At 64.3% G+C, this 57,671-nt stretch carries 46 protein-coding genes (2 of these 46 cut by a window edge); 13 read left to right on the top strand and 33 right to left on the bottom strand.

What is annotated here, in order from left to right; translation table 11 throughout:
- From N4T19_RS06045 to dgoD, 5 genes are all read left to right on the top strand, one after another.
- A protein-coding gene (locus tag N4T19_RS06045) for a TRAP transporter small permease (protein WP_116924072.1) crosses the window boundary here: on the top strand, positions 1 to 403 show its 3' portion. Its footprint begins 191 nt before the window's first position; only the last 403 of its 594 coding nucleotides appear in the window; the start codon falls outside the window, past its left edge; its stop codon occupies positions 401 to 403.
- Positions 400 to 1,680: a TRAP transporter large permease gene (locus N4T19_RS06040; protein WP_116924071.1), complete on the top strand. Its 1,281-nt coding sequence runs from the start codon at positions 400 to 402 to the stop codon at positions 1,678 to 1,680. The genes N4T19_RS06045 and N4T19_RS06040 overlap by 4 nt, the downstream gene beginning before the upstream one ends.
- A 103-nt stretch (positions 1,681 to 1,783) precedes the next feature.
- A complete protein-coding gene (locus tag N4T19_RS06035; protein WP_182341827.1) occupies positions 1,784 to 2,809 on the top strand; it encodes a DctP family TRAP transporter solute-binding subunit in 1,026 nt (341 codons plus the stop codon).
- A gap of 42 nt (positions 2,810 to 2,851) precedes the next feature.
- Positions 2,852 to 3,889: an L-idonate 5-dehydrogenase gene (locus tag N4T19_RS06030; protein ID WP_182341824.1), complete on the top strand. Its 1,038-nt coding sequence runs from the start codon at positions 2,852 to 2,854 to the stop codon at positions 3,887 to 3,889.
- 62 nt (positions 3,890 to 3,951) lie between these two features.
- Positions 3,952 to 5,100 carry a galactonate dehydratase gene (gene dgoD / locus N4T19_RS06025; RefSeq protein WP_182341821.1) on the top strand — a complete coding sequence of 383 codons (1,149 nt, stop codon included), beginning with the start codon at positions 3,952 to 3,954 and terminating at the stop codon, positions 5,098 to 5,100.
- Positions 5,101 to 5,145: 45 nt separating this feature from the next.
- Here dgoD and N4T19_RS06020 read toward each other — a convergent pair whose 3' ends face one another.
- Positions 5,146 to 5,883, bottom strand: a complete 738-nt coding sequence (locus tag N4T19_RS06020) for an SDR family oxidoreductase (RefSeq protein ID WP_207788032.1) — start codon at positions 5,881 to 5,883, stop codon at positions 5,146 to 5,148.
- 131 nt (positions 5,884 to 6,014) lie between these two features.
- Between N4T19_RS06020 and N4T19_RS06015 the strand changes: the two genes are divergently transcribed.
- Positions 6,015 to 6,905 carry a LysR family transcriptional regulator gene (locus N4T19_RS06015; protein ID WP_116924066.1) on the top strand — a complete coding sequence of 297 codons (891 nt, stop codon included), beginning with the start codon at positions 6,015 to 6,017 and terminating at the stop codon, positions 6,903 to 6,905.
- A 152-nt stretch (positions 6,906 to 7,057) separates the two neighbouring features.
- Here N4T19_RS06015 and fusA read toward each other — a convergent pair whose 3' ends face one another.
- Positions 7,058 to 9,169, bottom strand: a complete 2,112-nt coding sequence (gene fusA, locus N4T19_RS06010; RefSeq protein WP_116924065.1) for an elongation factor G — start codon at positions 9,167 to 9,169, stop codon at positions 7,058 to 7,060.
- A gap of 283 nt (positions 9,170 to 9,452) precedes the next feature.
- Here fusA and N4T19_RS06005 point away from each other — a divergent pair, with 283 nt between their 5' ends.
- Positions 9,453 to 9,794, top strand: a complete 342-nt coding sequence (locus N4T19_RS06005) for an ArsR/SmtB family transcription factor (protein ID WP_116924466.1) — start codon at positions 9,453 to 9,455, stop codon at positions 9,792 to 9,794.
- 60 nt (positions 9,795 to 9,854) lie between these two features.
- Positions 9,855 to 10,556 (top strand): 7-cyano-7-deazaguanine synthase QueC, encoded by a 702-nt coding sequence (gene queC, locus N4T19_RS06000; RefSeq protein ID WP_260719691.1) that lies wholly within the window; start codon positions 9,855 to 9,857, stop codon positions 10,554 to 10,556.
- A gap of 13 nt (positions 10,557 to 10,569) precedes the next feature.
- Here queC and N4T19_RS05995 read toward each other — a convergent pair whose 3' ends face one another.
- The 21 genes from N4T19_RS05995 to N4T19_RS23265 all read right to left on the bottom strand — a co-directional run bounded on the left by N4T19_RS05995 (position 10,570) and on the right by N4T19_RS23265 (position 38,776).
- Positions 10,570 to 11,847, bottom strand: a complete 1,278-nt coding sequence (locus N4T19_RS05995; RefSeq protein WP_260719690.1) for a glycosyltransferase — start codon at positions 11,845 to 11,847, stop codon at positions 10,570 to 10,572.
- Positions 11,848 to 11,873: 26 nt separating this feature from the next.
- Complete coding sequence (locus N4T19_RS05990; RefSeq protein WP_260719689.1) at positions 11,874 to 13,304, bottom strand: sigma 54-interacting transcriptional regulator; 1,431 nt, start codon at positions 13,302 to 13,304, stop codon at positions 11,874 to 11,876.
- Between the two features lie 45 nt (positions 13,305 to 13,349).
- Complete coding sequence (locus N4T19_RS05985) at positions 13,350 to 15,194, bottom strand: TadG family pilus assembly protein (RefSeq protein WP_260719688.1); 1,845 nt, start codon at positions 15,192 to 15,194, stop codon at positions 13,350 to 13,352.
- A 14-nt stretch (positions 15,195 to 15,208) separates the two neighbouring features.
- Positions 15,209 to 15,712 carry a TadE/TadG family type IV pilus assembly protein gene (locus N4T19_RS05980; RefSeq protein ID WP_116924061.1) on the bottom strand — a complete coding sequence of 168 codons (504 nt, stop codon included), beginning with the start codon at positions 15,710 to 15,712 and terminating at the stop codon, positions 15,209 to 15,211.
- Entirely contained in the window at positions 15,709 to 16,260 is a 552-nt protein-coding gene (locus N4T19_RS05975; RefSeq protein ID WP_116924060.1) for a TadE/TadG family type IV pilus assembly protein, read from the bottom strand. The genes N4T19_RS05980 and N4T19_RS05975 overlap by 4 nt, the downstream gene beginning before the upstream one ends.
- Before the next feature lie 23 nt (positions 16,261 to 16,283).
- Positions 16,284 to 16,727: a DUF3613 domain-containing protein gene (locus N4T19_RS05970; RefSeq protein ID WP_260719687.1), complete on the bottom strand. Its 444-nt coding sequence runs from the start codon at positions 16,725 to 16,727 to the stop codon at positions 16,284 to 16,286.
- An 18-nt stretch (positions 16,728 to 16,745) separates the two neighbouring features.
- Positions 16,746 to 17,765 (bottom strand): tetratricopeptide repeat protein, encoded by a 1,020-nt coding sequence (locus tag N4T19_RS05965; RefSeq protein WP_260719686.1) that lies wholly within the window; start codon positions 17,763 to 17,765, stop codon positions 16,746 to 16,748.
- 2 nt (positions 17,766 to 17,767) lie between these two features.
- Positions 17,768 to 18,757, bottom strand: a complete 990-nt coding sequence (locus N4T19_RS05960; protein WP_116924058.1) for a type II secretion system F family protein — start codon at positions 18,755 to 18,757, stop codon at positions 17,768 to 17,770.
- A gap of 89 nt (positions 18,758 to 18,846) precedes the next feature.
- Positions 18,847 to 19,833 (bottom strand): type II secretion system F family protein, encoded by a 987-nt coding sequence (locus N4T19_RS05955; RefSeq protein WP_116924057.1) that lies wholly within the window; start codon positions 19,831 to 19,833, stop codon positions 18,847 to 18,849.
- Positions 19,830 to 21,155, bottom strand: a complete 1,326-nt coding sequence (locus tag N4T19_RS05950) for a CpaF family protein (RefSeq protein WP_260719685.1) — start codon at positions 21,153 to 21,155, stop codon at positions 19,830 to 19,832. Before N4T19_RS05950 ends, N4T19_RS05955 begins: the two co-directional genes overlap by 4 nt.
- 8 nt (positions 21,156 to 21,163) lie before the next feature.
- Positions 21,164 to 22,621: an AAA family ATPase gene (locus tag N4T19_RS05945; protein WP_260719684.1), complete on the bottom strand. Its 1,458-nt coding sequence runs from the start codon at positions 22,619 to 22,621 to the stop codon at positions 21,164 to 21,166.
- Positions 22,622 to 22,625: 4 nt separating this feature from the next.
- Positions 22,626 to 24,020 carry a type II and III secretion system protein family protein gene (locus N4T19_RS05940; protein ID WP_182341794.1) on the bottom strand — a complete coding sequence of 465 codons (1,395 nt, stop codon included), beginning with the start codon at positions 24,018 to 24,020 and terminating at the stop codon, positions 22,626 to 22,628.
- Between the two features lie 98 nt (positions 24,021 to 24,118).
- Positions 24,119 to 25,156 carry a Flp pilus assembly protein CpaB gene (gene cpaB / locus N4T19_RS05935; protein ID WP_260719683.1) on the bottom strand — a complete coding sequence of 346 codons (1,038 nt, stop codon included), beginning with the start codon at positions 25,154 to 25,156 and terminating at the stop codon, positions 24,119 to 24,121.
- A 125-nt stretch (positions 25,157 to 25,281) separates the two neighbouring features.
- Entirely contained in the window at positions 25,282 to 25,836 is a 555-nt protein-coding gene (locus tag N4T19_RS05930; protein ID WP_232539362.1) for an A24 family peptidase, read from the bottom strand.
- A 10-nt stretch (positions 25,837 to 25,846) separates the two neighbouring features.
- Positions 25,847 to 26,032, bottom strand: coding sequence for a Flp family type IVb pilin (locus N4T19_RS05925; RefSeq protein WP_116924463.1), 186 nt, complete (start codon positions 26,030 to 26,032; stop codon positions 25,847 to 25,849).
- Between the two features lie 81 nt (positions 26,033 to 26,113).
- Complete coding sequence (locus tag N4T19_RS05920; RefSeq protein WP_232539361.1) at positions 26,114 to 28,027, bottom strand: TolC family protein; 1,914 nt, start codon at positions 28,025 to 28,027, stop codon at positions 26,114 to 26,116.
- A 3-nt stretch (positions 28,028 to 28,030) separates the two neighbouring features.
- Positions 28,031 to 29,359 (bottom strand): HlyD family type I secretion periplasmic adaptor subunit, encoded by a 1,329-nt coding sequence (locus tag N4T19_RS05915; protein ID WP_182341789.1) that lies wholly within the window; start codon positions 29,357 to 29,359, stop codon positions 28,031 to 28,033.
- Positions 29,356 to 31,230 carry a peptidase domain-containing ABC transporter gene (locus tag N4T19_RS05910; RefSeq protein ID WP_260719682.1) on the bottom strand — a complete coding sequence of 625 codons (1,875 nt, stop codon included), beginning with the start codon at positions 31,228 to 31,230 and terminating at the stop codon, positions 29,356 to 29,358. The genes N4T19_RS05915 and N4T19_RS05910 overlap by 4 nt, the downstream gene beginning before the upstream one ends.
- A gap of 299 nt (positions 31,231 to 31,529) precedes the next feature.
- Entirely contained in the window at positions 31,530 to 33,065 is a 1,536-nt protein-coding gene (locus N4T19_RS05905) for a hypothetical protein (RefSeq protein WP_182341782.1), read from the bottom strand.
- A 79-nt stretch (positions 33,066 to 33,144) separates the two neighbouring features.
- Positions 33,145 to 33,663: an OmpA family protein gene (locus tag N4T19_RS05900; protein WP_182341779.1), complete on the bottom strand. Its 519-nt coding sequence runs from the start codon at positions 33,661 to 33,663 to the stop codon at positions 33,145 to 33,147.
- A 103-nt stretch (positions 33,664 to 33,766) separates the two neighbouring features.
- Positions 33,767 to 38,776, bottom strand: coding sequence for a hypothetical protein (locus N4T19_RS23265; protein WP_313900085.1), 5,010 nt, complete (start codon positions 38,774 to 38,776; stop codon positions 33,767 to 33,769).
- 552 nt (positions 38,777 to 39,328) lie between these two features.
- Between N4T19_RS23265 and N4T19_RS05890 the strand changes: the two genes are divergently transcribed.
- On the top strand, positions 39,329 to 40,474 hold the full coding sequence (locus tag N4T19_RS05890; RefSeq protein ID WP_198424325.1) for a L,D-transpeptidase Cds6 family protein: 1,146 nt from the start codon (positions 39,329 to 39,331) through the stop codon (positions 40,472 to 40,474).
- A gap of 105 nt (positions 40,475 to 40,579) precedes the next feature.
- Here N4T19_RS05890 and N4T19_RS05885 read toward each other — a convergent pair whose 3' ends face one another.
- Positions 40,580 to 42,055, bottom strand: coding sequence for a hypothetical protein (locus tag N4T19_RS05885; RefSeq protein ID WP_116924046.1), 1,476 nt, complete (start codon positions 42,053 to 42,055; stop codon positions 40,580 to 40,582).
- Positions 42,056 to 42,459: 404 nt separating this feature from the next.
- Between N4T19_RS05885 and N4T19_RS05880 the strand changes: the two genes are divergently transcribed.
- Both N4T19_RS05880 and N4T19_RS05875 read left to right on the top strand, forming a co-directional pair.
- A complete protein-coding gene (locus tag N4T19_RS05880) occupies positions 42,460 to 43,773 on the top strand; it encodes a L,D-transpeptidase Cds6 family protein (RefSeq protein ID WP_260719681.1) in 1,314 nt (437 codons plus the stop codon).
- Between the two features lie 69 nt (positions 43,774 to 43,842).
- Entirely contained in the window at positions 43,843 to 45,177 is a 1,335-nt protein-coding gene (locus N4T19_RS05875; protein WP_165841088.1) for a L,D-transpeptidase family protein, read from the top strand.
- A gap of 111 nt (positions 45,178 to 45,288) precedes the next feature.
- Here the strand turns inward: N4T19_RS05875 and cydX are convergent, their stop codons facing one another.
- The 5 genes from cydX to cydD form a co-directional block, all read right to left on the bottom strand.
- On the bottom strand, positions 45,289 to 45,423 hold the full coding sequence (cydX, locus tag N4T19_RS05870; protein ID WP_021025677.1) for a cytochrome bd-I oxidase subunit CydX: 135 nt from the start codon (positions 45,421 to 45,423) through the stop codon (positions 45,289 to 45,291).
- A 29-nt stretch (positions 45,424 to 45,452) separates the two neighbouring features.
- Positions 45,453 to 46,607: a cytochrome d ubiquinol oxidase subunit II gene (cydB, locus tag N4T19_RS05865; RefSeq protein WP_260719680.1), complete on the bottom strand. Its 1,155-nt coding sequence runs from the start codon at positions 46,605 to 46,607 to the stop codon at positions 45,453 to 45,455.
- Positions 46,608 to 46,611: 4 nt separating this feature from the next.
- On the bottom strand, positions 46,612 to 48,213 hold the full coding sequence (locus tag N4T19_RS05860; RefSeq protein WP_116924043.1) for a cytochrome ubiquinol oxidase subunit I: 1,602 nt from the start codon (positions 48,211 to 48,213) through the stop codon (positions 46,612 to 46,614).
- Between the two features lie 90 nt (positions 48,214 to 48,303).
- Positions 48,304 to 50,025: an amino acid ABC transporter ATP-binding/permease protein gene (locus N4T19_RS05855; protein WP_260719679.1), complete on the bottom strand. Its 1,722-nt coding sequence runs from the start codon at positions 50,023 to 50,025 to the stop codon at positions 48,304 to 48,306.
- Complete coding sequence (gene cydD, locus N4T19_RS05850) at positions 50,022 to 51,752, bottom strand: thiol reductant ABC exporter subunit CydD (RefSeq protein WP_260719678.1); 1,731 nt, start codon at positions 51,750 to 51,752, stop codon at positions 50,022 to 50,024. Before cydD ends, N4T19_RS05855 begins: the two co-directional genes overlap by 4 nt.
- Positions 51,753 to 52,629: 877 nt before the next feature.
- Here cydD and N4T19_RS05845 point away from each other — a divergent pair.
- Both N4T19_RS05845 and N4T19_RS23335 read left to right on the top strand, forming a co-directional pair.
- Positions 52,630 to 53,190, top strand: coding sequence for a hypothetical protein (locus N4T19_RS05845; RefSeq protein WP_260719677.1), 561 nt, complete (start codon positions 52,630 to 52,632; stop codon positions 53,188 to 53,190).
- Between the two features lie 336 nt (positions 53,191 to 53,526).
- Positions 53,527 to 54,153, top strand: a complete 627-nt coding sequence (locus N4T19_RS23335) for a LuxR C-terminal-related transcriptional regulator (protein WP_409935197.1) — start codon at positions 53,527 to 53,529, stop codon at positions 54,151 to 54,153.
- A gap of 26 nt (positions 54,154 to 54,179) precedes the next feature.
- Here the strand turns inward: N4T19_RS23335 and N4T19_RS05840 are convergent, their stop codons facing one another.
- The 4 genes from N4T19_RS05840 to N4T19_RS05825 all read right to left on the bottom strand — a co-directional run.
- Positions 54,180 to 55,133, bottom strand: a complete 954-nt coding sequence (locus N4T19_RS05840) for an EamA family transporter (RefSeq protein ID WP_260719676.1) — start codon at positions 55,131 to 55,133, stop codon at positions 54,180 to 54,182.
- Between the two features lie 842 nt (positions 55,134 to 55,975).
- Positions 55,976 to 56,515: a DJ-1/PfpI family protein gene (locus tag N4T19_RS05835; protein WP_260719675.1), complete on the bottom strand. Its 540-nt coding sequence runs from the start codon at positions 56,513 to 56,515 to the stop codon at positions 55,976 to 55,978.
- 31 nt (positions 56,516 to 56,546) lie between these two features.
- A complete protein-coding gene (locus tag N4T19_RS05830) occupies positions 56,547 to 57,515 on the bottom strand; it encodes a UbiA prenyltransferase family protein (protein ID WP_260719674.1) in 969 nt (322 codons plus the stop codon).
- On the bottom strand, positions 57,512 to 57,671 hold the final stretch of the coding sequence (locus N4T19_RS05825) for an ATP-grasp domain-containing protein (protein WP_260719673.1). The gene runs 1,106 nt beyond the window's last position; only the last 160 of its 1,266 coding nucleotides appear in the window; its start codon lies off the right edge, out of view — the gene reads right to left on this strand; its stop codon occupies positions 57,512 to 57,514. Before N4T19_RS05825 ends, N4T19_RS05830 begins: the two co-directional genes overlap by 4 nt.

The raw sequence follows: 57,671 nt of genomic DNA, 5'->3' as shown, positions 1-57,671 counted from the left end.
CATCGTGGGCATGCGCAAGCGCGCCCATCTGGGGGTGGACCTGATGGTGCAGATGATGCCGCTGGCCGGCCGCCGCGTGTGCTGGGGCCTGAGCCAGGCCATCATGCTGCTGTGCTGCGTCTATATCGTCTACGGCACCTGGCTGCAGCACGACATCATCGCGGGCAATGCCTCTCCGGTGGCCCAACTGAGCATGCTCTGGGTCTACGGTGTGAGCTATTTCACCGGGGCGGCCATTGGCTTCATCTGCCTGTCGAACCTAGTGCGTCTGGTGCTGGGCAAGGTGGCGGACGATGAGCTGATCGATGTGCAGGAAGAGGGCATGGAAGAGGCACGCGAGGCCGAGCACGCCATGCAGGAGCAGACCCCATCGCAGGCCCGGTCCCAAGGAGGTCGCGCATGACCATCTTCATTTTTATCTCGTCGCTGCTGGGCCTGATGGCGCTGGGCATGCCCATTGCGTTTGCGCTGATCGGCTGCGGTCTGGCGCTGATGTACTACATGGGCTTTACCGATCCGCAGATCGTGGTGCAGAACATGTGGGATGGCGCCAACAGCTTCCCACTGCTGGCCGTGCCGTTTTTCATGCTCGCGGGCGAATTCATGAACGCCGGCGGCATGACGCGCCGCATCATCCACATGGCCATGGCCTGGATTGGCCATATCCGGGGCGGGCTGGGCTATGTGGCCGTGGGCGCTGCGGTCATCATGGCCTCGCTCTCGGGCTCGGCCGTGGCCGATACGGCGGCACTGGCCGCCGTGCTGGTGCCGATGATGCGCAAGGCCGGCTATGAGGTCAACCGCTCCTGCGGCTTGATCGCCTGCGGCGGCATCATCGCGCCGGTGATTCCGCCATCGATCGCAATGATTCTGTATGGCGTGACCGGTGGCGTGTCCATCACCAAGCTGTTCATCGCCGGCATTGTGCCGGGCCTGTTGATGGGTGCCGCGATCTTGCTGGCCTGGCGCTGGTGCATTGGCCGTGACCCGATCGTCACCGAGCCCAAGCGCAGCACGGCTGAACGCCTGGCCGCCACACGCCAATCGCTGTGGGCGCTGGTGCTGCCGGTGGTCATCATCGGTGGTCTGAAGTTCGGCTGGTTCACCCCGACCGAGGCCGCCGTCATGGCTGCGATGTACTCGCTGCTGGTGGGCATGTTCGTCTACCGCGAGATCAAGCTGAACCAGCTGTTTGGCCTGATCTACCGCGCAGCTGAGACCACGGCCATCATCATGTTCCTGGTGTCGGCCGCCGGTGTATCGGCCTGGCTGATCACCACCGCGAACATTCCGCAGCAGCTGGCCGCGCTGGTCGAGCCGCTGATGGACAACAAGATGCTGCTTACCTTTGCGCTGATGGTGCTGGTACTGCTGGTGGGCACGGCGCTGGATTTCACGCCCACGGTGCTGATCATGACGCCCGTGCTGATGCCGGTGCTCAAGCAGGCGGGCATCGACCCGGTCTACTTCGGCGTGCTGTTCATCATGAACAACGCCATCGGCCTGGTCACCCCTCCGGTGGGCACCGTGCTCAATGTCGTCTGCGGGGTCGCCAAGATACCGATGAGCGGCGCCATCAAGGGGGTGATTCCGTTCATGGTGGCCCAGACGATTGTGATGTTCCTGCTCGTGGTGTTCCCGCAGATCGTGATGTGGCCGCTGGAGATGATGAGCCGCTAAGCCTCAAACCGTCACCCCAAACCCATTCATTGAAGAGCCTTGGGCGCTTGCAAGCAGCAAGCGCCAAGGGCGGGCTTTGCCCAAAAAAGACAAGGAGCCAACCATGAAATTGATTCCACGCCGCAGCCTCGTTGCAGGCCTGGCCTGCGCCACCTTGGTGGTGCTGGGCCTGGCGCCCGCGCAAGCCCAGGAGGGCAAGCGCGCACGCCTGGGCCATTCCTTTGCCGATTCGCACCCCCGCGCCATCGCGATGAAGCAGTTTGCCGCCGATGTCGCCAAGTCCACCGATGGCAAGGTGCAGATCGATGTGTACAGCAGCGCCACCTTGGGCAGCGAAGACAAGATGCTGATTGCAGTGCAAAGCGGCACGCAGGACCTGTACATGGGCGCGCTCTCGCCCATCGCCGCGCGCAAGAAGGCGCTGCAGATTTTTGATTTTCCGTTTCTGTTTGCCAGCGATGCCGAGGCCGCCCATGTGCTCGATGGCCCCGTGGGCCGCCAGATGTTGGGCGACATTGCCGATATGAAGATGCGTGGCCTCGTCTGGGCGGGCGGCGCCTTCCGCAATATGTCCAACAGCAAGCGGCCGCTGGCGACGCTGGCGGACATGAAGGGTTTGCGCGTGCGCGTGATGCAAAGCCCGATGGCGCTGGCCAGCTTCAATGCCATGGGCATGAACGCCGTGCCGATGGCCTTCTCCGAGGTCTATCCCGCGCTGGAGATCAAGGCGCTCGATGGCTATGAGCACCCGGTGGTCGACATGTATGCCAACAAGATGTACGAGGTGCAGAAGTACCTGACCATCACCAACCATGTATACACGCCCGTCGCACTGATCGCGTCCGAGAAATGGTGGTCGGGCCTGACGCCCGCGCAGCAGCAGGCCGTGCAGCAGTCCGCCGAAAAGGCCCGCACCCTGCAGCGCAGCGAAGAGCTGCGCCAGGCTGGCGAGGTGGTCGCCCAGCTCCAATCGCATGGCATGCAGGTGGGCGAGATGCCCGCTGCCGAGCTGGAAAAGATCCGCGCTGCGGTGCAGCCGGTGATCGACAAGAACCAGGCGACCGTCGGCCAGGAGTTTGCCCAGTCGTTCTATGCAGCGCTGGCCATCTACCGCAATACCAAACGCTGATCCTTCAGTGCGCCATCACACACCAACCTAGGAATTTCTGATATGGAAGCGCTCGTTATCCACGCACCCGGCGATCTGCGGGTGCAATCCGTCCCCGCGCCTGCGCCCGGGCCTGGCCAGATGCTGGTGCGGGTGCGCTGCGGCGGCATCTGCGGCTCTGACCTGCATTACTACCAGCACGGCGGCTTTGGCACGGTGCGCATCAAGGAGCCGATGGTGCTGGGCCATGAGGTCTCGGGCGTCATCGAATCGGTAGGCGCTGATGTGCAAGGCTTTTCTGCCGGCCAGCGCATCGCAGTCAGCCCCAGCTGGCCCTGCGGCCAGTGCCGCTTTTGCCAGATGGGCCTGCAAAACCACTGCCTGGACATGCGTTACTACGGCAGCGCGATGCGCACGCCCCATGTGCAAGGGGCGTTTCGCCAGCAGATCGTCATCGAGGCGCACCAGGCCCATCTGCTGGCCGCGCAGGTGAGCGATGCCGAAGGGGCCATGGCCGAGCCGCTGGCAGTTGCGCTGCATGGCGTGCAGCGGGCCGGCCCGCTGCTGGGCCGTAAGGTGCTGGTGACGGGATGTGGGCCGATTGGTGCGCTGGCCATCATCGCCGCGCGCCGCGCAGGCGCCGCGCACATTGTGGCTACCGACATGAGCGCGCACCCGCTGGCCAAGGCCTTGCAGGTGGGCGCCGATGAGGTCGTGCATGTGGGCGAGTCGTCCGATGGCCTGGCCCGTTATGCGGCCGACAAGGGCCAGTTCGATGTGCTGTTCGAGGCCAGCGGCAACCCGCATGCCTTGCGCGGCGCCTTCGATGTGCTGCGCCCGCGCGCCACCATCGTGCAGCTGGGGCTGGCCGGTGCCGAGATGACCTTGCCGATCAACACGCTGGTGGCCAAGGAATTCGACTGGCGCGGCTCGTTCCGCTTCCATGAGGAGTTTGCCACTGCGGTGGCCCTGCTCAACAAGGGGCTGGTCGATGTGAAGCCGCTGATCTCCGCCACCTTGTCCTACCGCGATTCGGCCCGCGCCTTTGCGCTGGCGGCCGACCGCTCGCAGGCGATGAAGGTGCTGCTGGACTTTGAGTGAGCCTGCGCACCAGCCCCAGCCACCACTGCTGATTCCCACCCTCATTTTTCTCAGTTCTTCCCATGAAAATCGTCAAGCTCACCACCTTTATCGTGCCACCGCGCTGGTGCTTTCTCAAGATCGAAACCGACGAGGGCATCGTTGGCTGGGGCGAGCCGGTGGTCGAAGGCCGCGCCCACACCGTGGCTGCAGCGGTCGAGGAACTCTCCGACTACTTGGTGGGCCGCGACCCGCGCAACGTGCAGGACCTGTGGAATGTGATGTACCGCGCCGGCTTCTACCGAGGCGGGCCGGTGATGATGAGTGCTATTGCTGGCGTCGACCAGGCGCTGTGGGACATCAAGGGCAAGGCGCTGGGTGTGCCCGTGCATGAGCTCTTGGGCGGCAAGGTGCGCGACCGTATCCGCGTCTACTCCTGGATTGGCGGCGACCGCCCGGCTGACACGGCGGCGCAAGCGCAAGCCGCCGTGGCGCGGGGCTTTACCGCCGTCAAGATGAATGGCACCGAGGAGATGCAGTACATCGACAGCCACGCCAAGGTGGAGCAGGCTGTGGCCAATGTGGCGATGATCCGCGAGTCGGTGGGCAAGCACATCGGCATTGGCGTGGACTTCCACGGCCGGGTGCACAAGCCCATGGCCAAGGTACTGATGCGCGAGCTGCGCGACTTCAACCTGATGTTCATCGAAGAGCCCGTGCTCAGCGAGCACCTGGAGGTGATCCCCGAACTCGCCGCCCTTGGCGCCGCTCCGATTGCACTGGGCGAGCGCCTCTATTCGCGCTGGGATTTCAAGCGCGTGTTTGCGCAGGGCGGTGTCGACATCATCCAGCCCGATCCGTCGCATGCCGGTGGCATCACCGAGACCTGCAAGATCGCCGCAATGGCCGAGGCCTACGATGTGGCCGTTGCGCTGCATTGCCCGCTGGGCCCGATTGCGCTGGCGGCCAACCTGCAGATCGATGCGGTCTGCTACAACGCCTTCATCCAGGAGCAAAGCCTGGGCATCCACTACAACCAGGGCAATGACCTGCTCGACTACGTGCACAACCGCGATGCCTTTGACTACCAGGACGGCTATGTGGCGATGCCCGGCGGCCCGGGCCTGGGCATCGAGGTGAACGAGGCCTATGTGGCCGAGCGCGCCAAAGAGGGCCACCGTTGGCGCAACCCGGTATGGCGCCATGCCGATGGCAGTGTGGCGGAGTGGTGAGGCAAGGCGCCTCAACCCGGGTGTCTTGCAGAGTGGGGTGGCGATTTAGGCCACGCCGCCATTGGCGCGCAGCACCTGCCCGTTGATCCAGCCCGACTCCTTGCTCGCCAAAAAGGCGACCACGGCCGCGATGTCCTCGGGCTCGCCCAGGCGCTCCAGCGGCGGCATCTTGGCAAAGTGCTCAATTTGCGCCTCGCTCTTGCCGGCAAAGAACAGCTCGGTGGCGACCGGGCCGGGGGCTACCGCGTTGACGGTGATCTGGCGGCCGCGCAGCTCCTTGGCGAACACGCGGGTAAAGGCCTCGACTGCAGCCTTGCTGCCGTTGTAGATCGCGTAGCCGGGCAGGTTCAGCGCCAGCGCGGTGGTCGAGAGGTTGATGATGCGCCCGCCTGTGTTGAGGCGCGTGGCCGCTTCGCGCAGCGTGTTGAACACGCCCTGGGTGTTGATCGCAAAGGTCTTGGCAAACAGCGCATCGCTGGTCTCGGCCAGGGTGCTGGTGGCGAGCACGCCGGCGTTGTTGACGAGCACATCAATCTGGCCCAGCTGCTTCTCGACGGCGCTGAACATCGCCTGTACCTGGTCAGCCTGCGAGATATCGGCGCGGATGGCCATCGCTTGGCCACCTTCTTGCACCAGCGCCTGGGCCAGTGCTTCGCCCTCTTGCGCGTTGTTGGCGTAGTTGATGGCGATGGCATGGCCGTCGTGGGCCAGGCGCCGGGCAATGGTGGCACCGATGCCGCGCGATGCGCCGGTGATCAGGGCAATGGATGTGGGCTTGGTCATGTCTGCTTTCATATCGTTGATCGAATGGTTGGATTTTTCACTATTCCATTCAAAAGATCATTGCACTGATTTGAATTTTATAATTCGGTTTACTTCAATAATCTACGCCGCTTTGGGTTGGCGTTGCTGCGATGGACCGCTTTCAGGAAATGCAGGTATTTGTGCGGGTGGCCGACCGCAGCAGCTTTGCGCAGGCCTCGGATGATCTGCAGATTCCGCGTGCCACGGTGACCAACCTGGTCCAGCGGCTGGAAGCGCGGGTGGGCGCGCGCCTGCTGGACCGCACCACGCGCCAGGTGCGGCTGACGGCCGAAGGTGAGGACTACTACCGCCGCTGCACCCGGCTGCTGGCCGATCTGCAGGAGGCCGAGAGCGCCTTTCGCCATGCGCCGCCGCAGGGCTTGCTGCGGGTCAACCTGCAGGGCACCTTGGCGCGCTTTTTTGTGATGCCGCATCTGGGGGCGTTTGCGGACCAGTACCCGGAGGTGCAACTGCACATGGCCGAAGACGACCGGCTGGTGGACCTGGTACGCGAAGGGGTGGACTGCGTGCTGCGGGCCGGCAGCCTGCAAAGCTCATCGCTGATCGGGCGCCAGGTGGCGTCGCTGCGCCAGGTGACGGTCGTCAGCCGTGCCTATGCCCAGCGCCATGGCCTGCCGCAGTCGCTCGATGACCTGGCGCAGCATGCCGCTGTGGCCTATGTCTCCAGCGCCACGGGCCGGCCGGTGGCGCTGGAGTTTTGCGTGGGCAAGCAGGTGGTCGAGCGCCGCTTGAGACCTAGCATCACCGTCAACGGCGCCGATCTGTACACCGGCGCTGCGCTGGCAGGCTTGGGGATGGTGCAGGTGCCGCGCTACCGCATTGCGCAGGCGCTGCAAGAGGGCGAGTTGCTGGAGGTGCTGCCCGATCTGCCACCGCCGCCGATGCCCGTCTCGGTGCTGCACCCCTACAGCCGCCAGCCGTCGGCGCGGCTGCGGGTGTTTATTGACTGGCTCGCAGAGCGATTTGTGGATGTAACTTAGTGGCGCATTGGCTGGTGTCGAAAGGCAAGGCAGCCCAGCCATCTGGCCGGGCACTTGCGTGAGCGCAGGCGGACAGCGGACAAAAAACAGGCCCACAGCCTGGTGGGCGGTGGGCCTGGGTTCAGCCAGCAGCAGCTGGCATCTCCGGTCGCTTAGCGGTTCGACCGGGTCGCAATACCGGCTACCACATGGGCTGGCGCTTCGGTGTAGCGCTTGAACTCCATCGTGTAGGTTGCGCGGCCCTGCGTCATCGAGCGCAGCTGCGTGGCATAGCCAAACATCTCGGACAAGGGGACCTCGGCCTTGATGCTCTTGCCGCCACCGGCGATGTCATCCATGCCCTGGACCATGCCCCGGCGCGATGACAGGTCGCCCATCACCGTGCCGGCATAGTCCTCGGGCGTTTCGACCTCGACGGCCATCATCGGCTCCAGGATGACCGGGTTGGCCTTCTTCATGCCTTCCTTGAAGCCGAAGATGGCCGCCATCTTGAAGGCCTGCTCGGACGAGTCCACATCGTGGTACGAACCAAAAGTGAGGCGCACACGCACATCCACCACCGGGTAGCCGGCCAGCACGCCGGTTGCCAGCGCCTCGCGCACGCCTTTCTCAACGGCGGGGATGTACTCGCGCGGCACCACACCGCCCTTGATCTCGTCGACAAACGCAAAGCCGTCGCCGGACGCCATCGGCTCCAGGGTGAAGACCACATGGCCATACTGGCCCTTGCCGCCCGACTGGCGCACAAACTTGCCGTCCACATCCTTGACCGTGTTGCGGATGGTCTCGCGGTAGGCCACCTGGGGCTTGCCCACATTGGCCTCCACATTGAACTCCCGCTTCATGCGGTCGACGATGATCTCCAGGTGCAGCTCGCCCATGCCGGCGATGATGGTCTGGCCCGATTCCTCATCGGTGCGCACGCGGAACGACGGATCCTCGGCGGCCAGGCGCGACAGCGCAATGCCCATCTTTTCCTGGTCGGCCTTGGTCTTGGGCTCGATCGCTTGCGCGATGACGGGCTCAGGAAAGGACATGCGCTCCAGGATGATGGGCGCGCTCGGGTCGCTCAAGGTCTCACCGGTGGTCACCTCCTTGAGGCCCACGCAGGCGGCAATGTCGCCGGCGCGGATCTCGTCGATTTCCTGGCGCTCATTGGCATGCATCTGCACGATGCGGCCAATGCGCTCCTTGCGGCCACGGATCGGGTTGTAGACCAGGTCGCCCTTGCTGAGCACGCCCGAGTAGACGCGCACAAAGGTCAGCTGGCCCACAAAGGGATCGGTCATCAGCTTGAAGGCGAGGGCAGAGAACTTCTCGCCATCGTCGGCGCGGCGCGTGAGCACCGTGCTGTCGTTCTCGTCTTCGCTGTGGCCGGTCACCGCAGGCACATCCAGCGGCGACGGCATGAGCTCGACCACGGCGTCCAGCAGGCGCTGCACACCCTTGTTCTTGAAGGCCGAGCCACACAGCATGGGCTGGATCTCGGTGGCAATCGTGCGCAGGCGCAAGCCGGCAATGATGTCGGCCTCGGGCAGATCACCATCGCTCAGGTACTTGTCGGTCAGCGCTTCGCTCGCTTCGGCAGCGGCTTCCACCATCTTGGTGCGCCACTCCTGCGCCGTCGCCTGCAGCTCGGCGGGAATCTCCCGGTACTCGAACTTCATGCCCTGCGAGGCCTCGTCCCAGATGATGGCCTTCATCTTGATCAGGTCGATCACGCCCGAGAACTCGGCCTCGGCACCAATCGGAATCACGATGGGCACAGGGTTGGCTTTGAGGCGGTCCACCATCATCTGGCGCACGCGGAAGAAGTCCGCACCAATGCGGTCCATCTTGTTGACAAAGGCCAGGCGCGGCACCTTGTACTTGTTGGCCTGGCGCCAGACGGTTTCGGACTGCGGCTGCACCCCGCCCACCGAGTCATAGACCATGACGGCGCCGTCGAGCACGCGCATGGAGCGCTCGACCTCGATCGTGAAGTCCACGTGACCGGGGGTGTCGATGATGTTGATGCGGTGCGCCGCAAAGTTGCGTTCCATGCCCGACCAGAAGGCCGTCGTCGCGGCCGAGGTGATCGTGATGCCGCGCTCTTGCTCCTGGGCCATCCAGTCCATTGTGGCGGCGCCATCATGCACCTCGCCCAGCTTGTGGCTCACCCCGGTATAGAACAGGATGCGCTCGGTCGTCGTGGTTTTTCCGGCATCGATGTGCGCAGAGATGCCGATGTTGCGATAGCGTTCTATGGGGGTATGGCGGGCCATGTTGACCTCCTTGGGTCGGTTTTTTCAGCTGGATTCAGCTGCTTGTTACAGCCCTGCGCGCTCCCACTTTGCGACATCCGGCGCCTTCAAGACAGCACCGGCACAGGGCCAGAAAAGGATGATATTAATAGTACGAAGACAATCGTACTGTTAACATGGGTATTGCCCGATTGGGGACAATAGGGCCCATCTTGCTGCCGGGCGTGCAGACGCAGGCAGAATGGCGCCCTTTGAACTGGCCTGGCAGGCCGATGCACGCGCCTCGTTGGCGCATGGACCCCGGATGATCCCTCACCACCCTGAAGCTGCGCAGATCCATTTGGAAAATGTGCTCACCGCCCTGGGCAACCCCACGCGCCTGGCGGTCGTGCGTGTGCTGGCCGATGGCCAGGAGCGCAGCTGCACGGCGCTTTTGCGCGACCAGACCAAATCGACCATGACGCACCACTGGCGCGTGCTGCGCAGCAGCGGCGTGATCTGGCAGCGCCCCGTGGGGCGCGAGAACCTGCTGTCGCTGCGGCGCGAGGACCTCGATGCCCGTTTTCCCGGCCTGCTCGACGCGATACTCTCGGCCACGCGCGACGATGCGCTCACCGATGCCAGCACGGCCTGGGGCGGGCGCTGAGTCTGGCCCCTGCCAACACAAGCCTGGTTTTTTGATTTTTGATGGATGGAGAAGCGCAGCATGCAAGACGCCAAGGCGCTGGTACTTTTTTCGGGTGGACAGGATTCCACCGTCTGCCTGGCTTGGGCCTTGAGCCGCTATGCCCAGGTCGAAACGATTGGCTTTGACTACGGCCAGAACCACCGGGTGGAGCTGGAGTGCCGTGGCACCGTGCTGGCCCACCTGCGCGCGCAGTTCCCGCAGTGGGCGGCGAAGCTGGGGGAGGACCACCTGCTGAACATCGATGTGCTCGGCCAGATCAGCGACACGGCGCTGACCAGCGATGCCGCGCTGGCCTACCAGGCCGACGGCCTGCCCAACACCTTTGTGCCGGCGCGCAACCTGGTGTTTTTGACTTTGGCCTCTGCGGTGGCCTACCGCCGCCAGTGCACGGTGCTGGTCGGCGGCATGTGCGAGACCGATTTCTCCGGCTACCCCGACTGCCGCGACAACACGATGAAGGCCATGCAGGTGGCGCTCAGCCTGGGCCTGGGCCGCCAGTTGGTGGTAGAGACCCCCCTGATGTGGATCGACAAGGCCGCGACCTGGCAGCTGGCGCAGGACCTGGGCGGAGACCCTTTGACGGCCCTGGTACAGGAAGACACCCACACCTGCTACCGGGGCGACCGCAGCGAGCGCCATGACTGGGGCTATGGCTGCGGCGAATGCCCGGCCTGTGCGTTGCGCGCGCAGGGCTTCGCGCGTTGGAAGCAAGCGGTCTAGATAACAGCTCCGGTCAGCGCGGCGCCACCAGCGGCGCCTTGCGGTTGGCCATGGCCCGCGCAAACAGCGCCATAAAGCGGGGCGCCACCTTGGCGATATGGTAGGCCTTGCCGGTCTCCAGCGCGGCCAGGGCATAGCGCTGGCGCCGGGCCGGGTCGCGGCGCAGCTGCCGTATCGCCTCAATCCAGTCGTCGTCGTTGTCGGGCAGCAAGAGGCCGTTGACGTTGTGGGTGATCAGCTCGGGCGCAAAGCCCCAGTTGGAGCCAATCACGCAGCCCCCGCGCGCCAGGATCTCCATCAGCCCCCAGTTGGCCACGCCATAGCGCAAAGGGTAGAGGAAGAGATCGACCTCGGCGAGCAGCGCCGAGAACTGCGCATAGGGCAGGTGGCCGGGGAACTCGATCACATCGGCGGCGGGGTAGACCTTGAGCAGGTGGTCGCGAAAGCTTTCCACCTTGCCGCCATAGCGCCGCTCCACCCATTGCTGCTCATAGCCATAGGTGGAGGCCTTGGCATCCCCTATGGCGATAAAGCGCGTGTTCTGGCCATCGCCTTCGCGCACCATGCGGTCCACCAGCCGGATATAGGTCTCGAAACCCTTGGCACTCGAGAGATCGCGCGCCGAGAACGCGATCGTAAAGGGCTTGCCGCCGCCGCCCGATTTGGATGCTTCATTGCTGGCCGTGCTGAAATTGCGCAGCGGCGGCTGGATATCAAAGCCCTCGAACTGCACCGCAATCCGGTCCTGCAATAGCGGCGGGAACATCGAGCGCGCATAGGCGCTGGGCACGATGGTCAGGTCGCTGCACAGCACCTGGTGAAAGCTCAGCATTTCGGTGTTGCGGTCGCCCAGGCGCTGGGCCTGGTCGGGCGGGTAGGCGGCATCCCAGCCATGGGCCAGGTAGCTGGGGAACTCGATATAGCTGATGATGGCGGCTTGCAGCTCGCCATAGAGCCAGTTGGGCGCGCCCCAGAGCGAATGGGCGACGACCACATCGATCTTGCGGCCCTGGGCGGTTTCAAAGTCTTCCAGCGCCTTGAGCACGCCCCGGCAGATGCGCGCCGAGCGCTCGACCTTGTCCGAGTAGTAGTAGCTCTGGGGGCCGACGATCAGGCCGTCGGGCTGGAACGACAGCAGGTGGTCGCAGTGCTTTTCATGGTTGGCCTTGTGGCCGGGCGTGGTCATGAACCAGGCATCTGCGATGCCCTGGGCACGCAGGTGGCTGCACAGCAGGCTGTACTGGCTCGGGTAGACGGCACCTACAAAAACGATCAGAGGTTTGTCTGTCATGGTCGGCAAAAGGTCGGGGTCAAGGGTCACAGGGGCAGGTGGTCATTGGCATGCGCAGCGGCCGGTGCCAAGGGCACCAGCGGCTCGCCGTCCGAGATCTGGTATTTGCGCATCTTTTCCCACAGCACCTTGCGGCTGATGCCCATCTGCTGGGCGGTGTTCTGGCGCTTCCAGCTGTTGGCATGCAGCGCTTCGATGATGCGGTTGCGTTCTTCCTGGTCCCAGTTGCCGCGCTCGGCCAGCAGCGGCCCGGCCGCAGCGGTCTCCAGCGGAAAGGTCGCCGCCGACAGGCTCTGGGCCTGCTGCAAGAGGCGATCGGTGGCGCCGCCGGCATGCCAGTCCTGGGTCTGGCGGGCGGCCACGCCAATGCGCTCGGCCAGGTTGCGCAGCTCGCGCACATTGCCGGGGAAGTACATCTGCGCAATCGCATCGAGAATGAACATCGGCGGCCCGCCCAGGCGCTCCATCATCTCCTCGCCCACCACCTTGCGCAAAATGCTGTTGAAGATGGCCAGCTTGTCAGCCTCGCCCCGCTCTTCGAGGCTGGGCATCTGCAGCTCGATCACCGCCAGGCGAAAGAACAGATCGGCGCGGAAGCGCCCGGCATGCACCAGCTCGCGCAGCGATTTGTTGGTGGCCGCTACCAGGCGGAAATCCAGCGCCACAGGCGATGTGGCGCCCAGCCGGGTGACCGTGCGCTCTTCGAGCACGCGCAGCAGCTTGACCTGCTGGTAGAGCGGCAGGTCGGCGATTTCATCCAGAAACAGAGTGCCGCCATTGGCCTGCTCGAAAAAGCCCTTGTGCGCCGTCACCGCACCGGTGAACGAGCCCTTGGCATGGCCAAAGAACAGCGACTCAAAGAGGCCGTCGGGGATCGCGCCGCAGTTGACCACGACAAAGGGCCCCTGGCCGTAGTGCGTGTTGCGTTCATGCAGGCGTTCGGCCACGCGTTCCTTGCCGGTGCCCGTCTCGCCAAAGATCAGCACGCTGTGCTCGCAGTCGGCAAAGGTGTCCACATCGCGCAGCAGGGCCAGCATGCACTCGGCCTCGGCGATGATGTCGTCGCCCCGCGGCTGCTTGTGCTTGGTGCTTTGCAGGCGCCGCACAATGCGCACCAGCATCGCGCGCAGCTCGGCGCCGGTAAAGTCAAAGGGCAGCACATGGGAGTACTCGGTGGCATAGGTGCCCGGCCCTTCGCCACGCGGCTTGGCGCTGACCCACAGCACCGGCATGCCGCCAAAATTGCCCTCGATCCCCTGGCGCGTGAAGCGCGCACCTTCCAGCACCGACACACTCACCACCGCAATGGCGTTGCCCCCTTGCGCCACCACGGGCGACAGGTTCAGGCCATCGGCGCGCACCACGTCCACATCCAAGTTGACCATGCAGCGCTCCACGCGCTCTGCAATGTCCGCTTGGCCTTCCCAGACGTAGATGACCAAATCGTTCTGATTCACGTTCTATTCCCTCGGTTCTTCATGTCGCTGCGCTCACTCCTGTCTTCATTGCACGATCTGGGCGGTATCGCATTGGATGCCCAGCAAATCCACGCTGGCGCGGCCCAGCTCGATGCCCAGGCCCTGCAGCAGCAGGTCCAGTGCGCTGCCAATGGTGTTGAGCAGAGGTGCAAGCAGGGCGCTGACCACCGTGACCACCACATTGAGCAGCGCATTGAGGCCGCCGAGCAAGCCGCCCAGCAGCCCCCCGAGCAGGCCGCCCAGCACGCCGTAGTACTCGGCGTTCTGCACATCGCCCACCAACGCGGGCACCTGCTTCAACAGATTGCTGACCGTCGTGCCCAGGCGCAGCCCATTGGGGCCGCTGGAGCGCTCCACGTCCACCTGCATGCCCACCAGGCATTCGTCCACATTGCTGCTGTTGTAGGGGCAGGCCTGGGCATTGGGCGGCGATGTGTAGATGACGCCTTGCAGCAGCGATGTGGACAGCTTGCTTTGCACGCGCAGACCGCCCAGCAGGTTGAGCAGGTTCAGGTCCACCAGCTCGGTCTTTTGGCAGATGCCATTGGCATTCAACTGGCCGATGCAGACATCACCAATCGCCGAGCGCACGGAGATATTGGCCCGCCGGTCATTGCGGGCTGGTGTGCACTGGATGGCTTCGAGCGTGCCGGTGCTGCGCACCAGATCGACTTGAATGGGGATGTGCACGCGGATACCCAGCAGGTTGCCCAGCAGTGCGGTCAGCAGGCCGGGCGTGCTGACATTCTTTTGCTCACCAATGTTGACGGTCAGTCGCACCTGGGCGCTGCGCGCCTTGGTCTGGCCATTGGCCGGGCCGATGGCATTGCGTGGTGGCTCCACCACGGTGAGGTTGGCGTCCAGAATGCCCGGCAGCCCCAGGCCCAGCGCCACGCTGTTGGTGCCGTTGGCAGCGACCAGGTGGGTGCGCACCAGGTCACCCAGGCCAATAGCTGCATCGAGCCCCGCGCCGATGGGCGAGGCAGCGCCCCCTGCGGAGATGACGGCCAGCAGGCCCTTGTCACCGCCCAGCGGCAGCTTGATGTTGGCGAGCTGAAAGGCCGCCAGGTAGGCGCGCAGATCGACCAGCGCAGCAATGTCGACGCCGGCATTGAGCAGGCTGTCGCTGCCGGCATTGATTGCCGCGTCGATCAGGTCGATCACCGAGGCATTCACATTGGCCAGGTCATTGGGGGTGAGCAACGCCAGGTCGTTGACGCCAATGGGCAGGCCCAGCACCTTGAGCAGACCCGAAGGCGTGATCTTGGCATTGGCGATGCCGTCCTTGTCGAGGATGGTGAGCCGCTGGATATCCAGCCCCACCAGCGCGGTGATGCGGCCCAGCAGGCCATTGTTGTTGAAGCGCAGCAGCTGCGAGCCGATCGAGAACGCGGCCACCGGCTCGCTGTCCTTGGCGGCGGTCGCAGCCGCTGCCACCAGGCGCGAGCCCACAAAGGGCAGCAGCTGCAGCACCTCGCCTTGCAGCTGCACGCGCACCGCGTTCATCGGGCTGCTGCCCAGGCCAAAGCGCAGCGCATCGGCCTTGCTGCTGTCCCAGTGGCCGCAGTCGATGCGGCGCTGCTCATTGTCCAGCGACAGGCGTAGCTGGGTGGTCACGCTTTGGTTGGCTGCCGCCTGGCCGAGCCCGCAGGTGGCCGAGTTGCCATAGGTGATGGCATTGACCGCTTCGAGCGCGGCCACATCGGCGATGCGCTGCAGATCGCGTTTGGCGTAGTACATATAGCCAATCTGCACAGTGGCCAGCAAGGTGACCAGCACCGCGGCGAGCAGCGCAAACTGCAGCAGCACGGCGCCGCGCTGGGCCAAGGGCAGGGCGCGTTGGCGGGATAGGGGGCTACAGGCGGACATGGTGCAGATCCTCCTTACAGCAGCGATGCAAAGTGCACCACGCTTTTTTCATAGAGCTGCCGGGGCTCGGTGACCCACACGCTCTGCGTGCCAAACAATGGCGCGAGCTGGTAGCGCAGCTCAAAGGTGGCGCTGCCGGTGCCCGTGCTGGGGCAGGCCGCTTGCCACTGGATGGGGCTGACCGTGAGCTGGTCGGCCACGGTACCGGGTACGTCACTGCGCTCCAGGCTGGAGCGCACCGATTGCAGCACCCGCAGCTGGATGGTGGCGCGGTTGGCTGCGGCCTGCGTGGGGTGGCAGGGGTCGCTGACCCCCGCTGCCAGCACACCCAAAATGGCGCGCGCGCCATCTCCTGCTGCCCGCGTGAGCGACTGCTGCGCCTGGAACGCCCGCCAGTACACCGTCAGGCCCAGCAGCATGACGATCATGAAGACCGCAATCAAGGCAAACTCGATGGCCGCGACGCCACGCTGCGGTCCCGGTGCGCCTGCGCAGCGGCTGGTGCAGGGCTGCTTCATAGCATCCTCCTGTCAACCAACAAGCTGGCCTGGGCCTGCAGGCTGGCCGGCAGTATGAGACCCAGCCCCGGGATCGCCGGCGCAATCGCGCCCTGGCGGTAGTTGGCGATGCGGTAGCTGACCAGCACCAGGCAAGGGGTCTCGATATTGCAGTCGAGCGCGGGATTGAGCGCAGTGTCCTGGTTGCAGGCAGTGTCTGCCAGGTGGCAAAGGGTGAAGTCGATATCGCCCTCGGCGGGCCGCAGCTCGGCGGGCAGCCAGCTGAGCGCATTGGCCGTGGTGCGGCGCGCCTGCAAGCTGCGAAAGGCCCAGGTGGGCGGGTTGCTGCCGATGATCGTGGAGCTGGGGTAGCGCAGTGCCGCCCGGGCGCCTTCTTCGACCGCGTACTGCATGGACTGGCGCACCAGAAAGGTGAGGCCATAGCAGACGATGCCGTAGAGCAGCACAAAAAACACCGGGAAGATGATCGCCCACTCCAACGCATATACCCCGCGCTGCTGGCGCGAACGCCTGCAGCGGTGCATGAACGGGGTGGGGTGCGGGCGCATGGCGGGCTCCTGGGCGGTAAGTGTTACTGCTTCACATCCATGCCGGTCTCAAAGCGCTCGGGGATCTTGGTCTCAAAGCTCTTGAGGTAGCGCTGGTAGCTGCGGCTGGCCTGCTCGCCATCGATGGCGCGGGGGTGTACGCCGGGCGATGCGGTCTGCATGGCCAGCAGGCGCTCGGTGGCGTTGCCGATGATGAGCGGGCGGCTGCGCCAGATGACGGGGTTCTCCAGCGAAGGATTGCTGTTCTCCGTGGCCAGCGGAATATAGGGCTGCGTGGCGGGCGAGGCGCGCTCGGCGATCTCCACCACATGCGCTGGCCGTGTCATCTCCAGGCTGGGCACCTCGGCTTGGACCGATGCCACGGCGCGGCTGGATTCGGCACGCACCGCGGTGACCGAGAATCCCGCACAAGCAGCAAGGCCCAGCAGCACGGCACGCCAGGTGGGGAGAGAAAGGGACTGAGACATGAGTTACTCCTGGTGGTGCTAAGGCGCAATGGGGCGTGCCGGGGTATTGGTGATGTGCGGGCTGTCGTTGCCAGCGGCTGTGCTGCGCAAGGCCGTGGGCACGGCAGGCCCAGGGCCGGCAGCAGGCCCTGCAGATGGCGTTGCAGCCGGCGCCGCGATCGGGTCTGTAGCCACAGCTGGAAGCGGGCTGACCGCAAGTGCTGCGCCGTCCACCAAGGGCGCCGCCGCAGCCGGTACTGGCGCTGGCAGCTCACCCCCGTTGCGCCGGCGCATGGCGGTTTGCACGGTCTGCAGTTGGGCCTGCAAGGTCTGCATCGAGTTCGCGTCGATCAGCGCGGGCACATTCTTGGTGGCGGGCTGGCTCAGGCGTTGCAGCAGTTGCGAGGCCTGTGCCTTCTGGTCGCTGGCCATCAGGTAGAGGGCCAGGTTGAGCTGCACCCGGGCATTGCCCGGGGCCAGCTGCGCTGCCTGCAACACTGGCAGATGGGCGGCCTCGGTCTGGCCGTCCAGCATATGGGCGTAGGCCAGGTCGCTCAGCACATCGGCATCAATGGGGTTGATCTGGCGCGCCATCTCGAGTTGCGCAATGGCATTGGGGTACTGGGCCTGGCTGGCATACAGCAGGCCCAGGCCGCGCCGCGCGCGGGCCACGGTGCTGCTGTCGGCGTCGGCCAGCAGCGCCTGGTAGCCTTGCTCGGCCAATGGGCCCTGGCCGGTATTGCGCAGTGCATCGGCGCGCATCAGCCGGATCTGCGGCTGGCTGCCGTACTGGCGCTCAAAGGCCTGCGTATGCGCCAGCGACGCATACCACTGGTTGGCCTGCTGCATCTGGCGAATCAGGTTCAGATAAGTCTGCTGCGGATCGATCTGGGTCAGCTGAGCGGCCTTTTCCATTTGCTGCTGGGCTTGGGCTGCCGTGCTTTGTTCGGCGGCGCCATAACCTTGCGGGCCTTTGGAGGCGCAGCCGGTCAGCAGCGCAGCGGCCAAGGCCAGCAGCGGCATTGAACTTGTTCGGGTGTTGCTGAGGTGATGGCGCATAGTTATTTCCCTCCTATCGCCGACAGTGAGCGGATCACCGCGGTAAAGCCAGGCCCTGCGGTAATCACGATCAAGGCGGGCAGCAAGGTCAGCACCATCACGCCGGTCATCTTGACCGTGATCGTGCCGATCTTTTCCTTGAAATTGGCCTGGCGCTTCTCGCGCAGGCGTAGGCTGAACTCGCGCAGCGGCTCTTGCACTGCGCCGCCATGCCGGTCCACCTGCACCAGCAGGTTGACCACGGCACTCATGTCGTCGTCCGCGCCCAGCATCGCCAGGCGCTGCAGCGACTGCTCACGCGTGCGGCCCGAGCTGTAGAGCCGATTGGCCAGGCCCAGCTCGGCGCTCAGCACGCGCAGCACACTGCCAAACTCAGAGGCCAGAATATGCAGGCTCTGGTCAATGCTCAGGCCCACGCCCTGCAGCAGGCGCAGCAGGTCAACAAACAGGGGTAGTTCTTCGACGACTTGCTTGCGGCGTGTCGTTGCCTTGGAGCGCAAAATCCACTTGGGCAGCATCAGGCCCAGGCTGAAAGCTACAAAGCCTTGGAACACGGCGGTGGTGCCCTGTGGCTCGAAAATTAGCAGCGCCAACACAGGCAGGGCCAGGCACAGCAAGATGCGGCTGGTGACAAATGTGAAGGCGCCACGTGCCATCTCGATGCCTGCCTGCTCCATGAGCTTGCGGTCCTCGTCCGCAAACAAGGCCTTTGCCAGTCCGGTGTCCAACCAGGCAGGCGGCTTGAGACGATCGATCATCTGCTGGGCCGCTTCTTGCTCACTTTGCGATGCGGAGCTTGGCAGCGCTTGCAGCCCGGGTATGGGGAAGGGTTGAATCACCGCAGCTGTCGCCTCGCGCTGCCGCAGCAACTGCGCGACGCGCAACTCGGTGCGTTCGCTGCGGTGCTGGCGCAGCAGCAGCCTGCCTGCGAGCATCAGCAGCCCCAGCGCAGCCAGCACCAGGCTGGCAATCCACAGTTGATCGCTGGTCATCGGCAATCCTCCGTGCAGCAAACAGGCTCTGGAGGAGGCGAATAACGGCGGTCGTTCAGGAATGTGGGTCGAGACATCAGTCGGACTCCCTATTTCAGGCGTGCCAGCCGGTACAGCAGAAAGGAGCCAAATACTTCCAGGCCTGCTGCGATAAAGATCATTTTTTGGCCGGTACTGTCTTGCCACAGCCGCAGGAAGTAGCCCTGGTTGAGCAGCATGATCAAGCTGCCCACGATGATGGGCAGCAAGGCCAGGATCCAGGCTGAAAGACGCACCTCGGTCGAGAGGGAATGGAGCTCGCGCTCGGCCGATTGGCGGTCGCGGATATAGGCGGACACACGTTCGAGCACCTGGTCCACCCGGCCGCCATAGCGCGTGCTCATGCGGAAGACCGCAGCGAGCAGCCCAAATTCGGCCAGCTTCCAGGTGCGCTCCAGCTGTGTCATCGCCTGGCCCAGATCGGGCGAGACGCTGAGGGACGCATTGACATGCTGCAAGGCGCTGCCCAGCGGCTCGGGCACATTGCCGCTGGCAAACTGGAAGGCGGCGTGGGGCGAGTTGCCGATGGAGATCAGCCGCACCATATTGTCCAGAAAGCCCGGCAGCAGCGAGAGCATCTTGGCGCGGCGCTTGCTCACCCGGTGCCAGATGCCAAACCAGGTCAGCAGCGCATAGACGGCCAGCACCATCAGGCCCAAAAGTGCGCCGGCCTGCATCGCAATCAGCATGGCCAGCACGACGCCCACTGCAGCAATCATGGCCAGACCCCGTGGCGTAATGCCCCAGGCGCCATAGCCCAGATGGTCATACAACCATTGCCGTGCCGAGGCCGAGGCCGAGGGCGTGAGCGCAGCAGGCAAGGCTGCAGAAGCTCTGGGGTCGGCTGCCATGCCCGGCATCGGGGCGGCGGCTGAGGGGGCCAGCAGATCGCGCTGGATATCGCGGCTGCGCTGCATATGGCCGGCAATCGATTGCCGGGCCTGCTGCTGGCGCGCACGGGAGAACAGCCACAGCGCCAGGGCCAGCAGCGCGCAGGCGAGGGCGGCGATGACCAAAACGACTGGGTGGATGTTCATCGCTGTCCTCCGCCGCTGCCGGCCTGCTGCTGGCCCCGCCACCAGGCCAGCAATTTGGGCGAATGCGGCGAGATGCCCATGGAGATCCAGTGGTCCTGCTCCTGGCCGTCGGGGCCGGTCTGGGCCTCGTAGCGGTAGAGCTCCTGGGTGGAGATCATGTTGTCCGTCATGCCGGTCACCTCGGTCAGCGACAGCAGGCGCCGGCGGCCGTTGGAGAGGCGGCCGATCTGCACGATAAAGTCCACCGCATTGGCAATCTGGCGGCGCAGGCTCACTTCGCTGCCCTGAAAGCCGGCAAAGCCGGCCAGCATCTCGGCGCGGTAGAGGCATTCGCGCGGCGAGCTGGCATGGATGGTGCCCATCGAGCCATCGTGGCCGGTGTTCATCGCCTGGAGCAGCTCCAGCACTTCGCCGCTGCGCACTTCGCCAACGATGATGCGATCGGGCCGCATGCGCAGGCTGTTGACCAGCAGGTCGCGGATGCTCACATGGCCCGAGCCATCGAAGCTGCCCGGGCGGCTCTCCAGCCGCACCACATGGCTGTGGTTGAGGGCGAGCTCGGCGGTGTCCTCGATGGTCACGATGCGCTCGTTGCTCGGGATAAAGCTGGCCAGGGCGTTGAGCAAGGAGGTCTTGCCCGAGCTGGTGCCGCCGCTCACCAGGATGTTGCAGCGTGCCTTGACGGCCATCTCCAGAATGCGGCAGATGTCTTCGCTGAAGCTGCCCAGCTCGACCAGGTCTTTGGGCGTGAGCGGGTCCTTGCGGAACTTGCGGATCGAGACCGTGGGGCCGTCGATGGCCAGCGGGCCGATGATCACATTGATGCGGCCGCCATCGGGCAGGCGGGCATCGACCATGGGGCTGGATTCGTCCAGGCGCCGCCCCAGCGGCGCCAGAATGCGCCGCACAATGCGCAGCACATGCTCGTCGTCCTTGAAGTGCGAGGCTTCGCGCTCGAGTATGCCGCCGCGCGAGACATAGATGTCGCGGTAGCCATTGATGAGGATGTCCTCGACGCGCGCATCTTCCAGGAGCGGCTGCAGCGGGCCCAGGCCGGTGAGCTCACGGCTGAGCGCCTCGGCCACCTGGCGGGCCTCTTGCTCATTGACCGGCACCGCATGCAGGCGGATAAAACTGTCGAGCTCGAGCTTCACAAACTGCGCAATCGCCGCCTGGGACCAGCGGCCAAACTCCGCCCCCAGCTCCTCAATGCGGCTGAGCAGGTGCTCATAGGTATGGTTCTTGAGATCGGCAAGCAGCTGGGCATGCTGCAGGTTCTCGCTGGCAGCGGCGGCGGAGGTGGTGTAGTCCGTGGTCGTCATGGTGGTTTTCAGTGTCCGCGCAGGCGCTGGAGAAGGTGTTGCAAGGGCCCGGCCGCGCCGCTGCGGTGGCCCACACGCTGTGGATGGTGCGCGGCCAGCAGCTGGTCGGCGAGCTGGCCGACCGCCTTCACATAGGGCTCGCTGCGGCGCTGTGCCTGCAGCAGCAGGCCCCGGTTGACCTCCTGCATCAGTGGCCGGCGGCGCTCGGGAATGCTGCCAAGCAACGGCAGTTGCAACTGCGCCGCCATGTGGCTGGCCGCCAGCTCCAGCCGGCTGTCATGGCGGTTCACAATCAGCTCGATGCGCTCGGGTGCAATGCCGATGGCCTGCAGTTGCTGCAGGAGCTCGGCAGTCCAGACCACGCTGGCCACGCTCTGGTCGCAGACCAGCCAGATCTGGCTGGCCTGGGGCAGCACCTCGGCCAGCACCGGCAGGGGCGTGTCTGCGCCCAGGTCCAGCACCAGGTGCTCAAAATACTGGCCCAGGCGCTGGACCAGTGCGTCGATCTCTCCGGCCGCTGGCAACGCGGCATGGCGGGGCATGGTCAGCAGCCGCAGGCCGCTGGGGTGGCGCGACAGCGCGCTGGCCGCCATGCGCTTGTCCAGGCGCCGCTGCTGGCTGAGCGCATCGGCCAGGCTGAACTCGCCCGGGGTGTTGAGGTAGATGGCGCAGTCACCGCCGGAAGCACCCATGTCCAGCAGCAAGGCATGCAAGCTCTGCCCATCGGCGGTGTGGCTGGCTGGCACAGCAGCCTTGCCGCTGCGCGCAGGGCTCAGGCCCTCTTGCAGATGCCAGGCCAGGTGCGATGCCAGCAGGCTGCAGCCCAAGCCGGCCCGGGCCGAGAGCAGTGCGGTGATGGGCGCGGCATCGGCACGGCGCTGGTCTACGGCAGCGGGGCGGGCCAGCAATTGGCTCACCACTCGCTGGGCCGGGTCCAGCGGTGCATCCAGATCCAGAAAATCCTGCACGCCGGCGCGCAATGCTGCCAGCAGGCATGGGGCGTCCTGCGCATGGCCAATCGCCAGGCGCGGGATATGCGGAAAGGCCTGCTGCAGCTGGGCCAACAGCGCAGTGGCCGCATCGACATTGGCGCTGTCAAACTGCACCAGCACCGCCTGGGGCTGCAGCTGCTGCACTTGCTCGGCCACCGTATACAGGCTGGGAGCGACATGGGGCTGGGCGCCGCCCAGCAGCCGCTGCATCCAGGCCAGCGCCAGCGCGCCCTGCGGCGCGGGCGCCTGCACCAGCAGCAGCGGCAGCGGCACGGTGGCCGGGCTGTCGCCTGCGGGGTTGGCGGTGGCAGGCACTGGGGTCAGTGAAGGTGGTACGGCGCGCAGGGCCGGGCGCTCGCTGGCATCGGCCGGCGCAGGCCGGGCCTGCCCGGGCCTGGGGGTGAGCAGGTCAGCCAGCGAGGGGCTCTCGGGCGCGGAGCCTGCGCTGTGGGGGGCGAGCGAGTCCTTGTTCATGGCATCAGTACGAAAAGCCGGGCAGGGGGGAGTCGGCATAGGGCGCGCCTACCGCATACGGTGCCCAGACGCGGCCCGCATTGGGCAGCTCCTGCTGCGCGCCCGGCAGCAGTGCCTCCAGGTTGGTGCCGGCGGGCAGCGGCTGCACCAGGCGGGGCGTGACGATGATCACCAGCTCGGTCTCTTCCTGCGAGTAGTTGAGGTTCTTGAAGAAGGTGCCCAGGATGGGCAGGTCACCGAGCAGCGGCACCTTGTTGACATTGGACAGGGTCGAGCGGCTGACCAGCCCGCCAATGACAAAGCTCTCGCCATCGGCCAGCTCGACAAAGGTGTCGGCACGGCGGGTGCGCAGCGCGGGCACCGAGATGTCATTGATCGTCACGCCCTGGGTGTAGTCCAGGTCGCTGGCCTCAGGCGCCACCTTGAGGGCGATGCGCTCGTTGGACAGAATGGTCGGCGTCAGCTGCAGCTTGACGCCAAACTCCTTGTACTGGATGGAGATATTATTGCTGCCGCCGCTGGGCACGGGGATCGGGATCTCGCCACCGGCCAGAAAGCTTGCGGTCTGGCCGCTGTGGGCCACCAAGGTAGGTTTGGCGAGCACGCGCGCCAGGCCATTGCCTTCGAGAAAACCCAGCTGCGCAGTAATGCCCCGGCCGCTGAAGGCCCGGCCAAAGCCGAGCACCAGGTTCATCGCACTGGCAATGGCTGTCGTGCCATTGTCGCTACCACCGCTACCGCCGCTGCCGCTGGAAGAGCCACTGCTGCTGCCATTGCTGCCCGGGGTGTAGACGCCGAACTGGAAGCCATGGTCATTGGCCCCGCCGCTGTTGAGCTGCACGCCCGCGCGCCGCATGGCCGATTTCTTGAACTCCACCACCTGCACATCCACCTGCACGGTATTGCTGCGCACATCCACCTGGGCGCGGTCGGTCAAGGGCGTGCCTTTGGGCGCAGTGGCCGCCAGTTCTGCCGAGGCGCGCGCGTGCTCAGGGAGGGACTGGAGGCGGCGCTCCAGCAACAGGCGCGGGCCACTGACCACAACGCTCCAGGTCTGCGGTTCGCCCTGGCTGGGCCAGACCATCAAGGTGGTGCTGCCAGCGGCCTTGGGGGTCAGCAGCAGCTCGGCCGGGCGGGCAGGGCGCGGGGCGGCAGCCTTGCCAGCGGCGGGCTTGCCGGTCTGGGGCAATTCGCCCAGCACCTGCACATCCAGCACGGCTGGGTCGCCAATGGCGATGCGTGCAATGGCAATACCGGGTTTGAACAGCTGCTGCTGGCCTTGCACCAGCGCCAAGGGTTGCACGCTCACGGCAGCGGGGGCCACAGGCTGGGCCTGCACGGCCAAGGTGCTGGCCAGCAGCGGCAGCCAGGCGGCGGATGCAAGTGCGGTGGTTCTCATAGTCGGTTCCCTCGTCTGTCTCGTTCTGGTTCCGGGCCTTGCGGGCCCGTGTGCGCCTGTGTGGCGCGGTCAACCGGGGCTGACAACCCCGGCAGCCATCAATAACGTACGGTCTGCACGCTCGCGCCTTGGTAGACCTCCAGCGTGCGTGGTGGCGCCAAGGGCGCGGCCGGCGCTGGCGCCCTGGCCTGCGTGACGGTGGCAGGGCGGCGCACTGGCTTGCTGTCGGCGCCGGTTGCCAGGTCCTTGAAGCGCAGGCCGGCAAAGGAGCGGTCCATGCCCTGCAGCTCCTCGCCCTTGGCCAGCTTGCCTGCTACTGGCTGCAGCACCGTGGGCAGCGCGGCAAACAGGGCCGGGTCGGGCACGCGGCTGTCATCGGGGTGGCGCAATGCCAGGCTCAGCTGGCCGTATTTCTCGGCCAGGGTCAGGCGCTCCACATCCTGCAAAGGCACGGCCAGCACGGCGGTCGCGGCACTGCGAGCCGCCTGGGCATCTTGCGTATTGCGCCGCGCCGCATTGCCGCTGCTGCCGGTCTTGGCGGCCTCTTGCTCTTCCTGCTGGCGCTGGGCCTGGGTGAGCGGGGGGTTCTCGACACTGGCTGGGCCATAGGCCAGCACCCGGGTGCGTGCCAGCAGCAGCCGGGTCTGGCTGTCCACCTCCGCCGCGTCGGTCTTGCCATCCAGCGTAAAGAACACATCGACAAAATCGCCGGGCCGCACATGGTGGCCAGCAGCCATGGCCTCGCGGATAGCGACGGACACCGCGCGTTGCCCGGGCTCGACCTGCAAGGCCAGGCCGCTGATCAGTTGCTGCTCAAAGAGCGGTGCATCGGGCGCCAGCGCCATCGTGGTGGTGCGGCCCAGCAGAGCATCGGTGTTGGAGAAGCTGGAGGCCACGGCGACTGGCAACTGCGCGATCTTGAGGTCGTCTGCCACCAGGCGCTGGCCTGCCGCTATGGGCTTGGCAGCCACCACAACGGCAAAGGTGGGCGCCGCTTGGCTGGCAGCACCGCTGCTTGGCGCCGTGGTCGGTGCCACCGGCCGATTGGCTGTCTGGCGGCCCAGCAGCAAGGCGCCCAGGCCCAGGGCCAAGGCCAGGACCAGCAGCAGGCCGGCCAGTATCTTGGTGAGGTTCATGGTTGAGGGCTCCTAGAGGTTGAACGCGGCATATGCTTTGCTGTCGCGGCAGCGTGTGCGGCCCAGGGGGCGACAGCAAAACACATGGGAGGTGGAGGTGAATAGAGGTGCATGTCAGCAGTCCTTCAACCCTGGAAAGGCACGGAGTTGCGCATCATCAGCACGATCGCCACCAGCGCCATATAACCGGCATAGGGAATGCTGCGCTGGGGGCCACGAGGCCGGTCGTTGGCAGGCGCATCTGCACCGGCTGCCAGTACGGGCTGCAGCAGGGGCAGTCTGGCCAGCAGCAACGCGCCTTGGGGGCTGCGCAGCAGGCTGCGGCACCCCAATACGACCATGCTGTGCAGACCGGCAAGCAGGCTTGCACCCAGCCAGATGGCCAGCAGATAGGGGGACAGCCCAAACCACAGGCCAGCGACCGCCGCAAACTTGACATCTCCGGCGCCCATCCAGCGGATGGCGTACAGGGGTAGCAGCGCGACAAAGGCCACCGCCATACCTGCCAGGCCTTGCCAGGCCAGCATGTCAAACGGCTGTGCACCTCCGAACAGTGCTGCCAAGCCTGTGGCCAGGCCCAGCAGCACCATCCAGTTGCGCACCTTGCGGCTGCGCAGATCCATGACTGCTATGGCGACGAGCCACAGCAGCAGGATCCAGGTGAAGGCAGTGGTAGTCACGTTGAGGCACTCAGGGAGCTGCGGTGCCGGAGGCAGTCAGGGCAGTACCAATTTTCTCGAAAACCACTTTCAGCTTGGTACCGATATCGGTCAATGCCACCAGCAGACCGACGGCAATCAGCCCTGCAATCAACCCATACTCAATGGCGGTCGCGCCTTCTTCATCGTTCCAGAAGTTCTTGATGATGTTGGTCATGATGCTCTCCATTTACATAGCCCAGCTGAAAAACAGTGGCAGGCGTGGGCAAGCGCCTGTCGCTGTGGAAACCCGTACCTCTTACCAGCGTAGTGCGCGCGCTGCACCGGAGCCTTGCGGCTGGCTGAGCAGCTGCGTGTCCCATCGGTGGTCCAGGCGCAGCGGCAGGTGCTGCGCAGTCAAAACAGGGGGTGAGGTATAGGGGGTTCCAGGCCGGGCAGGGGCTGCGCGGCTGCCAGCCAGTGGCGCGGGGCCAGGGCTGGCAAAGGGGCGCTGCGCAGTGGCAGGCGCGGGGGCATTCGCAGAGCGCTGGGCAAAGAGCTGGTCGAGCCAGTGCTCGGGCAAGTCGCGGGGCAGCAACTGGCCGGTGGTGCGGGTCAGGCGCAATTCATTGATGCGCTGGTCATACATGGCGTCGGCTGCGTCCAGCATCAGGCGCTGTACGTCGAGCTGGGCATCGAGCACCTGCGAGAGGTTGCCCCGGCCCACTTCCAGGAGGCGCCGGTAGCCTTCAAAGGCGGCACTGGCTTCGCGCACGGCATCGCGCAGCTGGGCCTCGCGGGCGCGGCCTGCCTGCCAGCGGCCCCAGGCGGAGGACGCAGCCTCATGCACCTGGCGGCGCACGGCCTCTTGCTGGGCCTGCTGGGCCTGCAGCTCGCTGATGGCCTTGAGGATGCGGTCGCGCAGCTCAAAGCCATTGCCAAAGTTCCAGTTCAGCTCCACGCCGTAGCGGGTGCCTTCGGTGTAGAGCACGCTCTTGGGATCGCGCGTGTGCGAGACGACGGCGGCCACCGTGGGCCAGCGCTGGGCCTTGCTGCGCTCGACCTCGGCCTGGGCGCGCTCGATCAGGTGGCCGATCTCGCGCAGCTCGGCGCTTTGGTCCTCGGCAGCCAGCAGCGCCGCTTGCTCATTGGTCGGCACCCAGAAGCTGGGCACCTGGGGCTCGGGCAGCCAGGACAGGCTCGGGATGTAGTTGAAGAACCGGGTAAAGCGGGCCTGCGCATCGATGCGCTGGGCTTCCAGCGCGTTTTGCTGGGCCAGTGCGCTGGCGCGGCGCGATGCAGCCTGGCGCAGGTCATTGCGGCCCACGGCGCCCAGCTCCGCGCGGCGCTCTTCCACCCGGGCGAGCTGGCCGATGATCTCGGCCGACTCGGCGGCAATGCGGGCCTTGGTCTGGAAGCGGTGCAGCTCTAGCAAGGCCGACAGCGCATCGAGCAGCACATTCTGGCGCGTGGTGTAGAGGGCGCTGCCTTGCGCCGCTTCCATGGCCTGGGCCGCATCGATGCCGGCGCTGATGGCGCCGCCATCGAGCAGGTTCATGCGCACCTCGGCGTTCACCGCCGTGTACGAGCTGCGCCGCCCGCCCTGGGGCAGGGCCGCATTGCCGGCGGAGGTGCCCAGTTTGAAGCTGGGCCAGCGCGCGCCCTCAGCCGTGTGGGTGTCGTAGCCGGCTGATTCCACGGCGGCGCGCGCCTTGCGCACATCGGGGTGGTCGCTCAGCATCGTGTAGAGCGCTGTGAGCAGCTGCTGCTGGGACGCGTTGCCTGCAAGTGTGCCTGGCATCAGCTTGGGTGCCAGCTGCAGTGCGGCGGCAGGTGCGGTGCTGGCGGGAACGACGGGGGCGGCCGGCGTGGGAGCTGCCAGTTCTACGCTTGCGCTGGGTGCGGTGCTGCTGGCAAGCGCAGGCGCGCTATCGCGGCTTTCTGGCGCAGGTTCAGCCATTTGCACGCGCAGCGGCATCTCCAGCACCGGCATGGCGTCGGACTGGCTGGCCTCCTGCGCCGGCACGGTGCCATCGGAGAAGCCCTGCGCCTGCAGATCGCTGCTCGCCCAGGCCATGGTGAGCGCGCAGACAATCCCCCAGACCGAGGCGCCCTGCGGCTCGGCGCGCCCGGCGCAAGCCAGGCGTGGCTGGGCTGCCAGGTAGCGCGCGGGCAAGCTGGCCGCCTGGCCAAGCGGCGCGCTGCTAAGGGGTGCGGGGGCAAAGAGGCGCATCGCTCAAGGCTCCCGGAAAGCTTCGCTCTGGATATGCAGCACGGGGCGCAGCAAATACCAGATAAAGGGTTCACGGCCCAGCAGCAGATCGAGCTCGGCCTGCATGCCGGTGGTGATGCGGTTGTCCTTGCGGCCGACCCAGGGCTGGGCCAGGCTGGCCTGGATGCGGAAATACGACGGCGAATCGGGCACGTTCGGGTCGTGGTCGGCATCGGCCGAGACCAGGGTGACCTTGCCGGGCACAAAGCCATAGCGCAGGTAGTCGTAGGCGCTGACCTTGGCCTTGGTTTCCTGGCCAGCACGCACATAGCCCCGGTCGGCCGGGTTCAGGCGGGCCTCGACGATGACCTCGTCCTTGTCGGGCACGACTTCCAAAATCGCCTCGCCGGGCTTGACCACCCAGCCAGCGCCCGAGCTGCGCAGCCCTTTGACGACGCCGTCGGTCGGGGCCAGCACGACGGTACGGCTGCGCTGGTTGCGCGCGCGGGACAGGTCTTCGCTCAGGCTGAGCAGCTCGCGCTCGGTCTGGGCCAGCTCTTCGGAGGCACGGCGGCGGAACGCGCCCTGGGTTTCCAGAATCTTGGCCTGCGCCTGCTCGACCTTGGCGCGGTTGCTGACCAGGCTTTGCACGGCGGCGGCCAGGTCGGTGCGCACCAAGGTGAGGGCGCGCTGCTTGTCGAGCACTTCGAGCTGGCCAATCAGCTGCTCGGCCGCCAGCTGCTGGGCAATGCCGGCCTCTTGCTCATGCAGCGCCAGGCTGCTGCGCAGGCCGTCGATGCGGGCCTGGCTTTGCGCCACATCGCCCCGGGCCTGCAGCAGCATGGCCTGGCTCGAGGCCAGGCTGCCCTGGTATTCCAACGCCCGTGAGGAGAAGGCGCCCAGCTCGGCGCGAACAATCTTGCTCTCGAGCTCGCGCGGGAAATCCGTTGCCTTGAGCGCCAGGCCCTGGCTCTCTGCCGTGAGGCGCGTGCGGCTGGCTTGCGCGGTGGCGCTGCGGGCCGTCAACTGCTCCAGGTTCAGGCTGCTGCCGCCCAGGTCAATTTCGAGCAGCGGCTCGCCCTTGTGGACTTCCTGGCCTTCCTTGACATGGACGGTGGTGACGATGCCGCCTTCCAGATGCTGGACTGTCTGCACGCGGTCGGAGGGAATCACCTGGCCGCTGGCGACCACGACGTTCTCGACCGGGTAGAACAGGCCCACCAGCACCAGCACGCCCAAGGCGGCCAGCACGATGCGGCGCTGGTTGCGGCCGGGCTGGGGCGTGTCGGGAACCGGTGGCCGCTCCAGGTTTTGCAGCACCTGGGGCAGGTCGTGAAGGGAGCGGGCCGTCATGATGCCAACTCCTGGGCCTGCGCCGGGCCGGGTGCGGCCGATGGCTTGGCGGCAGCCGCGCTGCGCGATGCGGTGGCCTCGTTGGCAGCGGCCGCTGGCTTGCTGCTGACGCCAAAGAGCAGCGGCAGCATCTGCTCGGGCTGGCCCTGGTCCACCTGGCCGTCACCGCGCACATGGTAGATATGCTGGGCGAGCGAGGCTACGCGCAGCGAATGGGTGACGATGATGACCGTGTGCTTGGTCGCAATCTGGCGCAGGGTTTGCAGCAGCGCGGTTTCACTCTCGAAATCCAGGTCGTTGCTGGGCTCATCGAGAATCAGCACCGAGGGGTTGCGCAGGAAGAGCTGGGCCAGGCCGAGCTTGCGCAACTCGCCGGCTGACAGGCCCGCGCCGCCTTCGCCCAGGACAGTCTGGTAGCCCTGGGGCAGGCGGCTGATAAAGCTGTGCGCGCCCGACAGCTGGCAGGCCGCCAGAATCTGGCCGTCATCGGCATCGGGGCTGACCATGCGCAAGATATCGACAATGGGGCCGCTGAACCAGTAGGTTTGCTGTGCCAGGCAGCCGACCCAGCGGCCCAGGTCATTGCGCGGGAACTGCGCCATGTCGTACTCGTCGATCGAGATCGTGCCTTGCGTGGGCTGGTACAGGCCGGCGAGCAGCTTGGCCAGGGTGGATTTGCCCGCGCCATTGCGGCCCAGGATCGCATGGATGCCGCCGGGGCCGATCTGCAGCGACACCTGGTCCAGCGCCAAGTGGCCTGAAGGGTACTGGAAGCTGGCCTGCTCCAAGCGAAACACGCCGCGCGGGCGGGGCAGCGCAATGCGCTGGCTCTCGGGCTCCAGCGGCTCTTCCAGTGCTTTTTGCAGGCGGGCCGTGGCTTCGTTGGCACGGGCCAGCGAGCGCCAGTTGCTGGCCAGCTGGGCAATCGGGCCCAGGGCCTTGCCCGACAGCAGATTCACCGCCATCAGGCTGCCGATGCTCATCCACTGCGCATTGATGGCCAGCGCGCCCACGGTGATGACGGCGACCGAGAACAAGGTCAGCAGCACATGGCTGGTTTCCTTGGCGTTTTCCATCTCGCCGTTTTTGTCAAAGCTCTCGGCCAGCCAGCGGTCATAGCCCGATTGCCAGGCCTGCTGGGCCGCCGCGTCATAGCCCAGCACCTTGAGGGTGCCGCGCGCATTGCAGATCTCGGCCGTGCCCCGGTCGAGCTGGCGCGCCTGCTCGACTTCTTCGACCCGGCCACTGCGCACCTCATCGGCCCACCACCAGGCCAGCACGCCCAGCACGACCATGGCCACCACGATCACCGGCAGCACGGGCCAGGCGATGATGCCGATCACGATCAGCGCGAGCAGGGCCATTGGCAGATCCAGCACCGAGGAGGCTACGCCGCCCGAGATGCAAGAGCGCATCGAGCCGACATCGCGAAACAGCTGCAACCACTGCGTGGCCGAGCGCTGCTCCAGGGTGAGCAGCGGGTGCGCCAGCATGGAGCGCATCAGGCTTTGCGAGACTTCGCGGTCGATCGTCGCGCCCGCTTCCCGCAGCGCACGGGCGCGCTTGCGGCGCAGGTACAGCTCCAGCGCCAGCATGCACAGCACGCCGGCCACCATGGCGGTGAGCGTGGCGGTGCCACCGCGCGAGATGACACGGTTATAGACCTGCAGCAGGAAGATCGAGGGCAGCAGTCCCAGCAGGCTGATGGGCAGTGACAGCCAGACGGCCTGGTGCAAATGGCCTTTGGCATGGGCGAACGACGTCGCCATAGCAGCAGCGAACGGGCTGGCCGTCGCCGCTTCGGCCTCCTGGGCCTGCGCCGTGGCTTCGGTGCGTGACACCAAGGCGCGGGGTAGCAGGTACTCGATCATGTTGGTCTCTCCCAATGCCTCTCAGCGATCCACTGTTGCGTTGCACAAATACACTATTTATTTATTGGTTTTTCTTATTAACTCGGAAACTCGACTGCGGTTTAGTCCGCCATTTCTTGTAATTTACTTTGATTTTTATCAAACATAGCGCGGAACGGCGATGGTAAGAAATTGTATTTTTTTATGACAAATGTCTCCCGCCCAGATACTAAATATAGGGGTTATATAAATATTGGCGGAGCGGGAGTCTTAAAGCTTTTTTCTATGTGAATGTTCAACAAATTGAGGGTATTTGCTAATCAAAAATTAATTAATTGCGGAACAGCAATATGGTGAATCCACTGGTAAATACGCCAGTTGTTGGCCTGCAAAGGGTCTGCACCGGTAAATGGCTCAATAAAAGCGGCTTGCTCTCGCGCATCGGGCGCCATAAACATGGCCGCTTCGGGGTGGAGGTATTGCGGCAGCTGGGCTTGCAAGGTTTTGCGCAGCGCAGCCAGCCAACTGCAGCTTTGAAGGTGGCTGCGGGCCTGGACCAAGCCCGGTTGCAGGGCCAGCTCGGCCACCGCCACCACAGACCAATCGGGCTGCGCCGAGGAGGCGCCCCCATGGGCCAGCAGGTGCCACTGCAGCCAGTGCCGGGTCAGCGCTTCGAGCGCAGCCATCTCAGGCGTGGCCATGCTGGTGGTACTGGCGCTGCTGCCTAGGGCGGCGCCGGGTGGGGCGGATGGTGCATCGCTGGGCGCTGCGACCGCAGTGGATGCGCAGCCCAACGCACCCATGCAATCGGCATAGGCGGCCAGCGCCACCAGGCGCCAGGCGGGCGCCAATGCTGACGGTTTGGGCGTGGGCAGCGGTGGCTGCAAGTCGCTGTGCGCAGTCACGACCTTGCCGGGGGCCAGGCGCTGGGCCAGTTGGGCCATGACCGGCAGCACGCTGTCCAGCGGTTCGGTCTGCTGGCTTTGTGCATAGCGGGCCAGTACCAGCAGGCACAGCGCGTGGTGCAAGCGCTGCGTCCCATCTGCCTGGTGGCGTTGGATCTGCTGGCACAGCTGCTGCGCGGCACGGCCCAGCAGCTGGGACAGGCCGCGCTGCTGGGGGGGCGCCTCGCCCGTCTGCTGCTGGTAGCGCTGCTGCACCAGCAGCAGCGCATAGATGCGCGCGCAAAAGGCCTCCAGGCGTTCGTTGCTCCAGGGGCCGTGTGCTGGCTCGGGCACGGCCAGCGCCTGCAGCGTGGCGATGCTGGCCTCGCTCTGGAGCAAGGTGGCGCCGGTGGTCGGCAACGGGGGCGTGTCAGCGCGCGGCAGCTGCGTCAGACGGCCTTCGCTGTTGACAAACAGGCCTTGCAGATGCAGCAGCCAGTGCGCACGGGGCAGGCGGCCCGGCTGCTCGCCCATGCCAGGCAGCCATGCGCTCGGTGCCGGGGCTGTTGCCGACCAACGCTGGGGCGGCACCAGTTGCACCTGCTCGAGGCTCTCGTCGGCCAGCGCCCAGGCCGAGACCGCAGGGCGCTGGTTGGCCGGTGCGGCGCTGCCTTGCAGCGCACTGATGCGCGATGGCCAGTCAATGCGCAGCTCCAGGCAGTCGAGGTTGCGGCTCCAGGCCCATTGCCGCACCTGGGTGGTGCCGGCGCGCCAGGCCGCCTCCAGCGTGGCGCGGCGCACATAAAAGGTCGCCACAGGCTCTCCTGGTGTTGCCACGCTCAGCAGCAAGATGCAGTCGCCAAACGGCTCGGGCAGGGGGCTGGTGCGGGTCTTCAAATAGTCCAGGCCCAGGCCCAGTTGCTGGACCAGGCTGGCCTGTTTGTTCCAGCGGTGGGGTGCTTGGTGCGCCAACACATGTCCTCCAGGGGCTGAGACAAGGCAAGGGGGCAGGGCGATGCAGGACGCCATGCCAGGCCGGGGCAGAGGGCACTCAGCGGTATTCGAACTCCACCCGCCGGTTGCGCTGGTGGGCCTCTTCGCTGCTGCCGGTATCGGCCAGGCGTTCCTTGCCATAGCTCACGGCCTCGACACGGGCGGGGTCGACCCCCAGGGTCTGCAAGCTGCTGCGCACCGACTCGGCCCGTTTTTGGCCCAGCGCCAGGTTGTATTCGATGCCGCCGCGCGCATCGGTGTGGCCCTGCAAGGTCAGCGACTGGCCAGGGTGGCTGCGCATCCAGCGTGCATGGCTCTCCAGCACGGGGCGGTCAGCCGGGCGCACGGTATAGGAGTCAAAGTCGAAATACACGGTATGGGCCGTATCGGCCGGCCCTTTTTTGCCCGGCTGTGCGGTGGCAACGACTGGTGCCACGCCCGATTGGGCGGGCTCGGCCGAAGGCTTGGACAGCGCGTAATGGTGCTCTTCGCGTTTGGAGGTGGTGGAGCTGCTGCCGCAGGCCGCAAGGCCCAGGGCCAGCACAGCGGCGGCAGAAAGAGGGAGAAGTTTGAACATGGCAATCCTTGATGGGGCCCCGCGCTTGCCTGGAAACCAGGCAAGCGCTGCAGACCCATGGGGATGGAAGCGGGTCACTGATCAGCGCAGGGCGCGCTGTGCATCAGGCCAGTTGGTGGTGCAGCAGGTCCTGCGGCAGCACGCTGTGTGCATCGCCGCTGGCCACACTGCTGATGGCGGTGGCCACCGGCTGCAGCGCGCTGCCGGCCGTGCTGGCCACGAAGTGTGGGGCTGCCGTGCCGCCCAGCAAGCCACCGAGCACGCCGCTGCCGCCCAGCAGACCGCCTACGAGGCCGTGCTCACTGGTGATGCCCGAGAGCAGGCCGGTGTTGCCGCCGAGCAGGCCACCGACCACGCCGCTGTCACCCAGCAAGCCGCTGACCAGGCCCGTGTTGCCGGTCAGGCCGCCCAGCAGCCCCCCCGTTGCGCCGGTGCTACCCAGCACGCTGCCCAGTACGCCCTGGTCACCGAGCAGGCCGTCGACCACACCGCCCAGGCCCGCTGCTGCGCCGCCCGAGGTGGCGCCACCCAGCCCGGCCAGGACATCGTGTACGGCCGAGACCACCGGCTCCAGTGCCTGGCCCGTCTCCTGCGTCAGGCCATTGACCGCCGAGGTCACAACGCCCAAGGGGCCGCTGCTGGTGCTGGTCAGGTTTTCGACCACACTGGTCACCGGTGCCAATACGCCGCTTTGCGGATCCAGCAAGGTATCGACCACCGCGTTGACCGGCGCTGCGACGGTGCCGCCGACCAGATCACCGACCAGGTTCTGCGCCGTGGTCACAACACCGCTGCCATCGGCGCCGCCGGAGCCATTGCCCTGCAATCCGCCCAGCAGACCACCGTCACCAGTCAGGCCACCGAGCAGTCCGCCTTCGCCGGTGATGCCGCCCAACAGGCCGCCATTGCCGCCGACCACGCCACCCAGCAGACCACCGTCGCCGGTCAGACCGCCGAGCAGACCGCCTTCGCCGGTGATGCCGCCCAACAGGCCGCCATTGCCACCGACGACACCACCCAGCAGGCCACCGTCACCGGTCAGGCCGCCGAGCAGGCCGCCTTCTCCCGTCAATCCGCCCAGCAAGCCGCCGACCGCACCACTGGAGGTGCCGCCGCTCAGGCCCGCAATGACATCGTGTACGGCAGAGACGACCGGCTCCAGCGCCTGGCCAGGCACTTGGGTGAGCCCATTGGCCACCGAGGTCACGACACCCAAGGGGCCGCTGCCGCTCTGGGTCAGGCCTTCGACAATGATGGTCACCGGTGCAAGGACGCCACCTTGTGGATCCAGCAGGGTATCGACCACCGCGTTGACCGGCGCTGCGACGGTGCCGCCAACCAGGTCACCGACCAGGTTCTGTGCCGTAGTGACTACACCGCTGCCATCGGCACCGCCGGCGCCATTGCCCAGCAATCCGCCGAGCAGACCACCGTCACCGGTCAGGCCACCAAGCAGGCCGCCTTCACCGGTCAGACCATCCAGCAGGCCGCCGTTGCCGCCAATGACACCGCCCAGCAGGCCACCGTCACCGTTCGAGCCGCCGAGCAGGCCGCCTTCTCCAGTCAGGCCGCCGAGCAAGCCGCCGACTGCGCCACCAGAGGCGCCGCCGCTCAGACCTGCGACGGCATCGTGCACGGCAGAGACGACCGGCTCCAGCGCCTGGCCAGGCAACTGGGTCAGGCCATGGGCCACCGAGGTGACGGCGCCCAGCGGCCCGCTGCCGGTATGGGTGAGACTTTCTACCACGCTGGTCACAGGGGCCAATGCGCCGCTTTGTGGGTTGAGGAGGGTATCGACCACGGTATTGACCGACGCTGCGGCCGTGCCGCCGACCAGATCGCCGACCAGGTTTTGTGCCGTAGTGATTACGCCACTGCCATCGGCGCCGCCGGAGCCGGAGCCCAGCAGTCCACCCAGCAGACCACCGTCACCGGTCAAGCCACCGAGCAGCCCACCTTCACCAGTGAGGCCGCCGAGCAGGCCACCGTTTCCGCCGACAACGCCGCCCAGCAGACCACCGTCGCCGGTCAGGCCCCCCAGAAGGCCGCCTTCACCGGTCAGGCCGCCCAGCAAGCCGCCATTGCCGCCGGTGAGGCCTCCCAGCACACCGCTGACCACGGTGCCAATCAGGCCACCGCCCAGTCCGCCGCCGGCACCACCGTCGCCGATGCTGCCCAAGCCGGCAATCAGCTCGTTCAAGGCACCAATGACCGGTTGCAGCCCTTGGCCTTCGACCTGGGTCAGGCCACTGACCAGCTCGGTCAATACACCCAGCGGGCCGCCTTCGACCGAGGTCAGACCTTCGAGCACCGAGGTCACCGTGGCGAGGGTGCCCGTACCGGGGTTGAGCAGGCTGTCGAGCAACTGGCCGACGGGTTCGGCCACGGTGCCGCCCAGCAGGTTGTCGACGACATCCTGCGCCGTAGTCACCAGGCCGCCATCGGTGGCGCCGCCACCCGGGACCAGGCCGCCCAGCACACCGCCGACGATGCTGCCGATCAGGCCACCGCCCAGGCCTCCACCCAAGCCGCCTTCACCGATGCTGCCCAGCCCGGCAATCAGCTCGTTCAAGGTGCCGATCACAGGCTGCAGGGCTTGGCCTTCCACCTGGGTCAAGCCGCTGACCAACTCGGTCAGCACACCGAGCGGACCGCCGTCGACCGAGGTCAAGCCTTCCAGCACGGAGGTGACCGTGGCGAGCGTGCCGCTGCCCGGGTTGAGCAGGCTGTCGAGCAACTGGCCCACCGGCTCAGCCACCGTGCCGCCCAGCAAGCCATCTACGACATCCTGCACCGTGGTGACCAGCCCGCCATCGGTGGCGCCGCCGCCAGGCACCAGGCCGCCCAGCACACCGCCGACGATGCTGCCAATGATGCCGCCGCCCAGGCCGCCTTCACCCACATTGCCCAGGCCGGCAATCAGCTCGTTCAAGGTGCCGATGACGGGCTGCAGCGCCTGGCCTTCGACCTGGGTCAGGCCACTGACCAGCTCGGTCAATACACCCAGCGGGCCGCCGTCTACCGAGGTCAGGCCTTCGAGCACCGAGGTGACGGTGGCGAGGGTGCCGTTGCCGGGATTGAGCAGGCTGTCGAGCAATTGACCCACAGGCTCTGCCACGGTGCCGCCCAGCAGGCCATCGACAACCTCTTGGACCGTCGTGACCAGGCCGCCGTCGGTGGAACCACCGCCAGGCACCAGGCCGCCGAAGATGCTGTCGACGATGGAGCCGATCAGGCCGCCGCTGATACCACCTTCACCAATGCTGCCCAAGCCGGCAATCAGTTCGTTCAAGGTACCAATCAGCGGCTGCAGCGCCTGGCCGTCCACTTGGGTGAGGCCATGGACCAACTCGGTCAAGACACCCAGGGGGCCGCCTTCGACACTGGTCAGGCCTTCGAGCAAACCGGTCACGGTTGCAAGCGTGCCATCGGTCGGGTGCAGCAGGCTGTCGATCAACTGGCCCACCGGCTCTGCCACCGTGCCGCCGAGCAAACCGTCCACCACGTCTTGCACCGTGGTCACGATGCCGGGGCCGTCCGTACCACCGGGCGGCGTGCCGGAGCCGCCGCCCAGCAAGCCGCCCAGCAGACCACCCACGCCCGCAAGCAGCTCACCGAGCGGGCTGTTCTCACCGAGCAGACCGCCCAACACCTGGTTCACCAGACCGGGAATGCCTTCGGTCGATGTGGGATCGCCCAGACCTGCGATCAGCTGGTTGAGCGTGGAAACCAGCGGCTCCAGCCCTTGGTCCTGGATATTGACCAGGCCATCGACCAGCTCGGTCAGCACACCCAGAGGGCCACCATTGGTGTTCGTCAACTGCTCCAGCACGCTGGTCACCACCGCGAGGGTTCCCGTCGATGGGTTGATCAGCGAATTGACCAGATCCGTGACGGGCGCCACCAAGGTGCCACCGCCCAGCGCGCCCAGTACGTCCTCGACCGAGGTGATCAGGCCATGGCCGTCCGTAGGATCGGTGGGGTTGGTCGGATCCGTAGGATTGGTCGGGTTGGTTGGATTCGTTGGATCCGTCGGGTTGGTTGGATTGGTCGGGTTCGTGGGATCCGTTGGGTTAGTCGGATTGGTAGGGTTGGTAGGGTCCGTGGGGTTCGTAGGATTGGTTGGATTGGTGGGATCCGTAGGGTTGGTCGGGTTCGTCGGATTGGTGGGATCCGTGGGGTTGGTAGGGTTGGTAGGATTCGTCGGATTGGTAGGGTCCGTCGGATTCGTAGGGTTGGTGGGGTTGGTCGGATTGGTGGGATCCGTGGGGTTGGTTGGATTGGTCGGGTTCGTAGGATCCGTCGGGTTCGTCGGATTGGTGGGGTTCGTAGGGTTGGTCGGATTCGTGGGATCCGTAGGATTGGTTGGATTGGTCGGGTTCGTAGGATCCGTCGGATTGGTCGGATTCGTTGGGTTAGTCGGGTTCGTTGGATTGGTGGGATCGGTGGGGTTGGTCGGATCCGTAGGACTGGTGGGATCCGTCGGGTTGGTAGGGTTGGTCGGATTGGTCGGATCCGTGGGGTTGGTGGGGTTCGTTGGATTGGTGGGGTTGATGGGCGGCGTCCGGTCGTCGTCATCGTCGCCGCTGTCCAGCGCCGCAGCAATCAGCGCGCCGCCACCAATGCCCACCAGGCCGGCGAGCAGAAAATCGCCCAAGGTAGAGCCACCGGCTTCGGCCGTTTCCTGGGTCACCACCAGGCCCAAGGCGTCGGTGTCGTCCCCGGCAGGGGCCACATCGACCTTGCCCGAGGCCAGATCCAGCGCCATCGCGCCTGTGCCGTCGGCGCCTGCCTGGTAGCCCAGCGTGGCCTCGGTGCCGCCCGCAAACGTGCCCACGAGCTTCTGGCCACCGGCACCGCTGAACTGCGCCTGCGCGCTCCCATCGGCTGGCACGATGATCTTGTCACCCACTTGCAAGGCCGTGCCTGCGGGGGCCGCCATCGTCTGGCCATCCCGCACAATCTGCACGCCGGCGCTGGCCTGGGACAGGGTGGCAGGCGTGCCTTTGGCCGATGCGGCCATCGCTGCGCCGCTGCCGGTTTGGGACGCCATGCCGTGGGTGGCCAGTGCGGCAGCTGCGGTATTCGAGGGGAGGGCGGTGGAGGTGGTCATTTTCTCTGTCCTGTAGAAAATTGAAATATCAAACGCAAGGGCTCCGATTTGCCTCGCGAGGCTTATCTGGGCGGAGACTGTGCAACTTGCGTGCCATGGATTTGTTTTTTATCTGCGTTCTTTTGGTATTTCATAAGTCATTGAAATTCATGAATAAATATATTTATTTGCAGATGAATCGCAGTTTAAAAACTATGGCCCGATCAGGCGTTTAAGCAATGTCCAATGTTGTTCCCTCCGGCGTTACGTAACGTTCTGCCGTTACGCTGGAGCATTTCCGTCAATATTTGCTGCGTCGCTGTTAAATAGGATTTAAATCATGATCCTCTGGTATCCATAAAAATTTACATAATGAATCAGGTGCCGGGCTCGCATACTATTTCTGCTGTCTCTTGCCGCATGAGTGTTTCTCCTGGTCACTGCTGCGCCGGCTTAAAGAAGCTGTTCAAAGAATCTCGTTGTATTTCCCCTGTTTCCATGACTTTTAAAAAGCCATCTATGCGCATCGCGTCTCGTCACTTCTCTCCCCCTCTCTGGTTAAGGCAGGCACGGTTGCCAAAGTTGGTGGCTGCGCTGTGCGCAGGCGGTACGGCCGTATTGCTGGCACTGCCCGCCCATGCCGCACGGGAGGTGGATGCCGTAGCCCAGCTGCTGGAGCAGGGCCAGACCGCGCAGGCGGCGGCGCAGGCCGACCAGTTTTTGCAGCTCAATCCCCAGGACGCCGAGATGCGCTTTTTGCGCGGCGTGATTGCCACCGAGCAAAAGCAGCAGACGCAGGCCATCCAGATCTTTTCGGCGCTGGCACGTGACTACCCGGCCATGCCCGAGCCCTACAACAACCTGGCCGTGCTGTATGCCGCCCAGGGGCAGGACCGCAAGGCTGTCGATGCGCTGGAGCAGGCCATCCGTGCCCAGCCCGGCTATGCCACCGCCTATGAAAACCTGGGTGATCTGTATGCCCGCATGGCCAGCCAGTCCTACGGCAAGGCCTTGGAGCTGGACAGCGCCCGCCAGGGCGTTGCGCCCAAGCAGGCGCTGATCGCGCAGATTGCGCCGGGCGGGACTGGGGCGGCTGTGCCAGTGACAGCGGTGGCAGCAGCCGCGCCGCAGTCTGCCGCTGCAGTGGCCCCCACCCCGAGCTTGACCCCGGTGCAAGCTGCGGCTGCGGTGCCTGCACCTGCAACCGAGCCTGTGGTGGCAGAGCGCATATCCTCGGCAACCCCGCTGCAGCTGGCCGCGGCAGAGGCGGCACGGTCATCGGCCAAGTCATCGGACAGGCCAGCAGCCAGTGCCGCCGCCAAAGCAGGCCCGGCGCCGGATGCCGTGCCTGCCAGCACGGCCTCGCAGACGCCAGATAACTCCCCAGCAGCGGTGGAGGCTGCCGTGCAGGCCTGGGCCCAGGCCTGGGCGCAGCAAGATATGGATACCTATCTAGGCGCCTACAGCCCCGCCTTCAAACCCGCCGACGGCAGCAGCCTGGCGGCATGGAAGCAGTCACGCCGCCAACGCATTGAGGGCAAGCGCGAGATCAGCGTGGCGCTCAGCGATGTGCAGGTGACCGTCGACGGCGCCCGCGCCACGGCCCGCTTTGTGCAGGCCTATGCGGCAGGCGCGCTCAAGAGCAACTCCCGCAAGACCTTGGTGCTGCAGCCCGAGCAAGGCCAGTGGCGCATTGTGAGTGAGACGGTGGGGCGTTGATCGAGCCCGCTGAATACAGCCAAGGCGCCTGCCCTTTTGGAGCAGGCGCCTTGGTTTTGAAGGTGCAAAGGGCGGTTGTGCCAGGCGCTGCGGCTGGCCGGGTATCTATGGCGCTAATGAGCGTGCCTGCGACAGGTTGGCAAAGCTCACCGCCGCGCTGATGGTGATCAGCAGCTGGCTGGCCACGCGGCAGTCGGTAACGGGCGCCTGCAGTACGCCGCTGCTCCAGCGCTGGCGGCCGGCTTGCGTATGGGGCAGCTTGGGCCAGACCATGCGTTGGTAGCAGGTCTTGAACAGCGACTGCATGCCCGAGAAAAACTGGCTGCGCTGGGCATGGCTGGCAAACAGCGGTTGGCCATGCTGCAAAGAGCATTCCATCAGCGCGGCAGACACCCAGGGCTCGGGGTGCAGCTTGCTGTGTTCCTGGTCCTGCGCCAGGGCCTGCAGCTGCTGCCAGGCGGCATGCAGCCATGGGCTGTCGCCGTCTGCAGCGGGGCTGCCAGTGGCAGCTTGCAGGTCCGAGGGCTGCTGCCCACTCTTTTGCAGGCTCTGCAAGGCCAACTGGGCCCAGGGGGCGGTGGCACCTGCGCCGCGTACGGCCTTGCCATGGAGCTGCTGGGACAGCAGGCCGATCAGGTCGCGCAGCGGTGTGGCGCAGCCGGCGCCCGGGTAGAGGTGGACATACTGCACCAGCACGATCAGGCTCATGGCCTTGAGCAGGTCGCTGCCGCATTCATGCAGGCTCCAGCGCTGCATCTGCTCGGCCTGGTAGGCGATGGCACGGTGCACGGTCATCGACGAGCTTGGCGTTGGCGCGCTTTGGCGCTGGGTGAGCAGCAACGCATAGGTGATGCCCAGGTGGTCGACCAAGGTGCTGGCTTCGGGCCAGCTGCCGTCTTCGCTCTGGCTGCGGGCCAGCAACTCCTGCGTGGCCTGGTAGATGGCCGAGGCCGCGCTGCCGTGGCTGCTGCGGGGTGACAAGGGGTCGTGGCGGGGAAGGGTGCGCATCTCTCCGAGCGGGCTGATGTGCAGGCCTTCGAGCAGCAGTTGCCAGCGGCCCAGGGTGCTGGCGGGCACTGGATCGCTCAGCAGCTGCAGGCGGGCGAGTGCGCGCGTCATGCGGTGGCTGAGCAGCGCCAGCATCTCGGCGCGCTCCTGCGCGCTGTCGGCCAGGCTCCAGGACTGGCGCAGATCGGCCAGCGCATCCTGCGGCTCATCGCCGGGCAGCGGCAGCACGGCGGTCGCCCAGTCAATGCGCAGTTCCACGCCGGTGGCATTGAACGCCCAGGCCCATTGCCGCATGCGCGCTGCGCCCTCCGTCCAGGCCTCGGCAACGCTGGGCTGCTGGATGCTGAAGCTGGTGATGGGCAGGTTCTGCGCGGTGATGGTGAAGAACATCAGGCAGCCGTCATAGGGCTTGGGCAGATCCACCGCCTGCTGCGCCACAAAGCGCGCTGCCAGGCTCAGCTGGTGGGCCAGGCCGGGTGCGCAATGCACCTCCATGCACAGATGGCGCTCCTGCGCTTCATCAAACAGCGTCTCGCAGACCTCTGGGCTGAGCAAGGGGGCGTTGTGGGTCATGTGCAGGTCTCCGGTCTGGGGGCTGGCCTCAAGGGCAAATGCCCAGGCCTTGTCTTCATGAGTGCAACTCCTGTGCCAACGCGAAAACCGGCAGCTGTTACCTCTGTGAAATTTATTAGATCATTGTTTTAAATGAGTATTTTTATTTTTCGTACGCCATAGGTGCGGCGTAAAAGGCAGTTTTGCTCCAGTTGTTACGGAGGTGTTACGTAACGTTCGTCCTTTGTGGGGGGAGCGTTTCGCCGCCCGGCAGCCAGCCCTTGGCGCAGGCAGGGTCTGTATAATCGGCCGGTTTTTGGCGCGCGCCAGGCGGGGCTTTTTCTGCCAACGGATGTGTGTACAGATACGCAAGATTTCTGGCTGTTTTCTGCGGCTTTTGGTCCACTGCAACGAGAAAATCCCCCATGCAAAGTGCTTTCCCAGCGCGCTCTACCCTGCGATCCCTGGTGCCCGTCCTTTTTCGCCAGCGCTGGGCGGCGGTCTGCGTAGGTGTGCTGATGGGGGGCGCTGCGCTGCAGGCGCAAGCCGCGCCCACGTCGCCTGCATCGCCCGCTGTGGCGGAAGTGAGCCAGTTGCTGCAGCAGGGCAAGGCAGCGCAAGCCGCCAAAGAGGCCGATGCCTACCTGCGCAAGCAGCCCGGCGATGTGGAAATGCGCTTTTTGCGCGGCGTGATCGCGACCGAGCAAAAACAGCATGCACAGGCGATCAAGATCTTCCAGGAGCTGACCCGCGATTACCCCGGCATGCCCGAGCCCTACAACAACCTGGCCGTGCTGTATGCCGCTGATGGCCAGGACCGCAAGGCCGCGCAGGCGCTGGAGCAATCGATGCGCACCAACCCCAGTTACACGACGGCGCATGAAAACCTGGGCGACCTCTACGCCCGCATGGCCAGCGATGCCTATGCCAAGGCGCTGCAGCTCGAAGGCGCGCCCAAGCAGACGGCCCCCCAGCTGGCGCTGATCACGCAGATTGTCCCGGCCTCGCTCGCCAACGGAAAGAACGCGCTGGTGCAGGCCCGAGCCGATGTGCCGCCCAAACCGGTGGCGCCCCCGCCACCGCCGCCAGCACCTGCGCCTGCGCCGGTGTCAGCGCCCGCACCAGCACCAGCCCCTGTTGCAGCGCCCAAACCGCCTGCGCCTAGCCCTGCACCGGCTGTTGTAGCCCAAGCGGCATCCACGCCGGTTCCGGCGCCCAAGGCGGCTCCGGCACCTGCGCCCACGCCAGCAGCCGCTCCGGCGCCTGTGCCTGCTGAGCCCGCCAAGGCTGTGGCAGCCAGTGCTGTGGCAGCCAATGCTGTGGCAGCCAGCGCCGCCGCCCCAGCCGCCAAACCGGCAGCACCTGTGGCCGAGACCAAGCCCAAGCCAGCGCGTGATACCGCCAAGCTCGATGTGGAGCGCGCCGTCAACAGCTGGGCCACGGCTTGGGAGAAGAAGGACATGCCCGGCTACCTGGCCGCCTACAGCGACCATTTCAGCCCAGCCGGTGGCGGCAGCCTCAGTGCCTGGAAGGAAGAGCGGCGCCAGCGCATTGTCGGCAAGCAAGCGATTGTGGTGAATGTGCGCAATCTGCAGGTCAGCGTGGAGGGCGAGCAGGCAACAGCCAAGTTCCGCCAGTACTATGCGGCCGGCGCGCTCAAGACCACCACCCGCAAGACCTTGGTGATGCGACTGGAAAAAGGCCATTGGCGCATCATGCGCGAGACCACGGGCGGCTGATCGCTCCGCGCTGCACAGGCTATGATCGGCGCTGGTCCGCACAGAAGTCAGTTGAAGGAATCACAGGCAATGCCTTTTTGCAAGCAGTTTTGGCGCTCGGGCGTTGGTGCAGCCGTGGTGGCCGCGGCAGGTGCGGCGCTGGCTGCTGGCTCGCCGGCCACGCCGCGCGCTGCTGCCCAGGCAAAGACGGCCGCTGCCGCCAAGGCCCGCCAGCCCGATGCCGAAGAGCGCCTGGTGCAGATCATTGCGCTGGTGCAAAACCAGCAGCTGGACCAGGCCCTCAAGGCCGCCGCCAGCCTGACGGCCGATGTGCCGCATTTTCAGGCCGCGCAGCTGGTGTATGCCGATCTGCTGCGTTTTCGCTCGGGCCAGCCCGGGGCATTGACGCCCGCTGCGGTGGCCCAGCGTGCCATGGTGCTGCCCGTTAAACATATACCCCTGCCGCAGGCCGGCGCAGCGGTGCCGCCCACGCCCGCTGCCAACGCCCAGGGCGGGCAGACCCTGGAGCAGCTCCAGGGTCTGCAGGACGAGATCCGCCGCCGCATGCAGGGCGCCCAATCGCTGCCGGCCGCCGGTCAGGTGCCTGCGGAGTTTCTGTCGCTGTCACCCTCGGTGCGCCAGGTCATCGCCATCGATGCCAGCCAGTCGCGCCTCTACCTGCTGCGCCATGACCAAGGCCAGCTGCAGCTTGTCGACAGCTTCTATGTCTCCGTCGGCAAGCTGGGGGTGGGCAAGCTCGAAGAGGGCGACCAGCGCACCCCCGAAGGCATCTACTTTATTGGCCGCCAGATTGCCGGCCAGCGCCTGCCCGAGTTCTATGGCAAGGGTGCTCTGACCCTGAACTACCCCAATGACTGGGACAAGGCCATGGGCCGCTCGGGCAGCGGCATCTGGCTGCATGGCGCGCCGCCGGACCAGTTCGCCCGCCTGCCGCAGGCCAGCGATGGCTGCGTGGTGCTGGCCAACCCCGATCTGCTTGCGCTGATGCGCACGGTGGACAAGCTCACGCCGGTGCTGATCCGCGAGAAGCTGCAGTGGGTGGCGCCAAGCGATGCCTCGCACCGCCAGAGCACTGACGCTTTCACGGCCGTGCTGCAGCAGTGGCACCAGGCCTGGATGCAGGACGACCCCCAGCGCGCCTTGCAGCTGGCCACGCCGCAATGGACGGCCTCGTCCGAAGGCCAGGCCTGGCAGACACGCATGGCCGCGCTGTTCAAGGGCCGCAGTGTGGAGCTGCAGGACATCTCTACCTACGGCTGGAAAGACGACAAGGGCGAGATTCGCGTGGCCAACCTGAAGCTCAAGAGCCGCGAACAGGCGCAGCCCTTGTCGCTGCGCCAGTACTGGCGCAAGGTGGGCAAGGACTGGCGGCTGTTCTCCGAAGATCTGCAAAACCAGGGCTGATCGCTCTTAGAACAGGTTCTTAGCCCATAGCAAAAGGCCCAAACCAAGGTTTGGGCCTTTGTGCGTTGAGAGCCGTGGCGCTGTGCCAGGCTCAGGGGCTTGTGCCGCAGCTCAGTGCTGCGAGTCCGGGTCGTCCAGCAGCTGCTGGCGCAGCTTCTGGTCTTCGGTCATCTCAAACCACATGGCGTTGAGCACCGCAAAGGCGGCGGCCAGCGGCAGGCCGAGAATCCAGGAGAAATACCACATAGTCGAATCCTTTCTGTGTGCAGCGGCGCTCAGTAAGCGTGGCCGTTGCCGTCGTTGATGTCCTTGGCATTGACCTTGCCCCAGAGGACCGAGTAGACCCAGCTGGTGTAGGCCAGGATCAGCGGCATGAAGATGAGGGTGCAGACCAGCATGATGAACAAGGTCATGTGGCTGGACGACGAATCCCAGACCGTGAGGCTAAAGCGCGGGTCCACCGACGAGGGCAGGATCATCGGGAACATCGAAGCGCCCACGGTCAGGATGATGCCGGCAATGCCCAAACCGCTGCTGATCATCGCCAGACCTTCCTTGCGGGAGCGGAGCAGCAGCGCAGCGATCAGGCAGCCAAGCACGCCGAGGATCGGCGCAGCCATCGTCCAGGGGTGCTGCTGGTAGTTCTGCATCCAGGCGCCGGGCGCGTGGGCTGCGGTCTTGAACAGCGGGTTCGACGGGCCGGTGGTGTTCAGCGCCGAGGTGATGCTGTAGCCGTCAACAAACTTCCACAGCACGATGCCGGCGAGCACGAACAGCACAGCAGTCACAACCGCCGAGATGCTGCCCACGGTGCGGGCACGGGCGGCAATGGCGCCTTCGGTCTTGATGCACAGCCAGGCCGCCCCATGCATCAGCAGCATGGTGACGGAGATGAGGCCTGCGAGGATCGCGAAGGGGTTGAGCAGGCCAAAGAAGCTGCCGTCGTAGTGGATATAGAGCTCAGGCGTCAGGCGGAAGGGTACGCCCTGGAGCACATTGCCCATGGCCACGCCGCAGATCAGCGCGGGGATAAAGCTGCCGGCAAACAGCGCCCAGTCCCAGCGGCTGCGCCAGGCGGGGGACTCGTTCTTGCTGCGGTACTTGAAGGCGACCGGGCGCAGGATCAGACCGATCAGGATCACGAACATGGCCAGGTAAAAGCCCGAGAAGGACACCGCATAGAGCTGCGGCCAGGCGGCAAAGATGGCGCCACCGCCCAGCACCAGCCAGACCTGGTTGCCTTCCCAGGTGGGGCCCACGGCATTGATGATGACGCGGCGCTCCAGGTCGTTCTTGCCCAGGAAGGGCAGGAGCATGCCGGTGCCCAGGTCAAAGCCATCCATCACGGCAAAGCCGATCAGCAGCACGCCCAGCAGGACCCACCAGATGACACGCAGGGTGTCGTAGTTCAAAAGTGTATGCAAGATCATGGTGTTACTTTCCCGAATAGGTGGGTTGCGCCGTGGCGATCGAGGCATAGCTCAGCGGCTGCGGATCGCGCTGCTCGGGCTCGAGCTCGGGGCCCTTTTGGATGGCCTTGAGCATCAGCTTCATCTCGATGATCAGCAGCACCGTGTACAGCGCCACAAAGCCCAGGATCGTGATCAGCAAGGTGGTGACGCCCAGGTTGGACGCGGCCACAGCGGTGGGCAGCACGCCTTCGATGATCCAGGGCTGGCGGCCAAACTCGGCGACGAACCAGCCGCACTCGATCGCAACCCAGGGCAGCGGAATGGACCATACCGCCACCCACAGCAGCCAGCGGCGGTTTTCCAGCTGGTGGCGCGAGGCGAGGTAGAAGAATGCAGCCGTCAGCACGATGAAGAACATGCCCAGCGCGACCATGATGCGGAAGGTCCAGAACAGCGGAGCCACCTGCGGAACCGTGTCCCAGGCCGCCTTGGCGATCTGTGCGTCGCTGGCCTGGCGCGGGTCATCGACATAGCGCTTGAGCAGCAAGGCATAGCCCAGCGACTTGCCATTGGCCTCGAACTGCTCCTTGAGCTCGGGCGAGATCGTGGTCGTCGAGCCGGCATCGCGGATTTTCTCCAGCGCGTCATAGGCCTTGATACCGTCGCGGATCAGCACCTCGGCGTGCTTGACCAGGTCGTTGATGCCCTGCAGCTCGGTATCGAGCGAGCGCGTGCCGATCAGGCCCATCGCCCATGGGATATGGATCGCGTAATGGGTCTCGCGCGCCTCTTGGTCAGGAAAGCCGATGGCGGTGAAGGCGGCCGGCGCGGGCTCGGTCTCCCACATCGCTTCAATCGCTGCGAGCTTCATCTTCTGGTGCTCGCCCGACAGGTAGCCGGACTCATCACCCAGCACCACGACTGACAGTGAGCCGGCCAGGCCAAAGGCCGCAGCCACCGTCATCGAGCGCTTGGCCAGCGCCACATGGCGGCCCTTGAGCAGGTACCAGGCCGACACGCCCAGCACAAAGATGGCTGCGCAGACATAACCGGCAGAGACGGTGTGCACAAACTTGGCCTGCGCCACAGGGTTGGTCAGCACGGCGGCGAAGTCATTGACTTCCATGCGCATGGTCTGCGGGTTGAAGACGGCGCCCACGGGGTTCTGCATCCAGCCATTGGCGATCAGAATCCACAGCGCCGACAGATTGGTGCCCAGGGCCGTGAGCCAGGTGACGATCAAGTGCTTGACCGGCGAGAGCTTGTCCCAGCCAAAGAAGAACAGACCGACAAAGGTCGCCTCCAGGAAGAAGGCCATCAGCCCTTCGATGGCCAGCGGGGCGCCAAAGATGTCGCCCACATAGTGGCTGTAGTAGCTCCAGTTCATGCCGAACTGGAACTCCATCACCAGACCGGTCGCCACGCCGATGGCGAAGTTGATGCCAAAGAGCACGCCCCAGAACTTGGTCATCTGGCGCCAGATGACACGCCGCGTCATCACATAGACCGTCTCCATGATGGCGATCAGCATGGACAGCCCCAGGGTCAGGGGAACGAAGAGAAAGTGGTACAGGGCTGTGAGTGCAAACTGCAATCTTGATAGCCCGACGATGTCGAGATCCATGAACTGGTCCTTCCGTGTTGTAAGTGCTCGATCTGGTAGAAAAACTACGTGGGTTCCAAACTGACGAATACCTGTGTTGCGTGAACCGGGCTAGCCAGGCCGCAATCGCTGCAACAGCGCTTCAAACTCCGCCGTGCCCTTGCGCGCTTGTGCCATGCTTTCTTGCAAGGGGGCGATCCAGACAATGCGGTCGGCGTGGCGCGCCTCGCGCTGCAAATGGCTGGCCATCACGATGGCGCCCTGGCCGCTGGCGGCCCGCTTTGCATGCCATTGCGCAATCGCATGCATCACCTGGGCGGCGGTCTGGCGGTCCAGGCCTTCGGTGGGTTCGTCCAGCAAGCCCAAGGGCGCTGGGTGCAGCAGCAGGCGGGCCAGCGCCAGGCGGCGCGATTCGCCCCCCGACAGGCCCGCGCCCTGGCTGCCCAGGGGCGTGTTCAGTTGCCCCGGCAGGGCGCCGATGACATCGGCCAGGCCTGCCGTTTGCAGTGCGGCCCACAGCTCGGCATCGCTGGCGTCAGGCCGGCCCAGGCGCAGGTTGGCGGCCACGCTGGCCTGGAACAGCTCCGTGCGCTGGGGCAGGCTGGCGCATGGCTTGCGCAGCACCTGGCCGGCACTGGGTGCCAGGTCGCCGGCGATCAGCGCCATCAAACTGGATTTGCCCGCGCCGCTGGGCCCTGCCAGCACCAGCCATTCGCCATCGGCCACTTGCAGATCGATCTGCTGCAGCAAGGCGCGGGCGCTGCCCGGGTGTTGCAGGCCCACGGCCTGCATGTCGACGGCCAGGCCGGCTGCCGGTGCGCGGTTGTCTGTGGCGGCGGTGTGGGCCGGCGTATCGAGCAGCGGGGCAATACGGCGCGCAGCGAGCAAGGTGCGGCCCGCCTCCATCGCACCACGGCGGATGTGGACGAGGGGCTCCAGCGCCGCGAGCAGCAGCAAGGTGGCCAGCGCGGCAATGGGTGCCCCAATCTCGCCCTTCTGCGCCAGCCAGGCCGCGCAAAGCAGCGCAGCAGCGGTGGCGCAGTGGCCCAGCATCGCCATCGCAACGGCCAGCTGCGATTCCAGCCGGTTGAGGCGGATATCGGCAGCCCACTGCTGGCGCTCTGCCGCAGCAATGCGGGCCATCTGGCGCTGCAGGCTGCCAGCCATCACCAGCTCGGTCTGCGCGCCCACCGCATCAATCACCTGGGCCCGCAGTTGCTCGCCGGCAAAACTGCGGCGCAGCGCGGTCATAAAGCCCTGGCGCACACACCAGGCCACGCAGGCCAGGCCACCGGCCAGCACCATGGCGCCCACCAGCAGGCCGCTTTGCCAGTTCAAGAAGATCGTTAAAGCCAATGCAGTCACGCAGGCGCTGATGAGCAGCGATACGGCGGGGGTGAGCAGGCGCAGGTAGACGGCATCCAGCGCATCGATGTCGGCGGTGAGGCGGTGCAGCAGGCGGGCAGGGCGCTGGCGCAGAGCCAATGCGGTATCTGCGGCGGCCAAGCGCGAGAACAGCTGCACCCGCAGGGCGGCCAGCACGCGCAACGTTGCATCGTGGGTGACGACCCGGTCGCTGTAGCGCGCGCCGGTGCGCAGCATCGAGAAAAAGCGCACGCCCGCGCCGGGCGCAAACACATCAAACACCACGGCCGTGGCGGTAGAAAGACCCGCCACATAGGCCGCGGTGAGGAACCAGCCCGACAAGCCCAGCAGCGCCATGCCGGCGCACACGGTGATCGCAGCGAGCAGACTGCCCAGCAGCATGCGCCGGCGGTAGGGCGATTGCGCAAACAGCTGGACGATGGTGCGCAGCGCGTTCCAGGCCTTCATGCGATGCTCCTCATGGCGGCGGGCAGGCCAGCGGCAATGGGCGGCTGGCTGCAATCGAGCGACAGCACCCGGTCCATGCAGGCGGCCAGAAGCGGATCATGGGTGGCCACCACCAAGGTCGCGCCGCGCGCTGCCAAGGCCAGCAGGCCCTGGCGCACAAACTGGGCGGTCTCGGCATCCAGATGGGCCGTGGGCTCATCGGCCAGCACCAGGCGGCAGCCAGGCGTGGCGGCTGCGCGTGCCAGGGTCAGGCGCAAGGCCTCGCCACCCGACAGGCCCAGGCCCCCGTCGCCCACCACGGCATTGCCGCGCAAGGCCAACACGGGGCCCAGGGCCGCGCTCTGCACCGCTTGCTGCAGTGCGGCCTCGTCGATATCTCGGCCCAGGCGAATGTTGTCCACCAGGCTGGCGGCCAGCACATGGGGCTTTTGCGCCACCCAGGCCATGCCGCTGCGCAGGCCGGCGGCGTGGGCTGCATCCATGGGTCGTCCATCGATGTGGATGCTGCCTGCGCTGGGCGCTGCCAGGCCCGCGATCAGCGCCATCACCGTGGATTTGCCGCTGCCGCTTTCGCCCCACAGCGCAACGCGCTCGCCAGCGGCAATCTCGGCGCTGAAGGCCTTGACCACCAAGGGGCTGTCGGCACTGTATTGAAAGCTGAGGTCTCGGATCGTCAGCGCGGCAGCCGCTGCGGTGTTGGCGCTGGCCGCGCGGTCCTGGTCGCTATCGCCACCACCCACCATCTGCGGGCCAGGCTGCTGCAGCGCTTGCAGTGCCTGCTCGGCCGCCACACCTGAGGCCTTGTCATGCCACACGGCCGATAGCTCGCGCAGCGGCTCAAAAAATGCCGGGGCCAGCAGCAGCACAAACATGGCCTGCGCCAAGCCCAAGGTACCGCCCCAGCTGCCAAACGGGATCTGGCCCAGCAGATGGAACCCGACATACACAGCGACCAGGGCCACGCCCAGCGCGGAGAAAAGCTCCAGCACTGCAGAGGACAGAAATGCAATCTTGAGCACGGCCATGGTGTTGGCGCGCAGCTGCTCTGCCGCACCGGCCAGCTGTTGCGCAACTTGCCCGACCGCACCCAGACCGCGAATACTGGCCAGGCCCTGCAGGCGATCGAGCAAAAACTGGTTCAGGTTGCCGACATCCTGCAAATGTTTTTTGCTGGCCGCCTCGGCCCGCCAGCCCACCAGCGCCATAAAGATGGGGATCAAGGGCGCAGCCACCAGCAGCACCAGGCCCGCCACCCAGGACAGGCTGAACACACAGACGAGGATGACCAGCGGCACCACCATGACCTTGGTGCGCGCTGTCGTGTAGCGAGCCCAGTAGGGCGTGATGTGGTCGGCCTGCTCGCTGAGCACACTGGCCGCCAGCCCGGCCGATGGGCGATGCGGGTGCAGGGGCGAGTGCAGCGCCAATGCCTGCAAGGCCTGCAGCCGCAGCTGCTGCGTGTGGGCGCGCGCTGCGGCAAAAGCGCGGCGCAGGCCATAGCCATCGACCAGGGCCCGCAGCAAGCCCAAGGCCAGGAACAGGGCGCAAGCCTTGGCCAATGTCGACCAAGCCGCTTGCTGGTGGATCGCCTCAATTCCCCAGGCAATCACTGCCGCCTGCGGCAACCACAGCAAGGCTGCCAGCACCTGCCACCACGCGCCCTTCGCAGAGGGGCGCGTTGCCACAGCAGGGCTGATGGCGGAGGAGGTGGCGCGGTTGGATGGCATGGGGTAAGTTTTTAGTTTTCAGAAATTCTTGAAACTATTGTATATCCAAGATGCTCATTAATTCAATTTATCGAATAGCTGATACGAACTGCCTTCGATGAAGGTGTGGCACTTGTCTGTCAGCGCAACGGCGCAGATTGCTACGAAATTAAGAGCGCTAAAGGCTCTAAAAAACTAGATGAAGCAGAAATTGCTGCAGTCTAAAGAGCCTTCAGTCCTGGCTGCAGCACGGTGTTTCGGGCCCGCTTTGCCAAGAGCTTGAGCCGATTGTGTTGCCTAGAGTGTGAACAGAGCTTGCTGTAAGTCAAGAACAGCGCGGGTTCTCCCTAGGGGATGGGCTGGGAGAGATGGGGCGTTGTTGGGGGGCGACTGGAATCGTCGCTAACCGACAAAACCAGGGAGACAGGTCTGGGTGCGCGCAGCGTGAAGTCTGCCCGCTCAGGATTGAGTGAGGATGGCTCCAGATGGCAGTGACCGTTGCTTCTGGACCAAGTGGGAGAAGTATCCCAAGCTTTGAGAGTTGCTAGTTCTAGAAAAGCAGGCGGCTTTGTATGGCAGAGCAAGTTGAAGCCAAGTAGCTCAATGACGTGCGTCTTGCCGTAATACCAAGCGCAATTTCAAGGTTCTCTCGCCGCGAGATTGGATACAGATGGGTGCTCGTCTCTTTAGCGGATATCCGACGCTGTCCAAATTCTTGCAATTTGTTGTCAAACAGATTATTTGGATAGAAATATTTAGCAGACTAATGATTATCTCGAATTGTCGGAATTTATGAATGAATTAGACTTTTAGAGTTTGCTGGCTTTGGTGTAGATTTGCTCGATGCCAAGGTTTGCAAAAAATCTCAGCTGCTTAATTTTGAGAGGATAAGAAATTGGTGTATTTTAAAATTCCAGGTCCACTCGGCGTGCGTGAGCATAGTAATAACCACGATGGGTCGTTCAGCAATAAATTCTTCCACAATGGCGTTCATCAATCTCCTAGTCAGGGCTCTGATGGTGCAGTGGGGGACCTATATTTTCCGACGCCGTTAGCTCACAAGATAGCAAATTCTGATATTTCTGCTGGATTAATGTGTGAACAGCTGAGTGAAGCAGAATTTTCAGTGCTGGTGATGGCTCTTTGCCAAGATGCAATTGCCTTGGCGGAGCAAAGGCAGGCAGAACTTCAACACTGGGATACTGCGGCCAAAAAGCGTACATGGATTTGGTTTAATTCTTCAAGCGATGAGCTCAGAGACTTTTTGCTAAAGGGTATTGCTGCAACCATTGTGAGCTTACGAGCGCTAAGGGCGAAAGATTTCGTTCAGTATTCCGAGGGGAATATAAAGCTGGGTGCGTGCCACGGATCGGTAGTTGATCCTGATGTCGCAGCATCGGTTTACCCAGTGGATATTGCCAACAAGAGATTTATGATTGCGCAAAATTTTGTGGTCTGAGCAGAGATAAAAGAAACCCATATACCGGAGAGATCGGGGATGGAGATAGTCAACTGTTGACTCTCGTTCATGAGGTCACCCATTTCAAAGACGTGTTTGGCTCCAATGATAATTTTTATAGTACCTCAAGACCGCCCAGACTTTCCCTAGGGCACAGAAATCAGATAGATCTTGGGAAACCCGGGGCAGTTCAATTACGGTTGTTACTACCCCGCACAAATGGAGCGGGCGTCAGCTGTTTTGAACATGCAAGGGCCTCGAGAAAAAACTAAGAGAAAGGAGACCTAGTTGGTGCCTGTGACGAGAATCGCCTCGACAGACGAGGTTCTGGCGACGATGTTGGCAAAGTGGGAGACTGCAGAATCTACAGGATTTCAGAATCCATATCTTTCGGTGTTGAACCTAGTAGAGACGCTTGGATGTCAGTACGCTGTTTATCAGCGTCGGCGGCCAGTTCCGCTGGCAGAACCTCGCTATGAGACAATTCACAATTTACCGGCCGGTCTAATTGAGCTCTGCAATATACCAACTGCAGACAATTGCGCTCTCGGAATTAAATTCTGGGAGTACCAACAGAAGGAGACTAGTAATTACTATTGGGGGTGGACCGTAAGGTTAGGGCCCACTTCTGGGGGCGACGCTTCGTTAGCGGGTATTTCGGATCGGTCGCTCTCAGTTGACGACTCTAGACGAGCACTCATAGTTTGCACGGCCTATTTGGCCAACGTGCTTTTTTCAAGAGCGACAAAGAGTGCCGCTCATGCCACCTACAAGCTATCGCGAAGAGAAGTCGAGGTTCTGAGATGGTCGGGAGATGGCAAGTCATCAGCCGAGATAGCAAGCCTGCTGTCTGTTTCAGAGAACACGATCAATTTCCACCAAAAGAGCGTCAAGGAAAAGTTGTCTTGCAGTACTAAGACCAGTTCTGCCGTTTACGCGGCGATGCTGGGCTTGCTCTCGTAAAGAGGGCCGCCCTACTGGATTGCGGTCTAGTATTCAGACTGCTCTCGAGCCGGGGCGAGGGCAGACTTCGTGTTTGTTGGCTGCGGTTTCTGTCCGATAGAAAAGTAGGTACCTGCAAGCAGGATAGCCGTAGTCAGGACCGTACAAACCAACGAAAGATACGAGAACAACAGTTCCTCATTGAAGCTTTGCACCGTGAAAAAGATTAGTGGCGCGAGCCCGATAAGGAATGCAACAGTCATTGGCTTGAGACGCTGAATACCAAGTTGTAAGCAGTAGATTGGAATCAGATTCCCTACCACGGCGACGAAGACGATGGCAGGCCACATTGTCTCGATTTGCTGCAGAAGAAGCGGCTTGTCTACCAACAGGAAGCTCGCGATTATTAGCAGAGAGAATCTGTACGCCATGATCTGGCTTGGCTGAACACCTTCATTGTTGAGCTTCTTGGAGGCGACATTTGTGATGGACATCGCTATCCCGCAGATAGCGGACATAACAAGTCCGATTATGTAGCTGCTGACTCCCCCATCCGGCCGGCCGGATTGGCCGCCAAAGATGGTCGCAGCGGTGATAAACATGGCTACGCACAGTGCAATGCTGGTCAGAACTTCCGCGCGACTAGCAATACGCCGGCGAGTGAAGAGATATTCGATACTCAAGGTTGCAAGGGGAAGGATTGAGTTGATGAAAGCGGACGACAGTGCAGGCTCAATATACTTGACTGCGAAGAAGAAGCTGGACCAACTCGCCGCTGTCGTGATGTTCAGCAAAAGTAGCGATCCCCACGCCTGCTTTGGGATTCGATTTGAGCCTCCTCGGACCATCTGTACCACAAATGTGATGGCGATGATTGTGAAGACACAAAACAGCATAACGATGGTGTCGGCGCGATGCAGAAAGGATGCAAGAAAAACGGCACTGACCGCTTGAAGGATATTGAATGTCATTACCAATCCGATCCCGAGTGCCGTATGCATCGTCGTTCCCTTCCCTGTTTGATATGCCCACTCTACCAATTGTTTCGTGTCGGTTCAATCGACGGCTAAGACGATATCACCGCAACGATGGATGAAGCATGCCACCTGGATATGCGTCTGCCGATACTCTTCGAGTCGAGGCAGTCCCCGACGCCAATGAGGCAATATGCCTCCACGTCCATTGCCCCACCTTTCAGCACACAGACAAGATGGTCTTTCGGTGGCGCAGGAGCGGAGGGGTCACCTGGTCTGTAGATAGAGACCTTCGACCTACCGACGATCTGTTCCCAGACACTGCCGGGCGGAGGTTCTGAGAGCGTCCTGTGGCCGGATGGCATTGATTGCGTACTCTCAGGCCCTTCGTAGCCCAGCCGTTGTCGGCCGTACGTGTCCTTTAGCCTCACGAGATCGTACTTGTCCACTGGCGCCTCGACCTCAAGCAGGATGGCACCATCTGCTCCAGCTTCGGATTGGTGGAAAGCCTTCATACCGATCCGCGCCCCCTGACCTGAAAAGCGATCGGCCTCGGACGAAAGGGTCCGGCATTTGATCGAGCCATCTAGGACAATTAGTGTGGTGGTCTTCCTAACGTGGCAATGCATGGATGTCATCTGCCCAGGTCTAAGGTGCAGCAGCCACATCGCACTACTTCCGCTGAGATAGAACGGATATTCGTATCCCCAAGGCTTGGACACAACGCGATCAGAGAAGTCGAATTGTGCCGGGGGTGGTGTCACCGCCTCCAATGTTGCTAACTTGAGGGCTTTGCGGTCAAGTGCACTTGCCCGATGCTCCAGCATCGTTGGAACGAGAGTCAATCTCTTCATCGTCGAGCTCCATTCTCAAGTGAGGTCGTCTGTCTGGCGCGCGTCAATCTCCCCCAACGTGGCGCGCATCCAGTCACCTAAGTACTTGTAGTGAGGACTTGTCACGATTCGATCGTCTACGACCGAAGGAGCGTTCACAAACTCTCCCCCGGCGTTGCGTATGTCATCCTCAATGCTGTAATACCCGGAAATCCGCTTCCCCGTAACGAGACCAGCTGAAATGAGAAGCTGAGCGCCATGACAGATACAAGCGATAGTGCCGCCTCCGTCGTAGTACTTAGAGATGAAGTTCAGGAGCTCATGGTCCTGCCGCATGTATTCCATTGCCTTCGCTCCGCCTGGAATGACAAGCAAGTTGTAGTTAGCGGCATCAAGCTCAGGGAAGTCATGCGTTGGTTCGATCCGGCATCCCATGCTCCCGTAAACGGTTTCCTTCCCGCGCACAGCAACATCGACTTCAAACTCAGCTTCTTTCAGTCGGTAGTATGGATAGATGTATTCGTGATCTTGTACCAGCTTCCCCGCAACGATGATGGAATGCCGCTTCGTTTTCATAAAAAACTCCTTGATTATTTCGACGCATGTTTTAGGAAATCACCGGAACAACGGACTTGAAGAGCGAACCGCCCACGACCGCTAGGCCAGCGAGGTACCAATAGACACCAACGTAGTTGGTCAGCTGCGCCCGTGCTCTTGTGGGTCCGATTAGAAAGAGGGTGCAGCCAAAAAGAGTCCAAATCCCCGCCGCTGTGACAATCCATTGGGAGATAGAGGGCAGGCCTGCCGTTCGGCAGAACGCGAAGTAGGCTACCGCGCTGATAGAGACGAAGACGATTACGCCAGCGGTAGCAGTTCGCCAACCAAGCACACGGGAGTATGTTTTGAGAGATGTTTCGTCTGCGGGGATGCGGATCTTGTAGGAAAACTCAAAGGCAGCCACGGTCATCCAAAGTCCCAGGAGCAGGTATAAAGCGGGCGTCGTCTGCGGCCAGCCAAACTCCGCCACAAAAACGCCTGCCGTGTATAGCTGGATCGCGAGTACGTTAGGGATGTGTGTAAAGAAGACGATGATGATGTTGTCCTTCATTCCCGGCCAGAAGAACCACTTGTATGCCAATGTCAAGTAGCCGAATCCGATGAGCAACGCGACCAATAGTGCTGAGTTGAGGAACGCGATGTTGATCGCTACGACGAAGATGGTGAGCCACCAGCGAAACGCGGCGATATCGGCAAGTTTTACTTTCCCCGTTACGAGAGGCCGGTTCATGAATCTCGGATCGCCGGCACGGGCGAGCGCCAGATCAGATTCGGCGTCCTTGAGCTCGTCATAGACCCTGATAAAGAGCCAGAGGACCTGGACCGTGATAGCGCCTACCAAGCTCATCCACGTGAATGTCAACGGCATTCCCTGTAACGCCTGTAGGCCGAAATAGATCACTGCAAAGTTCAAAAGATTTATCGGAATGCGTAGGCGTAGTGGGAACATCTCATTGACGTAGTCCGCTAGGCGACCGATCCTGGATGGGCGAACCATCACCGTTTGTTGTTCGTTCATTCCTTCTCCTTCTTGACTTCGTAAAAGCCATTAGCCTCGAGCTCACGAATCACGCTCATTTCGTGTAGCAACACGTCCCTGTTCGCATGAATCAGGTCGATCTTTCCCGGATGACTGAAGAAGTTGGTCGTCCGTTCAATCCGTCCTCCGGGATGA

Source organism: Comamonas squillarum, from assembly GCF_025309455.1.
Classification (GTDB): Bacteria; Pseudomonadota; Gammaproteobacteria; order Burkholderiales; family Burkholderiaceae_C; genus Comamonas; species Comamonas squillarum.
Note: the sequence above shows the minus strand (reverse complement) of the source record. Positions and strands in the feature narration are given on the sequence as shown.

Bases quoted from the DNA above. Each gene is read 5' to 3' on its own strand.
- N4T19_RS06005 (WP_116924466.1), top strand. From the start codon at position 9,453: ATGATCCCTCACCACCCTGAAGCTGCGCAGATCCATTTGGAAAATGTG.
- N4T19_RS05940 (WP_182341794.1), bottom strand. From the start codon at position 24,020: ATGAGAACCACCGCACTTGCATCCGCCGCCTGGCTGCCGCTGCTGGCC.
- N4T19_RS05945 (WP_260719684.1), bottom strand. From the start codon at position 22,621: ATGAACAAGGACTCGCTCGCCCCCCACAGCGCAGGCTCCGCGCCCGAG.
- N4T19_RS05835 (WP_260719675.1), bottom strand. From the start codon at position 56,515: ATGAAAACGAAGCGGCATTCCATCATCGTTGCGGGGAAGCTGGTACAA.
- queC (WP_260719691.1), top strand. From the start codon at position 9,855: ATGCAAGACGCCAAGGCGCTGGTACTTTTTTCGGGTGGACAGGATTCC.
- N4T19_RS05925 (WP_116924463.1), bottom strand. From the start codon at position 26,032: ATGACCAACATCATCAAGAACTTCTGGAACGATGAAGAAGGCGCGACC.
- N4T19_RS05995 (WP_260719690.1), bottom strand. From the start codon at position 11,847: ATGACAGACAAACCTCTGATCGTTTTTGTAGGTGCCGTCTACCCGAGC.
- cpaB (WP_260719683.1), bottom strand. From the start codon at position 25,156: ATGAACCTCACCAAGATACTGGCCGGCCTGCTGCTGGTCCTGGCCTTG.
- N4T19_RS05970 (WP_260719687.1), bottom strand. From the start codon at position 16,727: ATGTCTCAGTCCCTTTCTCTCCCCACCTGGCGTGCCGTGCTGCTGGGC.
- fusA (WP_116924065.1), bottom strand. From the start codon at position 9,169: ATGGCCCGCCATACCCCCATAGAACGCTATCGCAACATCGGCATCTCT.
- N4T19_RS05965 (WP_260719686.1), bottom strand. From the start codon at position 17,765: ATGCGCCATCACCTCAGCAACACCCGAACAAGTTCAATGCCGCTGCTG.
- N4T19_RS05920 (WP_232539361.1), bottom strand. From the start codon at position 28,027: ATGCGCCTCTTTGCCCCCGCACCCCTTAGCAGCGCGCCGCTTGGCCAG.
- N4T19_RS06035 (WP_182341827.1), top strand. From the start codon at position 1,784: ATGAAATTGATTCCACGCCGCAGCCTCGTTGCAGGCCTGGCCTGCGCC.
- N4T19_RS05960 (WP_116924058.1), bottom strand. From the start codon at position 18,757: ATGACCAGCGATCAACTGTGGATTGCCAGCCTGGTGCTGGCTGCGCTG.
- N4T19_RS05955 (WP_116924057.1), bottom strand. From the start codon at position 19,833: ATGAACATCCACCCAGTCGTTTTGGTCATCGCCGCCCTCGCCTGCGCG.
- N4T19_RS06030 (WP_182341824.1), top strand. From the start codon at position 2,852: ATGGAAGCGCTCGTTATCCACGCACCCGGCGATCTGCGGGTGCAATCC.
- N4T19_RS05840 (WP_260719676.1), bottom strand. From the start codon at position 55,133: ATGCATACGGCACTCGGGATCGGATTGGTAATGACATTCAATATCCTT.
- cydB (WP_260719680.1), bottom strand. From the start codon at position 46,607: ATGATCTTGCATACACTTTTGAACTACGACACCCTGCGTGTCATCTGG.
- N4T19_RS23335 (WP_409935197.1), top strand. From the start codon at position 53,527: ATGTTGGCAAAGTGGGAGACTGCAGAATCTACAGGATTTCAGAATCCA.
- N4T19_RS05900 (WP_182341779.1), bottom strand. From the start codon at position 33,663: ATGTTCAAACTTCTCCCTCTTTCTGCCGCCGCTGTGCTGGCCCTGGGC.
- N4T19_RS05860 (WP_116924043.1), bottom strand. From the start codon at position 48,213: ATGGATCTCGACATCGTCGGGCTATCAAGATTGCAGTTTGCACTCACA.
- cydD (WP_260719678.1), bottom strand. From the start codon at position 51,752: ATGCCATCCAACCGCGCCACCTCCTCCGCCATCAGCCCTGCTGTGGCA.
- dgoD (WP_182341821.1), top strand. From the start codon at position 3,952: ATGAAAATCGTCAAGCTCACCACCTTTATCGTGCCACCGCGCTGGTGC.
- N4T19_RS05950 (WP_260719685.1), bottom strand. From the start codon at position 21,155: ATGACGACCACGGACTACACCACCTCCGCCGCCGCTGCCAGCGAGAAC.
- N4T19_RS06015 (WP_116924066.1), top strand. From the start codon at position 6,015: ATGGACCGCTTTCAGGAAATGCAGGTATTTGTGCGGGTGGCCGACCGC.
- N4T19_RS05985 (WP_260719688.1), bottom strand. From the start codon at position 15,194: ATGTCCGCCTGTAGCCCCCTATCCCGCCAACGCGCCCTGCCCTTGGCC.
- N4T19_RS05885 (WP_116924046.1), bottom strand. From the start codon at position 42,055: ATGACCCACAACGCCCCCTTGCTCAGCCCAGAGGTCTGCGAGACGCTG.
- N4T19_RS06020 (WP_207788032.1), bottom strand. From the start codon at position 5,883: ATGACCAAGCCCACATCCATTGCCCTGATCACCGGCGCATCGCGCGGC.
- N4T19_RS05855 (WP_260719679.1), bottom strand. From the start codon at position 50,025: ATGAAGGCCTGGAACGCGCTGCGCACCATCGTCCAGCTGTTTGCGCAA.
- N4T19_RS05975 (WP_116924060.1), bottom strand. From the start codon at position 16,260: ATGCGCCCGCACCCCACCCCGTTCATGCACCGCTGCAGGCGTTCGCGC.
- N4T19_RS23265 (WP_313900085.1), bottom strand. From the start codon at position 38,776: ATGACCACCTCCACCGCCCTCCCCTCGAATACCGCAGCTGCCGCACTG.
- N4T19_RS06040 (WP_116924071.1), top strand. From the start codon at position 400: ATGACCATCTTCATTTTTATCTCGTCGCTGCTGGGCCTGATGGCGCTG.
- N4T19_RS05910 (WP_260719682.1), bottom strand. From the start codon at position 31,230: ATGATCGAGTACCTGCTACCCCGCGCCTTGGTGTCACGCACCGAAGCC.
- N4T19_RS05830 (WP_260719674.1), bottom strand. From the start codon at position 57,515: ATGAACGAACAACAAACGGTGATGGTTCGCCCATCCAGGATCGGTCGC.
- cydX (WP_021025677.1), bottom strand. From the start codon at position 45,423: ATGTGGTATTTCTCCTGGATTCTCGGCCTGCCGCTGGCCGCCGCCTTT.
- N4T19_RS05875 (WP_165841088.1), top strand. From the start codon at position 43,843: ATGCCTTTTTGCAAGCAGTTTTGGCGCTCGGGCGTTGGTGCAGCCGTG.
- N4T19_RS05880 (WP_260719681.1), top strand. From the start codon at position 42,460: ATGCAAAGTGCTTTCCCAGCGCGCTCTACCCTGCGATCCCTGGTGCCC.
- N4T19_RS05915 (WP_182341789.1), bottom strand. From the start codon at position 29,359: ATGACGGCCCGCTCCCTTCACGACCTGCCCCAGGTGCTGCAAAACCTG.
- N4T19_RS05980 (WP_116924061.1), bottom strand. From the start codon at position 15,712: ATGAAGCAGCCCTGCACCAGCCGCTGCGCAGGCGCACCGGGACCGCAG.